This window comes from Verrucomicrobiales bacterium (genome assembly GCA_016793885.1).
Classification (GTDB): domain Bacteria; phylum Verrucomicrobiota; class Verrucomicrobiia; order Limisphaerales; family UBA11320; genus UBA11320.
The window spans coordinates 1-57,671 of record JAEUHE010000055.1; the positions used below are offsets into that span (position 1 = coordinate 1).

40 protein-coding genes (1 of these 40 running past the window's edge) are annotated in these 57,671 nt (G+C 59.0%); 4 read left to right on the forward strand and 36 right to left on the reverse strand.

Features of this window, described 5'->3' with window-relative positions; genetic code table 11:
* Positions 1-628: 628 nt before the first annotated feature.
* From JNN07_07135 to larB, 19 genes are all read right to left on the reverse strand, one after another.
* A complete protein-coding gene (locus tag JNN07_07135) occupies positions 629-7,588 on the reverse strand; it encodes a S8 family serine peptidase (GenBank protein ID MBL9167500.1) in 6,960 nt (2,319 codons plus the stop codon).
* 108 nt (positions 7,589-7,696) lie between these two features.
* A complete protein-coding gene (locus JNN07_07140; protein MBL9167501.1) occupies positions 7,697-11,857 on the reverse strand; it encodes a hypothetical protein in 4,161 nt (1,386 codons plus the stop codon).
* On the reverse strand, positions 11,854-12,765 hold the full coding sequence (locus JNN07_07145) for a prepilin-type N-terminal cleavage/methylation domain-containing protein (protein ID MBL9167502.1): 912 nt from the start codon (positions 12,763-12,765) through the stop codon (positions 11,854-11,856). Before JNN07_07145 ends, JNN07_07140 begins: the two co-directional genes overlap by 4 nt.
* Before the next feature lie 4 nt (positions 12,766-12,769).
* Positions 12,770-13,516, reverse strand: coding sequence for a type II secretion system protein (locus JNN07_07150; GenBank protein ID MBL9167503.1), 747 nt, complete (start codon positions 13,514-13,516; stop codon positions 12,770-12,772).
* A complete protein-coding gene (locus tag JNN07_07155; protein MBL9167504.1) occupies positions 13,513-14,409 on the reverse strand; it encodes a prepilin-type N-terminal cleavage/methylation domain-containing protein in 897 nt (298 codons plus the stop codon). The genes JNN07_07150 and JNN07_07155 overlap by 4 nt, the downstream gene beginning before the upstream one ends.
* A 2-nt stretch (positions 14,410-14,411) precedes the next feature.
* Positions 14,412-15,320 carry a prepilin-type N-terminal cleavage/methylation domain-containing protein gene (locus JNN07_07160; protein MBL9167505.1) on the reverse strand — a complete coding sequence of 303 codons (909 nt, stop codon included), beginning with the start codon at positions 15,318-15,320 and terminating at the stop codon, positions 14,412-14,414.
* A gap of 11 nt (positions 15,321-15,331) precedes the next feature.
* Complete coding sequence (locus JNN07_07165; protein ID MBL9167506.1) at positions 15,332-15,937, reverse strand: type II secretion system protein; 606 nt, start codon at positions 15,935-15,937, stop codon at positions 15,332-15,334.
* Positions 15,938-15,959: 22 nt separating this feature from the next.
* Positions 15,960-16,235: a hypothetical protein gene (locus JNN07_07170; GenBank protein ID MBL9167507.1), complete on the reverse strand. Its 276-nt coding sequence runs from the start codon at positions 16,233-16,235 to the stop codon at positions 15,960-15,962.
* Positions 16,236-16,245: 10 nt separating this feature from the next.
* Positions 16,246-16,536: a hypothetical protein gene (locus JNN07_07175; GenBank protein ID MBL9167508.1), complete on the reverse strand. Its 291-nt coding sequence runs from the start codon at positions 16,534-16,536 to the stop codon at positions 16,246-16,248.
* A gap of 158 nt (positions 16,537-16,694) precedes the next feature.
* Positions 16,695-18,011, reverse strand: coding sequence for a type II secretion system F family protein (locus JNN07_07180; protein MBL9167509.1), 1,317 nt, complete (start codon positions 18,009-18,011; stop codon positions 16,695-16,697).
* A 13-nt stretch (positions 18,012-18,024) separates the two neighbouring features.
* Positions 18,025-19,728 (reverse strand): Flp pilus assembly complex ATPase component TadA, encoded by a 1,704-nt coding sequence (gene tadA / locus JNN07_07185; protein ID MBL9167510.1) that lies wholly within the window; start codon positions 19,726-19,728, stop codon positions 18,025-18,027.
* Positions 19,729-19,739: 11 nt separating this feature from the next.
* Entirely contained in the window at positions 19,740-20,840 is a 1,101-nt protein-coding gene (locus JNN07_07190; GenBank protein ID MBL9167511.1) for a type IV pilus twitching motility protein PilT, read from the reverse strand.
* A 112-nt stretch (positions 20,841-20,952) separates the two neighbouring features.
* The gene (gene tadA, locus JNN07_07195) at positions 20,953-22,662 is read right to left on the reverse strand and encodes a Flp pilus assembly complex ATPase component TadA (GenBank protein ID MBL9167512.1); all 1,710 of its coding nucleotides are present in this window, start codon (positions 22,660-22,662) and stop codon (positions 20,953-20,955) included.
* A 164-nt stretch (positions 22,663-22,826) separates the two neighbouring features.
* Positions 22,827-24,017 carry an ABC transporter permease gene (locus JNN07_07200; protein ID MBL9167513.1) on the reverse strand — a complete coding sequence of 397 codons (1,191 nt, stop codon included), beginning with the start codon at positions 24,015-24,017 and terminating at the stop codon, positions 22,827-22,829.
* Between the two features lie 23 nt (positions 24,018-24,040).
* Positions 24,041-25,195, reverse strand: coding sequence for an FtsX-like permease family protein (locus tag JNN07_07205; protein ID MBL9167514.1), 1,155 nt, complete (start codon positions 25,193-25,195; stop codon positions 24,041-24,043).
* Complete coding sequence (locus tag JNN07_07210; protein MBL9167515.1) at positions 25,192-25,887, reverse strand: ABC transporter ATP-binding protein; 696 nt, start codon at positions 25,885-25,887, stop codon at positions 25,192-25,194. Before JNN07_07210 ends, JNN07_07205 begins: the two co-directional genes overlap by 4 nt.
* A complete protein-coding gene (locus JNN07_07215) occupies positions 25,884-27,119 on the reverse strand; it encodes an efflux RND transporter periplasmic adaptor subunit (GenBank protein ID MBL9167516.1) in 1,236 nt (411 codons plus the stop codon). The genes JNN07_07210 and JNN07_07215 overlap by 4 nt, the downstream gene beginning before the upstream one ends.
* Before the next feature lie 108 nt (positions 27,120-27,227).
* Positions 27,228-28,607: a nickel pincer cofactor biosynthesis protein LarC gene (gene larC / locus JNN07_07220; protein ID MBL9167517.1), complete on the reverse strand. Its 1,380-nt coding sequence runs from the start codon at positions 28,605-28,607 to the stop codon at positions 27,228-27,230.
* Positions 28,604-29,368: a nickel pincer cofactor biosynthesis protein LarB gene (gene larB, locus JNN07_07225; protein ID MBL9167518.1), complete on the reverse strand. Its 765-nt coding sequence runs from the start codon at positions 29,366-29,368 to the stop codon at positions 28,604-28,606. Before larB ends, larC begins: the two co-directional genes overlap by 4 nt.
* Positions 29,369-29,463: 95 nt before the next feature.
* Here larB and JNN07_07230 point away from each other — a divergent pair, with 95 nt between their 5' ends.
* From JNN07_07230 to JNN07_07245, 4 genes are all read left to right on the forward strand, one after another.
* Positions 29,464-30,669 (forward strand): iron-containing alcohol dehydrogenase, encoded by a 1,206-nt coding sequence (locus JNN07_07230; protein MBL9167519.1) that lies wholly within the window; start codon positions 29,464-29,466, stop codon positions 30,667-30,669.
* A gap of 77 nt (positions 30,670-30,746) precedes the next feature.
* Entirely contained in the window at positions 30,747-32,330 is a 1,584-nt protein-coding gene (locus tag JNN07_07235) for a phosphoglycerate dehydrogenase (protein ID MBL9167520.1), read from the forward strand.
* A 30-nt stretch (positions 32,331-32,360) separates the two neighbouring features.
* A complete protein-coding gene (locus tag JNN07_07240; GenBank protein ID MBL9167521.1) occupies positions 32,361-33,440 on the forward strand; it encodes a peptidyl-prolyl cis-trans isomerase in 1,080 nt (359 codons plus the stop codon).
* Between the two features lie 104 nt (positions 33,441-33,544).
* Positions 33,545-36,058: a DEAD/DEAH box helicase gene (locus tag JNN07_07245; protein ID MBL9167522.1), complete on the forward strand. Its 2,514-nt coding sequence runs from the start codon at positions 33,545-33,547 to the stop codon at positions 36,056-36,058.
* A 243-nt stretch (positions 36,059-36,301) separates the two neighbouring features.
* On the opposite strand, the gene JNN07_07250 is transcribed toward JNN07_07245, so the two are convergent.
* The 17 genes from JNN07_07250 to JNN07_07330 form a co-directional block, all read right to left on the reverse strand.
* Positions 36,302-37,384, reverse strand: a complete 1,083-nt coding sequence (locus tag JNN07_07250) for a GNAT family N-acetyltransferase (GenBank protein MBL9167523.1) — start codon at positions 37,382-37,384, stop codon at positions 36,302-36,304.
* A gap of 192 nt (positions 37,385-37,576) precedes the next feature.
* Positions 37,577-39,229: a hypothetical protein gene (locus JNN07_07255; GenBank protein ID MBL9167524.1), complete on the reverse strand. Its 1,653-nt coding sequence runs from the start codon at positions 39,227-39,229 to the stop codon at positions 37,577-37,579.
* Positions 39,226-39,723, reverse strand: a complete 498-nt coding sequence (locus JNN07_07260; GenBank protein ID MBL9167525.1) for an acyltransferase — start codon at positions 39,721-39,723, stop codon at positions 39,226-39,228. Before JNN07_07260 ends, JNN07_07255 begins: the two co-directional genes overlap by 4 nt.
* A 57-nt stretch (positions 39,724-39,780) precedes the next feature.
* The gene (locus JNN07_07265) at positions 39,781-41,445 is read right to left on the reverse strand and encodes an HAD-IIIC family phosphatase (protein MBL9167526.1); all 1,665 of its coding nucleotides are present in this window, start codon (positions 41,443-41,445) and stop codon (positions 39,781-39,783) included.
* A gap of 76 nt (positions 41,446-41,521) precedes the next feature.
* A complete protein-coding gene (locus JNN07_07270) occupies positions 41,522-41,803 on the reverse strand; it encodes an acyl carrier protein (protein MBL9167527.1) in 282 nt (93 codons plus the stop codon).
* Between the two features lie 51 nt (positions 41,804-41,854).
* On the reverse strand, positions 41,855-45,085 hold the full coding sequence (locus tag JNN07_07275; protein ID MBL9167528.1) for a tetratricopeptide repeat protein: 3,231 nt from the start codon (positions 45,083-45,085) through the stop codon (positions 41,855-41,857).
* 55 nt (positions 45,086-45,140) lie between these two features.
* On the reverse strand, positions 45,141-46,517 hold the full coding sequence (gene prsR / locus JNN07_07280) for a PEP-CTERM-box response regulator transcription factor (protein MBL9167529.1): 1,377 nt from the start codon (positions 46,515-46,517) through the stop codon (positions 45,141-45,143).
* A complete protein-coding gene (prsK, locus tag JNN07_07285; protein MBL9167530.1) occupies positions 46,514-48,616 on the reverse strand; it encodes a PEP-CTERM system histidine kinase PrsK in 2,103 nt (700 codons plus the stop codon). Before prsK ends, prsR begins: the two co-directional genes overlap by 4 nt.
* Before the next feature lie 19 nt (positions 48,617-48,635).
* Entirely contained in the window at positions 48,636-49,610 is a 975-nt protein-coding gene (locus JNN07_07290) for an archaeosortase/exosortase family protein (GenBank protein ID MBL9167531.1), read from the reverse strand.
* Positions 49,607-50,482, reverse strand: coding sequence for a hypothetical protein (locus tag JNN07_07295; GenBank protein MBL9167532.1), 876 nt, complete (start codon positions 50,480-50,482; stop codon positions 49,607-49,609). Before JNN07_07295 ends, JNN07_07290 begins: the two co-directional genes overlap by 4 nt.
* A 65-nt stretch (positions 50,483-50,547) precedes the next feature.
* The gene (gene rfbB / locus JNN07_07300; protein MBL9167533.1) at positions 50,548-51,573 is read right to left on the reverse strand and encodes a dTDP-glucose 4,6-dehydratase; all 1,026 of its coding nucleotides are present in this window, start codon (positions 51,571-51,573) and stop codon (positions 50,548-50,550) included.
* Between the two features lie 76 nt (positions 51,574-51,649).
* A complete protein-coding gene (locus tag JNN07_07305) occupies positions 51,650-52,606 on the reverse strand; it encodes a sugar nucleotide-binding protein (protein ID MBL9167534.1) in 957 nt (318 codons plus the stop codon).
* A 58-nt stretch (positions 52,607-52,664) separates the two neighbouring features.
* The gene (gene rfbA / locus JNN07_07310) at positions 52,665-53,540 is read right to left on the reverse strand and encodes a glucose-1-phosphate thymidylyltransferase RfbA (GenBank protein ID MBL9167535.1); all 876 of its coding nucleotides are present in this window, start codon (positions 53,538-53,540) and stop codon (positions 52,665-52,667) included.
* Between the two features lie 56 nt (positions 53,541-53,596).
* Positions 53,597-54,784, reverse strand: a complete 1,188-nt coding sequence (locus tag JNN07_07315) for a polysaccharide pyruvyl transferase family protein (protein ID MBL9167536.1) — start codon at positions 54,782-54,784, stop codon at positions 53,597-53,599.
* Positions 54,785-54,850: 66 nt separating this feature from the next.
* Complete coding sequence (locus JNN07_07320; protein MBL9167537.1) at positions 54,851-56,380, reverse strand: lipopolysaccharide biosynthesis protein; 1,530 nt, start codon at positions 56,378-56,380, stop codon at positions 54,851-54,853.
* A gap of 79 nt (positions 56,381-56,459) precedes the next feature.
* A complete protein-coding gene (locus JNN07_07325; protein MBL9167538.1) occupies positions 56,460-57,470 on the reverse strand; it encodes a glycosyltransferase family 2 protein in 1,011 nt (336 codons plus the stop codon).
* A 53-nt stretch (positions 57,471-57,523) separates the two neighbouring features.
* Positions 57,524-57,671, reverse strand: partial view of a class I SAM-dependent methyltransferase gene (locus JNN07_07330; GenBank protein MBL9167539.1) — the 3' portion only. 452 nt of this gene lie beyond the right edge of the window; only the last 148 of its 600 coding nucleotides appear in the window; its start codon lies off the right edge, out of view — the gene reads right to left on this strand; its stop codon occupies positions 57,524-57,526.

Below are 57,671 nucleotides of genomic sequence, written 5' to 3' on the forward strand. Positions count from 1 at the left end.
GGTATTGTTTGGTGGGGGGGGCGGGGGGGGGGGTGTTGGGGGTTTGGTGGTTGGGGTTTGGGGTTTGTTGTTTGTTTGTTGTTGTTGGGGGTTTGTTGTTTGGGGGTTGGGGGGGGGGGGGGGGTGGTGGGTGGTGACCTAAAAATAAGGAGCATCGCGCAGCGATGCCACGGGCTCCGAGACCCGCATCACCCCTACTCAAAGATCCTGATCCTTGGCCGATCCAATCGCCGACGCGTGGCACGCCTTTGAGGGTGCTGTTCAATAGGGCCGACAGACCGGGGGTGTCGATGCGCTCCACGCCCCGCATAGCCTAATCTCTTGGAACCCGGCGGGTTCTCGGCCGCGCATTCAGGAACTCAACCTGGGAAGCGAGGATCTCCTAGAACTTGTTTAGCCCCGGTTTGGAGCTCAAGACGCGGGCGCGACACCACTGTTCCTTCACGCCGCCTGATCCCCTCCCACCTGCGCGTCCACCTACGACGGCCTTAGCCACTCCGTCGCACGCAGGAAAAGCGGAGACGTGTCTCCGCACTCCATAGAGCCATTCCCCATCGCACGTCGTTGGAAAGCAGCAGCGGACTGTGGACCGCGGCTGTTCCTTCGCGTTGCCTCGCTCGAGCGCGGCTCACGGTCCGAGGCGTATCACTTCGTAGAAACGATTGGTACTCGGCAGCGGATCGATCGCCTGTGCGGTCGACGTGTTGGCTCGAATGATGCCTAAAGACTGATCAAACGGTCCAACCGCGTTCGTGCTGTAACGCACGTCGTAACGTTCGCCCACCAGAGCCCGCCATTGAATTCGAATTCCGTCTCCCAAGGGATCGGCGACCTGGAAGATCTGCAAGCCCGTGTTGAGCGCGTTGGTCCCCGACGCGGTCGCGACACGCACCAGGCCGGTCACCTGGAGGGAATCGTGATTCACCACATTAAAGAACCAGTTCGTCGGCGGGCCAAACGTCGGAAGGAAGAGGTTCGTGTGAATCGAGATGTGCTCCGAATTCGTACCGGTTTGGAGATCGCTGAAGTCGTAGAGGTAGGGTGAAGGAAGATCGTTCCGTCGCAGGAAGAGATCCACATCCCCCGTCAGGTTGAGAACCTCGACCAACAACGCCGAGTTCGTGGCCAGCGTGCCCAACGCGTGGAAATAATTCAGTGCCTCGCCCGGCTGGAGCGAGAAGCCAAACTCGTTCGCCGCCTCGGTCCAGTTGGTAATGCTGTAGGTATGCGGCGGGACCGGGAATCCGACCGGCAACGGAGTCGTCAACCGCGTCGCCGTCAGATCATAAGTAGCGGTGTTGGTTCCCGAGTTGTAGACGCCCAAGATCCATGGGATGGGTGTCAGCGGAACCGGGAAGGAGTCTGTCCGAACGATGATCATCTCGTTCGTATCCCGATAATTGATGCTGTGATAGTCATAGCGTGTGGGAGTCGGCAGATAGTCGACTCCAGCCAATCCCCGCTTGGCCACGAGATGCAACTCCGCATTCGTCGAGCGGAGCTCGTAGACGACCGAGTGGAGGTCGGGATGCGGTTCCACCACATGCTTATACCAGTGCATGTTGGTGCCGGGATAGAGGATGTTGGCCACCGGGGGCACAGCAGGCCCGGGGAATACGTTAGTGATGCCTGCGAGATCCGCACCAAACGGAGGCACCAACGGAGCGCCATTGGTCAGCGCGATCATCGGCAACTCGAAATCCACCCGAACTCGGAACGAAGAACCGCGAGACGTCAGATTCGAGTTCATCACCCCGAGGTAATAACGCGACCCCGGAGCCACCGCGATGCCGGGCAGGGGGGAGCCCACCTGGAGCTCATGGGGACTGATAACCGGAATGTCCACATCGGGGTCGGGAACCTGGTCGCCGTTGTAGAAGAACACCACGTTGGAGCCGATCAGGGTATTCGTGACGTTGATGGCTTCGAGAGGCACATCCACGGCATAGTAGCGGATACCGTCGCGTCGGACGATGTCGGCAAACTCCACACAATTGGTCAACAGGATCGGCTGTTGGGCGGGAGCAAACAGGACCTGCAAGTACCAACTCCACAAGATGGCGGGTTTCGATGCATTAGCCCCTTCCTTCGCACGAGTATCTTTAATATCCAAACGCCAAGTCCCCTGGGCGCTTTCACCGCGAACCGATGGCACTTGGACCAACGGCTCGGCCGGGGTATTGGCCTGATACTTGATTTCGGTGGGAAGCGGCTCCTCGGCCAAATAGTAGGCGGCAGCAAACGGTTCGCTCACCACGACGTCGTCAATGAGCGTGGTGGAGTTCCACTCACTCAAGAACGCCAAATCCTTGGCATCGTTGCGTCCAATGAAGCGAAGTGTGTTGGTTTGCCAATACTCCTTCGGGAAAAGGCGATTGGTGACACCGCTGATGACATATCGGAAGGAGTCCAACTGAGTGGGCTTCCATCGCGCCGTGACATTGAAGTCGGTCGGGCCAGGGCCATTGTCGGTAAAGTCATCGTCATTGATTCCCAGCCAGAGGTAATAGTCGCCTGGGGCCTCTGGGACACTGAGAATGGCTTCGTCCCCCACGAAGAAGGGTGGGCTGGCGATCGTCTGCGCCGACAGTGTCGTGGCGCTGAAGCTCCACTGTCCAACCAGGGAGTAATATGGCAGCCCGCGGGGGCCGGCACCCGCTCCGTCAGGACCGACGCGGGGCCCTGCACTCACGACAATTCCATTAGTCGGAGTGCTGAGATAAATCTCCTGTCCAGGGCTTCCGCGGAACTTGGGAACCAGGACGGCCTGGCTGAGATTCACGGGATCATGCACACTACCCACCGGCCCCGGTCCCACCGCAAAACTAACCTGCTGCGTTTGTGCGCTAGAGTCCTTGCGATACGCAAAGGAGAGACGGTATTGGCGCTCGCCACGGATCGGCAGTTCAGCGGCCACGGCGCCGTCCGACAACGCCAGCACCTGAGAATGCAAGCTACCGGTCACCGAATCGTTGGTGATCATCACACTGCGATTCAACACCCGCCATCCCTCGAACAACACGGAGGTGGTATCCTGATAGCCGGTCGGCGTGAGCTCGAAATCGCTCAAGTAGACCGTCGGCTGGGCTTCCGTGCCAGTCGGTGCGAAGGGAGGAGCCATAAACTTGATGGCTCCATCCGCCAGGTTGGTGCTATCGGTGAAAGTCGCCCACGCATAATTGGTCAGCACTTCCTCGGGAGTTCCAACCAGCCCGTTAAGACCAAAGGTCTTGCCCAATCCATCGACGCTGGCGTTACCCCGGTTCTCCTTGAGCAGCCAGCGGGTGCCGCGCGGGGAAACCAAGTGAATGGCCAAATCGGACACCCGAGGGTGATCCAACCGAATCCCGACCCGCGCCTCGACAATGGGACGGTTCGTCTGAATGGTGATGCCTGCCTGGGTTTGAGCGTCGTCCGCAATGCCCTGGCCCAAGGGATCCGGGTTTGGCAGGAAGGTCTGGAACGAATCCGACAGTAATCCGCGGGTGATCAAGATCTTGAGACGGACTGTTTGCCCAAACGGGTTGGGATTGAAAATTCCCAGCTGCCAGCGACCGGGAGCAATGGGAGGCGAGCTGAAATAATCAAGGGTTAGACAGTTGGTGTCGCCCACGAGCACCTCCTGAAACGCATCCCAATCCGTCTGCGTGGGACGGTTCAGACCTCGACGCAGGTAGATCTCGACCGGACCGACATTCTCCGAAACGCAGACCTGAAGCTGACTGGCGTCGAACGGAATATCGATGAAGTCATAGTACCAGCTATTGGGAAGAATGGAGACCAGGCATCCGTCGGTGGTCAGACATTCCAGATTCTGCGGATCGATGCACAAGGAGACCTTGTTGGCCGTGCCCGCGTGCAAGGGAGAGTTGTCGAACAAGGCAAACTGCCAAACGCCGAGGGCATCGGAACCCACCAGCGCATTGAGCTTGATGGGGCCCTCGCTCGAGTAGGTGTTGGCATCCAAGTTGGTGCCGCTGTCGTCAAAGCTGATGACCAAGTTGGTATTCACGCCGGTGAAGGTGTGCGAGAAGAGCGTCACCATGGGATCCGTGGGGCCCTTTAGAAGCGCGGTCAGATCGCCTACATCATCGTGAGTGAAGTCCATATCGACCCGGGCGTTGCGGATGAGCGACGAACGAGTGCCGATGCCGATGAAGAGAGCCGGCTGGATCTCGTCGAGACCACTGGGGCTTTCATTCGAGCCATCGGGAATCACCGTCGGACTGCGAATGAAGTGAATCACCCGGCAGCCGTTCTCATCGCTGTCGAAAGGTTCGCTGCGGGCGATCGCCAGCAGGGCGTATTCGGCCGCCTGCTGATCCTCCGCCTTCACCGCAATGTAATACTCGCTGTCGGGAGCCGAGTTCGTGAACGCGACAAATTCCGTTCCCAGCCGAGTCCGCGAGGCACCGCGCCGTTGGTCGCTGGAAATTCGCCCCTGAAGAATGGAGGCCTGGAGGACCGCCGGATCCAGGGTGAGCAGCGCCGGATCAGTAGATACATAGAGATCAATATCTCCTTCCGCCAACCGGGGTCGGGAAAGATTATCCGCCTGGAACGTAATGATCGCGACATACGGGTTGGTGCTGCCTTCATTGACGAACCGATAGAACCGCCATTGCGGCACCACCCCGTTGGTTCCCAGAGCCACGGCGGGATTGGCGCCCACCCGCTCGTTCATGAGAGGGACCTCGTTGGTCAGGGTGACCAGCGCCGGGCCACTTTGCACCCGCGGCCCAACCGGTTCATCGATCTTAAAGCCATCCTCAATGGTACGATCCCCAATGGAGACCACCAAGGCATAGTCTTGAACGATCTCGGTAGGCTCGGACGTCACCGCGTTGACATTCACCCGCTTGGCAACCACGGTGATCGAGTACTTGTCGCCCAAAGGCCCGGAAACAAAAACATTCTCAACGTTGTTCACCACGTCGGTAACGTTGGTGATGGTGGTATCGATGGGGTCGTTGTAGAGCGACTCGGACTTGATGTCGTTGCCGTAATAGACTTCACCCGAGGTGAGGTTAGTGATGACCAAATCCAGGTCGTTCACGAGCTTGATGCCAACGCCGGGATTGCCGGGCGGATCCGTCCAGACAAGCGTGACACGCAAGTCATTCAAGGCGGCGAAGGCGTTGGTCGGACTAAAGGTCAGGGTCCGGGTCTCGCTTTCGCCGGTAGCGAGGGAAGCGTTGTTGGTTTGATCATAGAACCGCACCGGCCAGCTGTCGGGGGCGGTTGGCTTCGAATCCATGACCTTGGGAATGATCCGCGGCAGCTCCGGTTTGCCCCAGCCCTGCATGTTGAGGGTGGACTTGACCTGGAAGTCATAAAGATCACCCACCGTGTCCGAGCCGTTGATCAACAGAGCCTTGGTCAGTGCCGGGCTTGGCAATGGGTAGTTGAGACGATTGGTGAAAAACTCGTGCATGAGCGCAATCATGCCGCTGATCGCCGGAGCAGCCATGCTCGTGCCGCTCTCATAGCGGTAGAGCGGTCCGACCTGGTCGTTCAGCTTCTTCAGCTCGGTGAAATACTCGGAAGATACCGGCGCGTTGGTCACGGTCACGATGGCGATGAGATCGAAGGCCACCGGAAAGTTGGTGGTGTTCTCGATCGCGATCACCCAGTTGCCGCCGCCGGTCACCGGGAACCGAACAAAATTGGTGCCTTCAAAGTCGTTCGGAGGAGGCAATACATCCTTACGCACCCCGATCAGGAGCGGCGGAATCGGAACGGGAGACTTGGCATTCGGAATGGAGCGCAAGCTCACCTCAATGGAGTTGTCGGGCACCTGGACCGTGTAGAAATTGGTCCAGGTGGCGTTGATCGATTGATCGCGCAGGAAGAGCGGGATGTGATCGATCTGCAAAATGGGGTCCTTCCAATCCACGCTGCGGGTGGAGATGATGAAGGAACCGGGAGCAACGACATCGGGCTTGAATCGGCCGAACTCACCTTCGAGGTTGATGCCCACATTCCCGCGACTGGAGTAATCGGCGATCTCGTTGTTGCTGTCGGTGTCGGCATAGAAGAACGAATTCGTCTGCGGTTCGCCGAAGGCGTTGGTGGTGACCGGACCGTTAGTGATACGACGCAGGCTCTCCAGAGCTCCGACCGTGATCACATTCTTAGCCGTCGCCGGGGTCGTCACGGTGTCTCCCGATCCTCCCAGTCCATCGTTGTCCCCTCCGCCGGAATTACCCGCTGCGAAAACGAAGGTCACTGGCTGCTGTCCGGGCAACGACGGCAACGCATCGCGCACCGCGGCGTCATAGCTCGCCGCGGCGGAATCATACTCATTGATTCCCAGGTAGCCCCAGCTGTTGTTGGAGATCAGCGCGTCGTTGAGCACAGCCGCCTCCTGAAGATAATTGTCGGAGAGGAAGGATCCGAAGAAGGGATCGATCAACACCGGAACAATGATGGCTTCCGGAGCTTTACCCTGGAAGCTGGCATTGGTCGCGGACCCGGGTGGCATGTTGGTGCCGGAGAGCGCGGGGAAGTTTTTTCCGCTGCTCGCAATCGTGCCGGCGACATGCGTTCCATGCCCATCGGGATCGACGTGCGCGGCCGGCTCCCCGTCCAGAACGCGGCCAACAAGATCGGCATGAGTTTCGTCGACGCCCGTGTCATTGACGTTCACGCGGATGCCTTTGCCGGTCAAACCCAGGTATTGGGCATCCAGGCCCCCGTTGGTGCTCGTGCCCAAGCTCAGGGCGGTCATGTCATTGGCGGCTTGCCGCTTCACATAGGGATCAATCCACTGCACTCGATCATTCTGCGCAAAGTCCGTCAGACGGCTCGACGCAGCCCGGACGATAACCTCCGTCCCAAACGGCGACCGGCTCTGTCCCAAAACCTCCAGGTTCATGATGCGCAATTCAGCCACCATCGCCTCAGCCTCTTGGGGAAACACCAATAACCGGAAGGATTTTTCCTCAGGAGGAGGCGTCTGGCTGATCGCGTCCTTGAGCAAAGCCGGAGACAGTTTGAAATAAGGAATCCAGGGGATAACAGAGCGAACGAGCGGGGATTGACGAATCTGCTCCGCTTTTGCGCTGTCCATTCGGACCAGCAGTGCGTTGTTGGGCACATAGCTGATGATCTCGGCCTGAAGGGAGGTCAGCAGCTGACGGAATCCACGATCGAGCGAAACCTTGGACTGAACGACGTAGTTTTCCGTGGGGCCTTTGGGCTGCAGGGAATCCGGAACCTGCAGAGCGAGTGGCTTACGGAGATCCAGCAAGGCATTGGCCAACAGCAGGGCATCGTCACGGCGCGCCAGCTCGTCGAGCTTGGTATCGCTGTTGCGCAACCGCAGGGGGTAGCGAGCCTTGGGCGGTTCAGGAAAGCGATTGGTGGACACATACTCAATCCGGCCCACCGCGGCGGACAGCAGCGCGGGCGCCAGGGGACCACCGGCCGCTTGCGGCGGGGCCGAGGTCGTGACGGGGCTGACAGGAGACGGCGCCGCAGGTGTTTTGCGACGGGCAGCCTCCTTCCGACCCAAGTCCCAAAACATCGCCGCACCAAAAAAGCAAAGCAGGCTGATCACCAGCCAGGTTCTAGGCTTGAAGGACATAGACAATACTCTCTCTTAACTTACGTTTCGATTACCCCGCACCACCTGCCCCGCAGCATGGTCCCCCGCTACTCAGCATCCAAAAAGGTCTACAACTACTAATATCTGTTAAAATCCGTCGGCAGGCAACTGCTCAAAACTCTCCACCACCGGGCGCAAGACCATCCGCTGGCCGGGAGCTACGGCCGATCCGATCTTGCGGGCCGTGTTCTCGAATCGGATGACCGTTTTGGTCGCCATTTCAGCGGTAATCTGGTAGTTGGTGCAAAGATTGTAGTAATCCGATGCCGCGTTCTTGATCAGCGAGTCCTGGGCGGGCTGCAAGGCTTGGCCAAAGGCATAGATGACGAACCTCGGCTCATCGGATCGAATGAGCGAAAGCACCTGCCGCGGAATCATCTCGTAGGCTTCCTCGGAGATCCCCATCTGGCGGAACCGCGCATCGCTGAGGTTGAGAAACGGAGATTGGAGGGTAAGCTCGGGCACGGCCAGGATCTGTCCCACGCTCGCATACAGTCCATTGGTGAACCACAGTCGGGTTCGATTGATTCCATTGACGATTTTGCCGACCGGCGATTCGGAGGCAGCCGTGAGACCGGGCTGGATCACCGCGAAGGAGAGCGCGGGAGGCTGCAGCGGGTTCCTGGCCGCAAACCGCTTGGCCACATCGTTCAGTTCCACGTGGTTGGTCAGAACCACCACCCCGCTCAGCACAGCCGACCAGGCAGCCAATCCGCTCTGGTTGACGCCGATCTTGCCCGCTCCGGCGGAGTCGCTTCCTCCCACCGTGAACATGTCGACCAAGGACCAATCGTTCGTCGGAAAGTTGAGCCAGGTGTTGGTGTACGCATTCTGGTTGAGCCGATACGCCTTGAACATGTCGACCGCGACGTGACTCAGCCAGGATTCGGTGGCGAGGGCAGCGGTTCCGTCCGGTGCAGATTTAAGGTAAATGGACTGCCAAGGGGTGCCCCGATGGATACGCCCGATGGCCCCCAAATTAGCCAGGCGGTTGGTGGGAAAGTCCCAGTCATCCGGGGTGCGCACCATAGGGTCGCGGACGAAGGGATCGAAATCCTGAACGGAGGCAGTGGCGGTGGTTGAAGCCTGGGCCTTGGCACTGGATGGCCAGGGCTGATGGGAGCTTTTGTTGACCTCACCCAGGTTCCAGGCATTGGACACCGCGGCGTTCAAGCTGTTGCTGAGTCCATTGACCAACGGAGGAATCATCGCCCCCTTGTAGTCGCCATAGTTGGTTCCGTAGGAGCCAAAGTTTTGCGGCTGATAAGCCTTCAACATTTGCTCAGGCGTGTGATGCAAAAGGGGATCATTCGCCTGCCAGGAGGTGAGCTGGAAGAAGGCTTGGTGAGCGGTTAGAGGAGCCTGCTTCTGCAGATTCGTATTGCTAGGACCGCCGCTGAAAAATTCGAGAAAGTTGAGAACCTCGGCATCCACCGTGGCGAGTCGGGAAAAATCTCTCCAGCTGGCTCGAAGGCCGGGGAGGTTCAATCCCTGCCAGCTCGCAAAGACCTGGTTCGAAGCCCCCACGGTGGGGATATCGATTCGCGCGCTGCCATCGACTCGATTCGTGACCCACATCTGCCGAATCGCCGTGGTCAATCCCCCGCCGCCCGCGTTGGCCGAGTCGCCGCTGTCGTTGAGATATTGATTCAAATCGAACGCGGTCTCCAATCGATTCATGCTCACCGCGTCGATCACCCGTCCGAACCCTGGAGTGCCCGGCGCTGTATCGGCATCGAAGAGCAGATACATGAACTCGTTGGTGGTCCGGCAGTTGAACGCCGCCGAGGAAAAGCGGGCCGGCGTCCGATACAGATTTCCGCGGAAGTCCGTGAACGTCCCGCGCGGGTTGCCTGGGGTGTAGAGCGCCTGATTGAGCAGCACCAGGTTCGTCAACGCCGGCACCCGGATAGCGAATTTGTTGAACAGGCCTCCCCGCCAGCTGTTTGCGGGAATATCGGTTCGGAAATCATAGTCGTTCGTCGCGGTAGTGAGGAAATTGGTCCCCTCGAACAACGTGGTCGTCAGGCGTCCCTTGATGCGGGCAATGAGCCGGCGGGGATAGGCGCTGGTGTAACCGTTGATCAGCTCCACGCCGAAACGATTCGAGGCGCTCATCACGAAGAATTCGTTCAGGTATTCGTTCATCGGCCGCGAACCCCGCCGCAAATCCTCACTTACGCTCTGCTTCGTGACCAGCAGCTTGCGCGACAGATCAAAGCCCGAAGCCAGAACGATCTCGTTCAGCGAAGGAATTCCTTTGCGCGTCGCCACGATGGGGGGAACTCCATACACGTTCAGGTTGTCAACCACCTGATCGACGGTTGCCACCGCCATCCGCTTGACCAGCTCGGAAATGGAGATCCACGGATACGCATCCGGATTGAGTAGGGTTCCATCATCCTCGAGATAACCAGCGATCACCACGTCCCCGTTGGAACGGCGAGCGAACCGGGGACGATAGATGGTAGGCAGATAACCGGCATGGTTCTCAGGCACCGTCGGGCGGCTGGGCGCAATTCGGTTGGTGCTGGCCTCATATAAATTGGCCGACACCTGCAGCAGGCGGTGCACCGCTGAGTTGTAGTAGTTGATGGGAAACACCGGGATATTCGTGACACTCAGCTGGGTCAAAGCCGGCAGGTCGCGGGGACGCAGAAAGTTCCGGGGATTGTTAGTAACGGTGGTCGGACCTAGGAGCGGGTCAAAACGATAGGCGAAGTTCGGACTGAACAAATCCTCATCACTCGTGGCACCGCTGTAGTTGGTGTTTACATTGGCCAGATGATCGCGGATCAGCCGATCGGCTACGGTCATGAAGAAGTCGGCCGGATCCCACGCCACCAAATCCGTCGTCTTATAACCGTCCAGATTCTTGAAACTCAGGTTGATTTTGTCTTCCGTTCCGGTGCCCGTGTCGGTTCCCAGTTGGGAGAGCAGACGATAGAAGGTGTAGCGGTTGTAGGTCCCTCGGTTGGTCGATGCCGCTTGGAGGGACTGGGTCAGCTTCCCGTAGTAGGGCGAGCGCAACGGATCGGAGTGGCGCGCCTTGAAAAGCTCGTCCATCGACACAAACCGGTTGGGGTTATCGACCCCCGACCAGCGGGTGCTGGGATCCTTGGAGTCGGGATCATTGTCCACGCTGGACAGCCCGGTGAGGCGGTTGGTGATCTGCTGAGTCGTATCGTCCGCGTAGGTGTCGGCCACATCGCTGCGGAAGTAGTCCGACAAGCGGGATCCGGCCGACGCGCTGCCCAACCACGCATCCAGCGAGGGAAGGTTGCGGTAATCACCGGCATAGCGGTAGCGAAGCAAATCCCGGGCATGGTCGAAGGCAATCCCAACGCCATCACCGGCACCTATGCCGTTGCCCGCACCCCACGGTGCCGGGAGATCGTAGCGATACCCCGTCAGCCCCAACCATTCGTTCGTGTTCAGATCCGCCAGAAACGCCGCCAGATTGATCTCATAGGTACCCACACCTTGGTTGCGTCCGTAGCCTTCAAATCCGGCACGGATCTCCGCGTTTTTCGCATTGTTGTGAATCGCGTTGATGTCCAGGGTCCGCCCGGCCGGCACGACCAGGAAGGCATACCGACCAATGAAGCGATTGGTCGCTGAGTGAGGCAGGCCGGGTTGAGAAAGCATGCCGAGCCATTCGGGATCGCCCGCATGGAAGAAGCGATTGGTCCCGATCGGCTGATCGTCCCGGTCCAGCAGCACGTGGAACCCATTGCTCTCAAAGGATTGATTGCGGTTGAAGTCCAGATAATGGCGGAAGTCGAGCGCCGCGTTGGGATTGGTCCGATTGGTCTTTACGAACACCGGCACCCGGGCATCGAACTGCAGGTTGGTCACATAGCTCAGGGTGTAGTCTGACGGATTGAAGCTGTTGGTGGAGGTCGAAACGAGCAGATCGCCAGCCGCGCGTCCATCAATCGGACCGAGGCGGGGGTCGGCCGGGTCCGGGCTGAGTTCGAAGGAATACACCGGCCGGCCAAAGCCGCCGGCCATCAGGTTGGATCGGCCCAGAATCTGAACCGCCAAAGTCGCTTTGGCCCGCTCCAAAGCCGCGTTGGCCATGTATTCGGCATCGATGAGGTGCTGGGCGGTCGTGACCGATGATCGCTCGCGCCGACTGACGGCGAGCAGGGCGAAGGTGATGACCAGGATGACGCTGAGCAGGATCAGCGTGATCACGAGGGCCACACCACGACGGGGCGAGTGGGAGGAAAGACGCGGAGTCATGGGCGCGTAGAAATAGTTATCCGCTGCCGGAAAAGTTGGACGTTACCGGACCGGTCGTTCAGGAAATTCTCGATCGCGGCGGCGCTATCGATCGACTTGGAGCGCTTGTAGGTGTCGGTGTCGAGCAAGCCCAACTCAACCTCAATGGCACCAGGTATGTAATGCAGGGGTGGGGGCTGGCCGTTGGCAAAATAGAAACCGCGCGGATGCCGACCATCCGGGTTCTGGGGCAGAACCGGGAAGCCGTTCGTCACCTCGTAAGGCTGGAAGCTGAGGTGAACCACCCCGTCCAGAATCTTGCTGAACTCGTTGGTGTTCCGCTCGGCGCTGTACCGCCACGAAACGAATTCTGCCTGCAGAGCCGCCAGGTCATTGGTTGCCTTCCAGCGTGGAAAAGCGCGTTCCGATCGGTACAGCGCCCCCACCTTGCGATCCTTGATCGCATTCTCGCGGAAGTCGTAAAAGATCACCTTCCAGTCAGCGCTTTCCTTGCTGGGCACGACGAAACAAAAACTCTGCAGCTCGTTGGTCCGGCTCAACCCGGGGTTGCCAGGAATGCTCTGAATGAGCTGCCGTCCATCCGTGCGGTACACCGAAGCAAACCGGTAGACATTAGTAACCAGGGCCGGAAGTTGAACCATTTCCTGCATCTCACGGCTGAGCAGGCTGAGAAAGGCTCGACCGTTCTCGAGGGTGTCCGTCTGCGCCCCGCTCGCGCGGAGCGCGCGCTGGGCTTGGTTCAGCGTGGCCATCAATCCCACCACGATCACCGTCAGCAGAGTCATCGCCACCATGATCTCGACCAGCGAATAGCCTTGGCGAAGGCGCAGCCCCTCCGCCAGAGGAACTCCTCCGCGCAGGACGACATCCGAACCTCGCTGCACCTGACGATCTCGGCAACATTTCATAGGATCATTGGAAGCGACTGGTATTGAGCACGCGCTGTGGCGGCTCGAGCAACGCCCCGCTTACGTAGGTTCGCAAGGTGATCTGATTGCGAGGAACCCATCCGTGTGTGTAGGTCGATGGCGACGGCGGCCACATGATGGTGAGCCTGACCTCGCTCAGATTGTTGGCGAATGTGTTCTTTTGCTTGGTTCGGTGCATCCGCTCGCGGGCGTCTAAAATCTCGGTCGTCGTAAATGCCGCATCAGGAACGCTCGTAATCGGAACCACCTCGGTAAGCAGGAAATAGCTGAAGGCGATGCGGTCATCTCCGGAGACCGAGCCCTTCTCCGAAGCAGTGCCGCTCAACGACCGCACCAGGGCGACGCTGTACAGATGCTCCGATTGATTCGCCACCCGCGGAAGGGTCAAGAACTCGATAACCTCCGAGTCCTTGGTGAACTGTGCCCCGCGCACTTTTTCCTCCAGCCGGGGAGGATTTTCGGCCCCCTTCTCATAGGCGACCCAAATTCGCTCCACGTTGTTCACCAGGTCATTGGTCCCCCGTGCCCCCTGTCGGATCGCCTCCAAGAAATAGGTGGCATCCTGCATGACGATGGTGCGTTCGCGGGTGTCCCGCTGAATGTTCAGTCCGGTCGGCAACACGCCGATCACGGCCACGATCGCGAAGCCAATCACAGCCAGACTCACCGCAATTTCAAGGAGAGTGAAACCCGCTAAACTGCCACGGGAAACCGAACGCATGATCTTCATTGAATTTCTCCTCCTTCCACGCGACTTCTGCCGCTGAGCGGATCCACCGTCACTCGCTTGATGTAATTGGTGATCGACAGAAAGTTGCTGTTGGGATCAAACGGGGCCTTCACCAGAATACTGGGCGCAGCCCAGTCCAAAACGCGTTTCCCGAAGCCATCGTCCTTGCGGGCCGGAGCCACGCTCCCGGCCACCAGCGGTATCACCGCCCGCGCAGCCAGCGACTGGCGCCAATTTTCGACTTTTTGCTCAGCACGCACATAGCCCGATTCGCTCAGCGTCAGGGCTCCGGTGGAATCAAAAGCAATGTAGGGAAGCCGTTTGTAGGTGCTGCCATCCTCGGAAGGCACTTTCACAGTCGGATTCTCCTTGGCGGACAGATAATCCATGGGCAGGAATCCGAAGAACTTCGAATCATCCTCGGGACTCTGAAATTTGTTGGTCGAGATGAACACCCCATCCGGGAGCTCCTTCCATTCCGACAAGTAGCGGGGCTCCTCCTGGCCCGGCTGAGAACCGACCGACCGTCGTGAAAACAAGGCGTAGCCACGAGCCTGTCGGCTGGCCAGGATGTCCTTCTGCGCGGCCGGTAGATTGTTGGTGAGCGTCGACCCAGCCTCGATCAAAGGAACAAAAAGAACATAAACGGTGGAACGCGTGCTGATCGCCAGCTGGCGGGCCCGATTTAGATCATCGGCCAGCTGGCGGTGCGCGATATCCAACGACACCGACTTGGTCTTGAGCGCCGGCGCCGCCAAACCGGCGATCAACGCGATCAGCCCGATGACAACCAAAAGCTCGATCAATGAAAATGCCTGAGCGCTCGACGAGACCCTCGATCGGCACCGTAGGACTTCACCCGCCTGATCCCACTCTTGACGAGCTGTGATCATAATTACCTCTTCCAGCTGAGAATATTGTCGCCGTTGTCCTCTTCGGTCGCGGCCACTCCCGACGTATAGCCGCGATTCGGCCCCATGGACCACACCATCACATCCCCGACGAGAACATACTTCCCCTCCTCTTTGAACTTCTTCTCGGTTTCCTTGGTCAGGCCGGTGATCCCCTGGGTATCGCCCCTCTCCAAGCCTCCCTTGCCGTAGGCCTCGTCGACCACTTTACCACTGTAGTTCAGGTCGAAGCTGAGAACGTACGGCGTTCCCCAGGGATCACGATAAATGCCGTTCTTATCGATACCCGGACTGTTGGCATCGATGGCGGGACGAGGCCCGGTGAGGAAGTTTTGTTTCTGCGGGTTACGGACGTTGTCCACGTTGTAATTCTTGGTGGCGATGTCCGTGGCGCGCAGGATGGAGATCACCTCGGCGTTCGAATCGGGATTGGTGAGACCGAAGGTGATGTCGTCCGTCCCAGCTTTCTGCGCGGTTGGAAACCGACTATAAGCGGCCTCGTACGCGTGCACCGCCGCCACCAAGTCCGCAATCTCCTTGTGAGCCATCTGGATCTTGGCCTTCCCCTTCATATTCGTCACCGCCGGCAAGATCATCCCGGCGAGGATCGCGATGATGGCAATCACCACCAGCATCTCCACCAGCGTGAACGCCTGTCGGCTCCCGTTGGAGGAGTGTGAACCGCCCAGGGACCGCGGGGAACAGAGGGCGGCCCGCCCAGGATCGGCCCCGGACAGCGACCAGACCCGACACCCGGCCCGGCGGCGAGCGATCGGTTCGCGACGCGAATGGTTCACCGAATGGCGATGAATCAGGCTGGGCTCCCAGGATCCGTCGACCCAATGGATCTCGAGCGCTTGCCGGCAGCGGTTGGGTTCAAAGTTCTGTTTCATAGTCATTACTATTACTTTATCCAGTTACCAATGATCTCAGGCTTCTCCCCGTCCTTCTCAGTCCACTCCACCCACAGGTCGTATCTCCCCGGGTTGTTGGTCGGATTGAGGGAGTTGTAACGCCACCGAAGATTCATCCCATCGGTCGACTTAATCGGAGCGCCCAGCAGGGTTCGACCATCGGCATCGACGAAGAAACCTGAGGTCTTGAGGTTCTTGTAGAAGTTCTCCGCCTCCTCGGCCTTCAGACCCGAGTTTTGAAAACCGTCGGTCTGATAGAGACTCTTGACCTTATCGATGGGGATTCGCGTCTGACCGTCCAACGTCTGATACTCCTTCGCCGACTTGTCGTAGAAGCTGCCCACCAATTCGAAATAGAGCGGGGGCCGATCTAAATTCTTGGCCGTGGAAGGAGGATAGCTCCCCTTCTTCGAGTGATACTCCTCGATCGCCGTCTGGATTTCGTTCATCTGCGTTTCCAGCCGGCTCCGCGTCTTCTTCTTACTCGCCCCGCCGAAGGAGGTCATGATCATTCCAGCCAGGATCCCGATGATCGCGATCACCACCAACAGCTCAATCAAGGTGAAGGCCGAAGTGGCACGAGCCGCACGCTGCATTCTGAATGAGGACATCATAATATTATCGGTCACGGAGCTCCCCTTCCAGGCGCTCGCTGATCCATTGTTTGATCATGCTTTGATAATTCAGATAGCGCGAGCGAGCCAATCGCTTAATTCGAGAAAGCATTCGCGGATCCATGCGTAACGTAATGCTCACCGACTCGCTCATCTCGCTGTTCGGAACCGTCGCCGATTCCATCAGCCTCAGCCCCAAACGAGTTTCATTCCAAAACGCCGCTTCCGCCGACTCACTCTCAAAAATAGGAACCTCTTCCCAAGTCGAGATCGCGTTCATCTGGTGCGACTTACTGTCCATTCAGGGTCTGCGTCAGCTTGCGCTGGTAAAACATGCGCTCCTCCGGATCGAAGGACCGCGCCAAAATGACTCTAACCATCTTCCCATTCGTGCGGTAGACACTAAAGATACCCACCCCACTGAGAGACATTCCCAAATTGAAGAAACGAGCCTGAACGGCGAAGCGAGGACTGTCCGGCAACAGGCGAATGGCAAACGGGTCTTCAAAGGTTTCTTCGATGTCTTTGACATTCAACTGACTGTTCAGCGGAAACGGAGGATTGTTCCAATCGAACTCCATCGTAATCTCAGTTCCTGTATTTCCATAGACAATGCAATGTAACTACAATGTATTTACACGCTGTCTCATTTATCGTCAATCATGAACCTTCATTTAGGGTAAAAAAGTCGGCCATCGGGACCACCCGATGGCCGAAAGTGGATCCGCCTCGACGGTGGCTATTTCTCGCCGCCGCCGCTGCTGGGAGCGTCGCCGATGCCTTCCATGAGTTTGATCAGGGGCAAGAACAGCGCGATGACGATACTGCCGACGACAATCGCCAAGAAGACGATCATGATTGGCTCCAAGAGGGAAGTCATCGCGGCAACTGCGTTGTCGACCTCTTCGTCGTAGTTGTCGGCAATCTTCATCAACATTTCGGGGAGAGCACCGGTTTGCTCACCGACGTCGACCATACTGATCACCATGGGAGGAAAGACATTGGCGGCTTCCAGAGGCGCGGTGATGGTTTCGCCCTCCTTCACGCTTTCGTGAACCGCCGCCACGGCGTCTCCGATCACCACGTTTCCGGAGGTTTCCTTAACGATATTCAGGGACTGAAGAATCGGAACACCGCTGCTGATCAGCGTGCCCAAGGTTCGGGTAAACCGGGCAATGGCTACTTTGGTGACCACTGGACCCAAGGCGGGCATGTTCAGCTTGAACCGATCGAACATCTTGCGGCCCAAGCGGGTCTTTCCGAAGGACATCAGTCCGAAGCCAAGCACGACCCCAACACCAATCACGATAAGGAAGTGATCCTTGACCGCTTCGCTGATCGCCAGGACGAACCGGGTGAAACCTGGCAGAGCTTCGCCGGGGAGCATGTCCTTGAAAATGTCGCGGAACTTGGGAACAACCCAAATCATCAGGACCGCCAAAATGATGACGGCCACCGCCATAACGGCCACGGGATAGAACATGGCCGCAACGACCTTACCCTTGATCTTTTCGGCCTTTTCCATGAACTCGGAAAGCCGCGCCAGAACGACCTCCAGCACACCACCGAGCTCACCGGCCTTCACCATGTTGACGAAGAGCCGATTGAAAACCTTCGGATGCTGAGCCAAGCCCTCGGAGAAGGTGCTACCCCCTTCGATTGATCGTCCCAGATCCCCGATAATACTCTTCAAGAGCGGGTTCTTTTCCTGCTTCTCTAACACACGCAACCCACGCAACAAGGGGAGACCCGCGTCCACCAAAGTCGCGAGCTGCCGAGTAAAGGTGGTTAGAACCTTGGTCTTTACCTTACCGCCGAAGCCCGGAATCTTGATATTGATGCCGCCAGCGCCTTTACCCGCCGGCTTTCCACCCTTGGCACCCTTGGCACCCTTGGCATCTCCCTCCTTACCCTTCTCGGTGGCCTCCACCACTTTCGTGGGGAAAAAGCCCATCTCCTTCAGTCGACCAATAGCCTCATTCTGGTTGGCTACTTCCAAGGTTCCCTTGGTTTCTTTCCCGCGGGAATCCATCGCGACGTAATTGAACTTGGGCATAGGTCTACCTGGGTTAGGTGTATTTCACTACTTCCTCGATGGTCGTATCACCATCGAAGATACTACGCAAGCCGTCATCCCGCAGTGTGACCATGCCAAGCTCCACAGCTTTCTGGCGCACAACAATCGTGGGGGCTCGTTCATTGATTAGAGCGCGGATGGCGTCATTAATCACGAGGAGTTCAAAGATACCTTTCCGACCCTTGTAACCAGTGTCATTGCAGACACCACAACCACGCCCGTAGTAGAACACCTTCTCACCAATGTCGTGGGGGGAGAGGTTTAGCAGGCGTAACTGGCTTTCAGTCGGTTCAAAAGGAGCTCGGCACTTCTTGCAAATTGTCCGCACAAGCCGTTGAGCCAGAACAGCCATCAGGGATGATGAAATCAAGAATGGCTCCACCCCCATGTCGAGCAAGCGAGTCACGGCTCCAGGGGCGTCGTTGGTGTGCAGGGTGCTTAGAACCAAGTGACCAGTCAGGGATGCTTGAATCGCGATCTGAGAAGTCTCGAGATCGCGCATTTCTCCCAACATGATCACGTCCGGGTCTTGACGAAGGAACGCCCGCAAGGCCTTACCGAAGGTCATGCCGGCGGCCTCATTCACCTGCACCTGCATGATACCCTCGATATCAAATTCTACCGGATCCTCCGCCGTCAACAGCTTGGTATCGATGGTGTTAATCTTGCGCAGGCAGGAATAGAGGGTGGTGGTCTTACCCGACCCAGTGGGACCCGTGACGACGAAAATGCCGTTCGGCTGCTGAATTGCCTCACTGACAAACTCCGCGACATGCTTAGGCAAGCCCAGGCTCTCCAGCTCCAGATTCACCGACGATCGGTCCAGTACCCGCAGCACGATCGATTCACCGAAGGCCGTAGGCAGACAAGAGATACGAAGATCGATCAACTTGTTTCCGATGGGAACGGTGATACGACCATCTTGTGGCAAACGCCGCTCGGCGATGTTCAAGTTCGCCATGATCTTCAGGCGGGATACGACGGGTAGCGCCAAATGCTTCGGCGGGGGTGCCATCTCGTAAAGCGCGCCGTCCACCCGATACCGAATCTTAAACTCGTCCTCGAAGGGCTCGAAGTGAATATCGCTGGCCCGGTCCTGAATCGCCTGGAACAGAACCAAATTCACAAACCGCACGATTGGAACCTCATTGGCAAGATCCCCCAGCTCCGCATCATTGCCCTCGGCAACCTCCGCAACCTCTTTGCTGATGTCGGTGTTCTTCTCAAGCTCCTTAAGAATATCACCGACATTCTCCATCTCCGTGCCGTAGTGCTGCTCGATGACACGGGCGATTTGGGCCGGATCAGCCACCACCTGGCTCAGCTCTTTCCGGACGATGAAGCCCAGCTCGTCGAGAGCCGACGGATTCAACGGGTCGCCAAGCGCGACTTGCAAGGTGTTGCCGTACTGCGCCACCGGCACGCATTGATACATGCGCGCTGTGTTGGAGGGAACAGTGGCCAGGAGCTCGGGGGTGAAGGTAACCGACCGCAGATCGACCACCTCGGTGCCAATGTACTCCGAGATGATTTGGAGCTGAGTGTCCTGATCCACCAGGCCGAAATTTTTAAGGATCTCCCCAAAGGACTTGGCGGTGCGATCATGCTCCTGCACCACCTCCTCCAGTTGAAGGTCATCGATCAGGCCCCGCTCTTTGACGAGCAGGATAAGTGGATCAGAATGAGCGTCGGCCATATGTCACCCAATTATTTCTTACCGCCCTTAACTGCCGTGGCCAGATCATGCTCCTGGAGCTTCTGCATGACCGTGGTCGGATCCTGGGACTTAGTGATGACTTCCTCGCGGGAGATCATCCCTGCGGAGTATTTCTCCATCAAGAACCCGTCCAGGGTCACCATCCCGTACTTGGCGCCGGTTTGAATGTCGGAGTTGATTCGGAAGGTCTTGTTATCGCGGATGAGCGCGCTGACCGACGGGGTGTTGATCATGATCTCGAACGCCGCCACGCGTCCCGGCTTGTCCGCCCGTGGCAACAGCAACTGCGAGATGACCGCCTGAAGCACGGTGCTGAGCTGGATTCGGATCTGCTCCTGCTGATTGGTCGGGAAGGCGTTGACGATACGATCAATGGTCTTGGCCGCCCCGGTGGTGTGCAGGGTGCCGAACACCAAGTGACCCGTCTCAGCCGCCGTGATGGCCGCGTCAATCGTTTCCAAATCCCGCATTTCACCGACCAGAATGATGTCAGGATCCTGACGCAGCGCGCGCCGCAGCCCCTCCGCGAAATTCGGAACGTCCACATGAATCTCGCGCTGAGTCACCACCGCCTTCTTGTGCTTGTGGTAATACTCGATGGGATCCTCAATCGTGATGATGTGAGCATCATCACGCTCCTCGTTGATGATGTTGATCATCGAGGCCAAAGTGGTGGTCTTTCCGGATCCGGTCGGCCCCGTCACCAGCACCAAACCGCGAGGTTTATACAACAAGTCCTTTACCGACACTGGAATACCGATCTGTTCCAGAGTCAGCAGCTTGCTGGGAATCTGGCGCAGCACCATTCCGAAATTGCCCTTCTCTTTGAAAACGCTGACACGGAACCGGGCCATCTCGCCGAAGGCGAACCCGAAGTCCGCACCTCCGCGTTCACGCACGCTCTGAATGTGATCTTCCGAGGTAATGCTGCGCATCAGCTCCTCGGTGTCCTCCGGTCGCAGCGGAGGACCGTCCACACGATGAAGCACGCCATGCAGGCGGATCACCGGCGCTGTGTTGACACGAATATGCAAGTCGGCAGCCCCTTCGGACACCATGAGCTGCAACAGATCGGACATCGAGTAGGACATAATCTAAATCGGCGGTCTATCAGGTCTCAAATTTTGGCTTAAAGAGCGTTACTAGCCTTGGTTGAATCATCTCATCTCACTCATCTGGGCTAATCGGGTGTTGAATCAGGGCTTAATGCGCGTCCGCAGTGGTGGCCCGGATCACTTCATCAGGGGTGGTGACTCCCGCCACGACTTTGCGCGCTCCGTCCTCGCGCAGGGATCGCATGCCCATCTCCAAAGCCTGGCGTCGCAACTCCGCAGCCGGAGCCTTTTGGTTGATCAAGTGGCGTGACTCATCATTCAGGACATACACTTCGAAGATGCCCATTCGTCCGCGGTTGCCGGTGCCGTTGCACTCCGCACATCCCTTGCCTTTGCGGAAATTGGTCTTCTCCAGCTTGCTCAGATCGATCTCCAGGGCTTGCAACTCCTTCTCGGTGGGAACCGAAGGCTCGCCGCACTTCTTGCAGATCTTCCGAACCAGGCGCTGCGCCATCATCGCTCGAGTGGAGGAGGCCACCAAGAAGGGCTTCACTCCGATGTCAATGAGACGAGTCACAGCCCCCGGGGCGTCATTGGTATGGAGCGTGGAGAATACCAAATGACCCGTCAGACTCGCGTTGATCGCGATCGATGCGGTTTCCAAGTCACGAATTTCCCCCAGCATGATCACGTTGGGAGCTTGGCGCAGCATCGCGCGCAGCGCCGTGGAAAAACTCAACCCCACGGTTTCGCTCACCTGCACTTGATTGATACCCGCCAACACATACTCGACGGGATCCTCGACCGTGATGATCTTCCGATCCGGCCGATTGATGAAGTTCAGACACGAGTAAAGCGTGGTGGTCTTGCCGGACCCCGTCGGCCCGGTCACCAACAGGATGCCGTCCGGAAGCGCGATGAGCTTCTCGAAGGTCTGCTGGTCGTCCGTGAAAAATCCCAGCTCGGGAAGACCTAGCTTCAAACCTTCCTTGTCCAGAATACGCATGACGATGCTCTCGCCATGGACCGTCGGAATGCAGGAAACACGCAGGTCGATGGTCTTGCCCCCGACATTGCACTGAATACGGCCGTCTTGCGGAATCCGCTTCTCCGCAATGGACATGTTGCTCTGGATCTTCAGCCGGCTCGTAATGGAAGGCTGCAGGCGCTTAGGCGGCCCCTTCATCTCATGGAGCATGCCGTCGATCCGGTATCGCACTCGAAAGGTCTTCGCCAACGGCTCCAAGTGAATATCCGAAGCCCGACCGCGGAAAGCCTCTACGATAATCGAGTTCACCAATTTGATGATCGGAGCATCCGCATCCACAGCCCCGCCATCATCCGATCCCACGGGCCCCGACAGGGTCCCCACCTCAACCTCGCCCTCGGTGATATTCTGAATCATCGAGGCAACGCTGTCGCCGCTGCCACCATAATACTTGTTAAGCGCCGCCTCAATCTCGTCGTCCGAAGCTACCCGCATCTCAATGTCCTTGTTCAGGACGTGATGCAGACTGTCCAGAGTGCTCAGATCCGAAGGATCGCTGATCGCCACGACCACGCTGTTGTCGTGCACATAAACAGGCACGACCTTATAGCGCTTGGCGATATGTCGGGGAACCGCCCCCAACACTTCGTCGGTAAGCTTCACCTCCGCCAACGAAACCATTTCGACCCCGAAATGGGCCGCCTTGGCCGTTGTGACGTCCTGGACCCGAATCAGCTTCTTCTTGAGCAGCGTATCGACGACGCCCTCTCCTGAAGAATCCGCTTCGGCGTGAGCAGAATCCACCTGATTCTTGGTCAAAAAACCAAGATCGATCAGGTCGTTCAACAAATAATCATCTTTAGCAGCCACGATTCGTTTGCAGATTTCCTCCGGCCAATCAGAGGGAAAACGCGCAGAAATATCTACAATTCATCCCACCAATGTCAAACCTTGGGGGCGGTTATTATTTTGTGCCTTCCTAATTTTGACCCTCCTAGGTGGCAATCGGCATGAAAGGAACCCAAAATTGCGGCTCAGAGTTCACGCAAAGCCATTGCAATAGGTTGTCGCGCGGCCCGAATGGCGGGGAAAAGCCCCCCTAGAAGCCCGATGACCGCCGAATAAAGAATGCCTTCGATGAGTAGAATGGGGGTAACAGCAAAGGAAAACGCGACCTGGCTAAAACTCTGATAGTTCAGGGTCGCCGCCTCAAATCCATTGAAAGCCAAATAGGCACCGAGGCCACCCAGAATTCCACCCACCAACGCCAAGGCCAGCGATTCCGCCAGCACGGAAACAACCACCGGCACGGTCTGAAAACCCAGTGCCCTCAAGGTCGCAATCTCCCGAGACCTCACCGCGACCGCGTTATACATGGTATTCAGCGCTCCAAATAGGGCACCGAACCCCATGAGCACGGAGATGAGAGTGCCAAACCCCGTAACCAGCTTGTAGAGCACCTCAGACTGCTTGGCATAATAGTCGACCTGCCGAATGACGTCGACCTGAAGCCTCGGATCGGCTGTCAGCGCGTCCTTGAAGGTCATGAACGCGTCCTCGCTCTCCAGCCGAGCATACACCGACTGATAGGTCTCGCCCCGACGGTAAGCCGACTGCAGCATCCGGGAATCTGTCCAAATTTCAGACTCAGCGATCCCCCCGCCATCGGCAAAGATCCCGACCACCGTCCAGTCAGCGCTTCCGATCCGCAACGTGGCATTCAAGTCCAGCCCCGCAAATTCACGCGCCGCCGCTCTGCCCACCAGAAGCTCGTTGCGCCCCGGCTCAAACCGACGGCCCGCGATCAACTGAACCTCCGGCCGGACGACAAAGGCCGACAGCTCCACGCCGCGCAAGGGGACATTCGCATCCGTTCCCGTCGTCCGTTTGGGCAGGTTAATGACCACAAACAGCTCGGCGCTGGCCGCCGGACCAGCGACTCCCCGCAGCAAACCGGGAGCATTGCCAATCAGGCGAACTTCTTCTTGCTGCAACCCGCTCATCATTTCCGCATCAGCGCCCCGTCTTAAAACCAAGACGGTTTCAGGAGAACCCGAGGCCACCATCGCACGTCGAAAACCTTGGGCAATCGAGAGCACCCCCACCAACACCGCCACCACTCCCGCGATGCCAAACACGGCGGCCAATGATGCCCCCTTTCGCTCAGGAATGGTCCTTAAGCTGAATCCAGCAACCGCTATCAACTGATACAACCAATTGATCATTAAGTATTTAATAAGCAGACGACTCAGAGACGCCTCAAAGCCTCCGACACGCCGATGCGCAGCGCCCGCAGGCTCGGGAAGAATCCCGTCGCCAGTCCTAGCAGCACAGCGAGGGCGACTCCCCACAGCAAATCGGAAGTGGGGAAGTAGAAAACCGGCAGCGCTCCCTGGGTAGGATCCCACGCGGCGATGAGGAGGGCTGCCGTTCCCAATCCCAAGCCTCCCCCAACCAAGGCGGTGAACAGGGATTCAGCGAGAACCAGCACCATCGTCAGCTCGTTGGTGCAGCCGATGGCTTTCAAAACGCCGATTTCGCCGGTTCGCTCCCGCACCGCTTGAGCCATTGTGTTTCCAGAGATCAGCAGGATGGTAAAGAAAACGGCGCTCATGATGGCCTTGGTAATGAGGCCTATGTCCCCTACCTGCTTGGCGAAGGATTGCACGAAAGCCTTCTCACTTTCAGCCTTGGTTTCCCAAGGCGAGTTCATGAACTCCTCATCGATCTGACGCGCCACCCGTTCTGAAACCTCGGGGTCGTTCACTCGAACGACATACCAGCCAACCTGCCCCTTCCCATCCTGGCGCGCCTCCTCGAAATAGTCGTAGCGAAAGAACAGTTGGGTCTCATCGGTCGCGGCATCCGCCGCCTCGTAAATGCCCACCAGATCAAACTCCCATACCGGCGTGTTTCCAGCCCGACGCCAAATCGTGCCTTGAATGGGAATCCGGTCCCCGACCTTAAACCCATACTTCTTGGCCGTTTTCCGACCGATGATCGCGCCGGAACGCTTCTCCAACCAGGCTTTCAGTTGCTCTTCCGGCAGACGAAACTCGGGATACATCTGCAGGTAAGGCACCGGATCCACCGGGATCTGCGGGAAGAAATTCTTAGGCTCCTGATAGATACCCCCGAACCAGGTGCAGGAAACGGCCTGCTTGACACCCGGAATCCGGACGATCCGATCCAGATAGCTCACCGGCAGGGTCTGAATGATCGATGTCTTGTGACGCACCACCAGCCGATCCTGCCCTGCCACCGTCACCCCCGCCTCCATTCCCGCACGGATCGCTGCCAGATAACCGTATAAAAGAAACGCGACCGCGATCGAAGCCAGGGTCAGCAGGGTCCGCACCTTGCGGCGCCAGAGATTGCGCCAGATGAACGGCAGGAATTTCATTCGGGTTGCGTGGCGAACAGACGCCCCTTGTCGAGATAAACCACCCGACCAGCCCGGGCCGAAGCGTGAGGGTCATGCGTGACCATCAACACCGTCTTGCCATACTGCTGATTCAAGGCCTGCAGCAGATTCAGAATCTCGTCTCCCGATTTCCGATCCAGATCCCCCGTCGGCTCATCACAGAGCAGCAAGGTAGGGTCCGTCACGATCGCCCGTGCAATTCCCACCCGCTGCTGCTCACCGCCCGAAAGCTGCTTCGGATAGTGGCCGCTGCGCTGAGACAGCCCCACGATTTCCAGAGCGGCGGAGACATGCTCCCGACGCTCGCGTCGCGACAACGATGTCAGCAGGAGGGGCAATTCAACATTCCGCTCAGCGCTGAGCGTCGGCATCAAGTTGTAAAACTGAAAAACAAAGCCCACGTGACGCGCCCGCCAACCCGCCAACTGGCGATCGCTCAACTGATCGATCGGCTGGCCGTCCACGACCACCGAACCCGAAGTGGGGCGATCCAGTCCTCCGATGAGGTTGAGGAGGGTGCTCTTTCCCGATCCTGAAGGCCCCATGAGGGCCAGAAACTCACCTCGCGCGATCGACAGATCCAACTTCTCCAGCACATGGGTAACTTCGCTCCCCCGCTGGAAGCTCTTCTCCACTCCGGAGACCTCGACCAGCCCTTCGGTTGCACTCATGACTTCTTCTCCCTTATCTTGGCACCATCCACTAAGTCGCCCGGCGGATCCACCACCAGCCTCTCACCGACGGAAAGCCCCGCCACTACTCGAAGCTCGCTCCCTGAAAAAGCCTCGGCCGTGATCGCGCGACGCTCGAGCAAGGCGTCCTTCACGATCCAAACCACCTGCCGTCCACCGACCTCGCGAACCGCGCCTTTGGGAATGATCAATTTCGATGCCGTCGGTGTGGCGGCCGAGCTGTCCTCCGGGCCACGAAAGGCGACTTTCACCCCCATCTGGGGAAGGATGCGCGGGTCGAGCCGATCGAACCCAACGCGGACCTTCACGGTCGCCTTTTGCCGGTCCGCGGTGGGAATGATCGCGATGACCTTGCAGGGAAGCTTCAGGTCGGTGTAGGCATCCAGAGTGGCCTCCACCGATTGCCCGGCGCTGACCCGATTAATGTAGCTCTCGTTCACGTCGACTTCGATCTCCAGGGAATCCATGTCCACCAGGGTGCAGATGCCCGTCCGCGTGAATCCGCCGGAAGACATCGGCGAAACCACCTCGCCGGGCTGGGCGTTCTTCACTGTCACCACCCCAGCGAACGGAGCGCGAATCACCAGATCCTCCAATTGCTGCAACCACAACCCCAAGGAGCGCTCCGCCACCAGGATATCCAAGGTTTGCTTCTCCAAACGGGCCCGCAGGCTGGTGGCGGCCACCTCGGCCTTGTCGAAGGCTTCTTGAGTGCCGATCCGTTCCTGCAGCAGTCGCCGGTATCGAACCAGGTTCGTCTCGGCCTCCGCCAACTGGGCCTGCGTCTCCTTGACGAGGCTACGAGCCGCTTCCAGCTGAGCTTCGGCCAACCTCTGGTTGGCGACCACGTTCGATGAATCCAAGCGGGCCACGACCTGATCGGCCTCCACCTTGGTCCCTTCCTCGACCAACACCTCGATCACCTTCCCGGTGACCTTGGCCGACACGGTGGCCTGCCGGCGGGCGGTCACATAGCCCGAGGCGTTGAGCAGGGTGGGGACGCCCGCGGATCCGGACACCTCCCGAACGGTGGCCACCGTCACTTCCGGAACTCGAGCCCCGGCACCGCGACCCACCAGCCAAAGGCCTGCCGATCCCACCAAGACCACTAGGATGACCAAAACCACCCACCACCATCCCCAGCGCCGCTCCGGCGGCATGGCCTTGCGGTCAATTCGCAACCGGTTTAGGGAATTTTGATCCAAGGCCATTTTGGGGAGGTTATGAGTTATGGGTGCCGAGCTATCCGTTGTGAAGCGGAGAAATCTTATTGGCTGCGCCCCGCCAGCGTTTCATTCATCACCGATAACGTTGAGCTCTTATACAAAGGATCGCCTAGCCAGATCATAAGCCTCTCGCAACGCGACTCCATGAAGCTCCGCCGCCTGCTTGCAAGACTCATATTCAGGGGCAGCGTGAACGATCTTGCCGTCCAGCCAGCCTAGCTTCACCTGAATGTCGCCCAGAGAAGTTTTAGCAACGCGCAGCTCACGCCGCAACTTTCGTCGCTCCCAAAGGCTGCGACGCACCCCAAATGCAGTGGTATCGCGAAGGATCAACTCGCAAAACCGGTCCGCCTCCGCCGGCGCGCACAACACCGACAAGATCACCCCCGGACGGCTCTTCTTCATCTGAATCGGAGTGTAGAACACATCCAAAGCGCCGGAAGCGAGGGCTTTCTCGAGAAAAGAACCCAAAATCTCCGAACTGACATCGTCGAGATTGGTCTCGAGCAAGACCACTTCATCGCGTTCCCAGTCATGAACTGCCACCTCTGCCGACTCACCGAACAGCACCCTCACCACATTGGGCCGAGTCTTGTTTTCCCGCCCCCCTAATCCATACCCGATGCGATCCACCTTAAGCCCGGCCAAGGGACCAAAACTCTCCGCAAACTCGGCCAAAAGGGCCGCGCCGGTCGGGGTCAGTAATTCCGCCGGCTCGTCTGTTTGCTGGATGCAGATCCCGCGGGCGCTCAGAATTTCTAAAGTGGCCGGCGCCGGAAGAGGGAATCGGCCATGGGCACACTGAACAAACCCTACCCCTTCAACGACCGGCCCCGCCAACACACGGGGCCGCCCCAGCAGGTCCAGACCTACGCACGCACCCACAATGTCCACGATGGAATCCACCGCGCCCACTTCATGAAAATGCACCTTGGCCGGAGGCATCCCGTGGATTTTCCCCTCCGACACCGCAATCCGATGAAACACCGCCTGCACCTTCTCCTTCACCCACGCCGACAGCTCACTCTTTCGGATGAGATCTCGGATCTGAGCGTAGTTGCGGCCATGCCCGTGTTCATGCCCGTGTTCATGCCCGTGTTCATGCCCATGTTCAGGCCCATGCTCATGCCCGTGCCCGTGCTCATGCCCGTGCTCATGCCCGTGCTCATGCCCGTGGGAATGGGAGTGGGAATGGGAATGACCGGTAGTTTGGCATTGGCCAGGGTCGTGAGCCTCGTCGTGATGATGCTCGGCCTCGTGAGAATGAGTTCCTGCCTCCTCCAGATGGACGTCAAACTTGGTGCCGGCGATTTGGCCGCGTTCTTGCCGCGAGACGTGCAGGTGATATCCACCCAGTCCGAGTTTCCGAAGCTCCGATTCCAGTTGCAACCGATCCACGCCCAGGTCCAACAGCGCGCCAATGAACATGTCGCCGCTGAGACCGCTAAAAATATCCAAATACAATGTTTTCATGAAAGTTGTCCCGCAGCCAAGGCATTGATCTGGGCGGCGGCATAGCCGGCGCCAAACCCGTTGTTAATGTTGACGACCGTGATACCACTGCTGCAACTGTTCAACATCGCCAGGAGCGCCGTCACCCCCCCGAAGCTGCTGCCATACCCCACGTCGGTCGGAACCGCGATGACCGGCTTGCTCACCAAACCGGAAACCACGCTCGGCAAGGCGCCCTCCATTCCCGCGACGGCAATGATGACTTGAGCCTTCTGGACCTCCTCCAACCGGCGCAGCAGCCGATGAAGTCCAGCCACGCCCACATCGTAAATCCGATCGACCCGATTTCCCATAAACTCAGCCGTCACCGCCGCCTCTTCGGCCACCGGCAGATCGCTCGTCCCGGCACACAGAACCGCGATAGTTCCCGGCAATTTCGGCAACGGTTGGCTCTGCAAGGAAACGCAGCGAGCGGCGTCGTGAACAACGGCTCGACGAAAACGACGTCGTAGCGCCTTGATCTGGACCGCCTCGACCCGCGTGATCAGCACCCGCTTTTCGCTTTTCAAAAGCCGCTCAGCGATGGCCACCACCTGAGGGGCAGTCTTCCCGGCGCCATAAATCACCTCGGGGAAATTCTTGCGCAACGACCGGTGAAGATCCACCTGGGCGAAGCCGAGATCGTCCAGCGGAGCCGTTTGAAACGCACGCAGCACGGTTCCGCGGTCCACTTGACCCTGCTTATACTGGTCTAAAAGGGCCAGCGCCTCAGCCGTCGTCATGGGGGCAACGCTGCCAAGCTCCGCGACCGAAGTCAGCATTTTCTGGTGAGGAGAAGTTGTTTTCAGAATCGAAGGCACCTGTCTAAATGGCCGCTATGCGTTCGTCATGGAATTTTCTGGGAGCAGGACAGCTGACCTTCGGGCCCAACTCCCTGAGCCAATTGGGGCCTTGGATTCAACGCCAAAGGCTGCAGCGATTGTTCGTGATCACTGACCAAAACCTGCTCCGGATCGGCTTGGTCGACCGCCTCACCCAAGTCCTGGCAACCACCGGTGCACAGGTTGAGGTTTTCGCGGACGGCCAGCCCGAGCCTTCCGTAGCCCTGGCCCTCCGGGCATATGAAACGGCGCTGAGCTTCAAGCCGGATGGCATCGTGGGCTTGGGAGGCGGGAGTAACATGGACCTCGCGAAGATCCTGGCCACGCTGCTCAAGCATGGCGGCACACCATCCGACTACTTTGGCTTTGACCGGGTTCCCGGTCCCATCCTGCCGTTGGCCTGCATTCCCACCACGGCTGGCACCGGCAGTGAAGTGTCCCATGCAGCCGTTCTCACCGACGAACGAGAACAAATCAAGGTGAGCACCCTGAGTTCCTACCTTCGCCCCCAACTCGCGCTCGTAGATCCAACGCTCACCTACGGCTGTCCCGCGAAACCTACCGCCGACAGCGGGATGGATGCCTTGACTCACGCGATCGAAGCGTTCACCGCCGTCGACTATCGGCATCTCAACGTGCCCGCAGGGCAACCAACACCCTACGAAGGAAAGACTCCCATGGGCGACCTCTTCGCCGAAAAAGCCATACGCCTCATTGCAGCGCACTTGGTCACCGCTGTGCGACAGCCCCAAAACGAAGAAGCGCGGCACGGCATGGCCCTCGCTGCCACGTTGGCCGGCTTGGCTTTCTCAAACTGTGCCGTCGCTGTGGTCCATGCCCTCGAATACCCACTGGGAGCTGTGCTCCACGTGTCCCATGGAGCTGGGAACGGTCTACTTCTCCCTTTTGTGATGCGCTATAACCTTAACGCGAGACTTCGGGAATTTGCCCAGATCGCTGAGTGGATGGGGGTAAAGACCGCCGGACTCAGTGAGCAGGAGGCGGGTGAAGCCGGGATCCAAAGGATCGAAGAACTTAAACGGGAGTTGGGGATTCCAGAAAATCTGAGACAGATTGGAGCCACGCGGGATCAGCTGCCCGGGTTCGCGGAGAAGGCCTTTGGCATCAAGCGCTTGATGCTGCTGAATCCGCGTTCGCCCTCCCTGGAGGATCTGCAGGGGATTCTCGCAGCAGCGTTTTGAGCATCGAAATTCCCCGAGTGGGTATTTGACCCCGGCCCCCCCCTTCCCTATGCTAGGCTGCCTTGTTTATGAACGTGATGATTTGTGATCCGATTTCGCCCAAAGGCATCGCCCTCTTTAAGCAGCAGTCGCAGTTTAAAGTGACGGTGCTCGAAAAGCGCCTCCCGGAGGCGGAACTACTGCCCCTGGTGGCGGAAGTCGAAGCTTTGGTAGTTCGCTCCGAGACGAAGATCACACGCCGAGTGATCGAAGCCGCTCCCAAGCTCAAAGTGGTTGGTAGAGCGGGGGTTGGGGTTGACAACGTGGATGTTGAAGCCGCGACCCAGAGGGGTATCGTGGTCATGAACACCCCGAGCGGCAACACGATCTCTACGGCTGAACTGACCTTTTCCATGCTGATGGCTCTGGCCAGACACATTCCGCAGGCCCATGGGTCGATGAAGGCCGGGGAGTGGAATCGCAAAGCGTTCTCCGGAACCGAGCTCTATAGCAAGACCCTGGGAGTCCTGGGCATGGGCCGGATTGGCACCGAGGTTGCCCGGCGCGCCCAGGCATTCGGCATGACGGTTCTGGCCTATGATCCCTACCTGTCGGCCGCTCGGGCAAAAGCGATGGGAGTTGAGACCCTTTCGTTGGAAGAGCTGTATGCTCGAGCCGACTTCATCACGGTTCATATGCCCATGACCGAGGAGACCAAGGGCATGATCAACGCCACCACCATGGCCAAGATGAAGAAGGGGGTGCGACTGCTCAACTGCGCACGAGGGGGCATCATCATCGAGAACGACCTGGTGGACGCCATCAAGTCCGGTCAAGTAGCGGGCGCCGCTCTCGATGTCTATGAGTCCGAACCGCTCGCCAAGGATCATCCCCTCCGCGCCCTCCCGCAGGTCATCATGACCCCGCACCTCGGGGCCAGCACCGACGAGGCGCAGGAAAATGTAGGCATCGAGGTCGCCGAGGCGATCACCGACTACCTTTTGAACGGAGCGGTGCGAAATGCGGTCAACCTTCCGAACTTGGACGCCAAAACTTACGCCCAAGTGAAGCCGTACCTGACCTTGGGGGAGAAGCTGGGACGACTGCTAGCCCAACTGGCCCCCAAACAAAACGACCGAATCTATATCACTTACGGCGGTAAAGCGCAGGAATTGCCCACGACCGACCCTGTAACCCGAGCCATCGTGCGCGGGTTTCTCGAGCCGAGCGCTGGCAAGGACCTGAATTACGTCAACGTGAGAACCATCGCTTCAGCCCGAGGATTGACCATCGAGGAGAGGAAGTCTGACGAGCCGGTCACGTTCAATGAATGGCTGCACGTGGCGGTGTTCTCAGGCGACCAGAAAGTCTCCGCCGGGGGCACCTTCTTCGGCTCCCCGAACAACCCGCGCATTGTCCGAGTGCTCAGCCAACCAGTCGAGCTGAACCTCGATGGAATTTTCCTCCTGCTCAACAACAAGGACCGTCCCGGGATCGTAGGATATCTGGGAACCTTGCTGGCCAAGCACGGAGTGAACATCGCCAGCATGAGCCTTAGCCGGGATGCTGCCGGCGGCCAGGCACTCTCCGTGTTCCAACTGGACAGCGTCCCTCCGCAATCGCTTTTGACAGAGATTCACAACGATAAGGACATCAGCAATGTTCGAGTCGTGAGGCTCTGATGGTGATGAAACACCGCCGGTCACCCAACTATGAATCCGCCAACCCAACTTCTTAAACCGCTCGGTCTGCCCCTGCTGATGGGCGCTCTGCTTGCCATAGCGATCCCCGCGCCCGCAGCGGATACGCTCACCTCCCTCTTTGGTGACCCAGTGATCGCCACCGGTAAAAATGTCGAGGTCAAGCGCAGTCAGCTGGACGAGGCGTTCATCTCCTATCGCGCCAATCTGGCGGCCCGGGGCGACGACATCCAGGACGATCAACGGACACGCAAGGAGATCGGGCTGCTGGAACGCATCATCCTGACCCAGGTCCTCACCAGCCGCGCCACGGAAAGCGACCGGACCAACGCGGCCGCCATGGCCACCCGGTTCTTGGCGGACGCTCGAAAGTCAGCCGGCGAGAGCGACGAAGCCTTTGAGCGGCATCTCCGCGCCCTAGGACTCACTGGGAAAAAATTCACGGAACGGGTGAAGGAGCAGTCGTTGGTGGAAACCATCCTGGATCGGGAGCTGAAAACCTCCATCAGCGTCACCGAAGCCGACGTCAAAAAATTCTACAGTGAAAACACGACCCGATTCCAGCAACCCGAGATCGCCAAGGGAAATCACATTATCGGCTACACCAAGGATCCCCGGACGGGAACCGAGCTCACGGCCGAGCAGGTCCGTGTGAAACGCGAGCGACTGCAGCGCGCGCAGACCAGAGCCAAGGCCGGGGAAGACTTTCTCACCCTGCTCAAGGAGTATTCGGACGACCCGAACGCAGCCGAGCGCAAAGGCGAATTCGTCATTCCCCGACTGGGCAAACTTCCGGAAATCGAAAGTGCCGTTTTCACCCTGCCGATCAACGCGGTAAGCGACATCATCGTCACGCCGAACGCGCTGCACGTGCTGAAGGTGACGGAGCGAACGCCCGCCCGCCAAACCGAGTTCGAAAAGGTGCAGGAGGACATCCGAAAGCATCTCGCGCATCGGGAGATGGAGAAACGACTTCCCGAGTTCTTCGCCAAACTGAAATCCGAGGCCAACCTGCAGATCAAGGATCCCAAGTATAAGGCGGTTCTTGAAACCACCTCCTCCGACGCCTTCGAGAACACGTTGGGGAAATAGCGTAAAGTCGGGACGGGGGCAGCCACTCTCCGCCTTCCCCCAAGGCAGAGGAAACATGGCCCACACGTGTTCGAACGGAATGGGGGCCAAACGCCTCACCTGCCGTGGACTCGTTCTCTGGAATTTTTGCGGACCACTCAGGCCTCAACCAGGTCTCGGTGCCCGACCTCTGGCAACAGCAAGCTGTCGCGGCGCTGCGTGATGGCAAGGATGTGGTGGTGCACGCGCCCACCGGCTCCGGCAAGACGCTGGTATTCGAACTCTGGAGCCATCAGGGCCGCCCCAAAGGACAGGCCATCTACACGGTCCCGACTCGAGCGCTTGCCAATGACAAGCTGGCGGAGTGGAGGGGTCGAGGCTGGAACGTAGGCATCGCCACCGGGGACCTGGCCGAGAACCTCGATGCTCCCATCATCGTCGCGACTCTCGAAACCCAGAAAAGGCGGCTGATCCGCGGGGAGGGCCCCCAGCTGCTGGTCGTGGACGAATATCAGATGCTCGGCGATCCTGATCGAGGGTTGAACTATGAACTCGCGATCGCCCTTGCTCCCGCCCACACGCAATTGCTGCTGCTGAGCGGCAGCGTGGCCAACCCACACGATCTGGTCAAATGGTTGACCCGTTTGGGCCGCAGCGCCGTTCTGATCCGACATGAGGAGAGGGCGGTGCCGCTGGAGGAGGTTCACGCCAACAGCTTGAACCACCACGTGCCCACCGAAATCAAAGGGTACTGGCCTCGGCTGATCGCCCGCGTGCTGGCCGAGGGATTGGGTCCGCTTCTGGTTTTCGCTCCGCGCCGCCAGGCCGCCGAGGAACTGGCCGCCGAACTCTCCCGCTTCCTACCCACCCCGAATCCTCTCTCGCTCACCGTGGAGCAGAAGCAGCTGGTCGGCGATCATCTCTACAAGCTGTTGAAAAACCGGGTCGCCTACCATCATAGCGGCCTCAGTTACGGAGCTCGAGCAGGGGTCATCGAACCGCTGGCCAAGGCAGGGCAGCTCCGAGTCGTGGTGGCGACCATGGGCCTGGCCGCCGGCATTAACTTCTCACTCCGCAGCGTCGCCCTCGCCGGAGAATCGTACCGCCGAGATCAGGTCGAACAGCCGCTGCGGCCCGACGAACTCATCCAAATGTTCGGGCGCGCGGGTCGACGAGGCATCGACGAGGTCGGATACGTCATCGTCACCGCCAATGAGATTCGCATGCACGAAGCTCACCCGGGACATCTCAGCCGAACCGCGCAGGTGGATTGGAGCGCCCTGCTCGGCCTCATGCGGGAAGCCGCCCTACAAGGGAAGGAACCGTTCGCCGAGGCGGTTCGCGCTCAGGAGCGGCTGTTCACCACCAAGCCCATCTGGCTCGGGGTGGAAGAATCGCTGAAGAATCCAAATCCCCCGTGCGGATTGAGCACCGACACCGAGAGAGCTCGCCACGTGCGGCGACGGGTGCGGGAATTCCTCAATCCGCAGGGAGAATGGGAAGCTTGGAAGCCGCTGGTAGATCGCCCGGCGGGTGAGGTGATCAGCCCTCAGCCAGCCGAGGCCGTGGAGCCGGCAAACGGCAGCAGCGTTCCACCCGCGTGGGTGACAGTGCTGAGCGTGCCCGAGGCCCTGGAGAAGATCGGGTTCGGCGGACTGACCGTGATTGAAGAGCGGGAAGGAAGGAAGATCTGGGGACGAAGCCTGACGGTCGCTGATGTCACTCACGACCAGAAGGTCGTGCTGACCAAATGGACGAGGCGGATCACCGCTTGGGGCCGACGAGAGACCACCCTCGCCCTATGGGAGACCGAGGTCCTGCCCATCCTGAAGCGAAACCTCGCCGCCAAAAAGCTACCGATCGTGCGCACCGAACGTCACGAGTTCAACATCACTGCGTTCGTCAGCCTCGAGGAACAGCCGCTCAAAGCGCTGATCGACCGCCATGGCCAGGCACTCTGGCAGCCGCCTATCCGGGACGTGACCCCCACCGATTGCGGCAAATGCTCCCTGGCCCCCACCTGCCAGACGATTTCCGCCGCACCCGGCGTCGCCGCAATGTGGCGTCGGCTGGGATTAGTAAGCGCCAACGGTCGCCCCACTCGTCGGGGGGAGATTGTCAGCTGCTTCGCCCACGGAGACGGGCTGGCCGTAGCAGCCGGGCTGGAGGATGAAACCTATCCCATCAGTGAGATGGTGTATGATCTGGCCGACCTCGATGCTGGATTCCGCTTCTGCGGGGAGGAAAATCGGTGGGCCGGCCGCCTCGCTCTGTGCTGCCACCAGGTGTTCGGGTTTCAAAGCATCCCAGGCTACCTGGAGAACGGACTTCCTTTGAAGTATGGCTCTGGAGCCGAGACGATCGTGGCCTCGGTGCATCGGGATCCTGCCTCGAAATCGAAATGGGTGCGGCCCTTCCTAGGCATGGGGGATATTGATCGGATGATCATCGAGTGGCGAAGCCTGCTGCGGCAGATTACGCACTCTCCGGCGATCGAGTGGGATCGTTGGAGCAGCCTGCAGACGCTGGCGAAGGAGATCCTCGCGGAGACCGAGTCTCCGACGCTCATCGATCTGCCGCCGCTGGAATACACTCAGACGAAACGCGTCGATCATCGACTGGCTCTTCGACGCCACTAGCAGGCCGTCGGACTTAGAATGTCGTTCGGTCTGACCGCTTAGAACCGGTTTGTTTTGCCTCAATTCATCCCGCTCCGCTTGCTTTTCAGACCGCCCCCACCATTCGGTGTAGTCTTTTCGGAGTGTAGGCAGCACATCGGCTCTTTTCCGCAGGAAAAATATCTAGCAGCAAACACCGCCGACGCGATCCCCCAGTTTCCGCACCTCACAACAGCCGTGCCATCGCGACGGCGGTGTTTGCTGCTAGCCCTGCACCTTGGCCAGAAGCGGACGAAACATCCTTTGGCCCAGCGGGGAGTCCAGGAAGGTGCCTCCACCCACCGCCAAAAAGGTGCGGAGAACGGGGTGATAGGCCATGGACCGCGCCTCGGGAAGGACAATAGCTTGCCCCCCAAAACCAAGTTTGAAGAGCGACATGCCGGAGGTGTTCGATTTTGGCAGAGGACGACCGGCCAGAAACGCTTCAGCACTCGCCCGCTCCACCCCCAAGAAGTCGAACGTGCAGCAGCCGTGGTCCTGCGCCCACTCGATCGTCCGCCACCAAAGAACCTCATTGGGATGCAGCTTGCCGTGCCGACCGGACCACCCGACTCGCCAGGCGCGAAAAGCCCTACCCATCATCAGCCCAAACAAACCCGCTATAGGCTCCCCTTCGTGTTCCACAAAAAAAAGACGTGCGCTGCCGCGCGGGCTGAATGCATCCCAGAGTTCTTGGTAGAACCTGGGCTGAGGCGGGTTGGGTGAAACGCCTCTTCGCTGGCAGAGAGCGCTCAGCATCGAGAAAAACAGATCCAGATCAGCGCGACCCCCTTCGCGAAACCGCAGCCCGGACCGGACTCCCGATCGCACGTAGTTCCTCAGGGTTGCACGGAGACGCGCGAAGAGCGTTTCGCGATCCAAGGCCAGGTCCAGAACCGTCGTGGCTCCCATAAGGTTCGCGGGAGGCAGGCTGTCCGGATGTCGACGAAACCCGACACGGTCCAGCTCATCGGTCAGCCGGTTCGCCTCGGCCGGGAGGTCGAGCACCAGATAACTTAAGCCCAATTCCCTTCCCAGATTGGCCAGGGAACTAGCGAGGCGCCGCTGCCAGGCGGGATCCTCAAGGGGTCCGACTGGACCTTTGGGCAGATAGCCAATCCTTCCCAACCGGCCGGCCGACCTCAGAAGAACTTGAGCACCCGCCACGATGGTCCCATCACGCTCGAACAAAAGCCGCGCCGGCCTCCACGGCGCTACCCGGCTTTTGGCCTGGGCCCAAAGCGAGGTTTGCTCATGATGCCCCATCCACTCACCCTCCAGGAAGGCATCCCAGGCAGGATCACTCATCTCCATGGAAATCCGGGAACTGGGCGAGGGATCGTTCACGCGAGTAACCGTCCGAAACCTGAGTGCAGAGCCGTGATGAAGGAAAAGGTCCGGAAGATGGCGAGCTTCCTGGAATGAGAGGTTGGGCTGGCGGAGAGGCTCATGGGTCGAGCAACGGGAGCGAGGAGCGACCGCCGCGGGAAGATCACGAGGTCAGTGATCGAGCTTCCGACGCTTCACCAGAGGCTTGGATCGATCCCGGACCTCGCACATCACACGCCGCATCAGCGCCCAGGCCGGAAGAGGAAGTGAACCGCACCGATGCGGATCCTCCGAGCGAAGCAGTCTTGCCTTAAGCCAGACCTCCTCCCCGGGGCTCACCGTCATCGGTTGATGATCGCGGATGAATTGGAATGGCGGAGCGGCCAAAGACGCCGACCGCGACGCCTGGAATTCGTCGACAGAGTTGCCGGGAAGGGGCGAGGGAACATCCACTACCAGCCTCTCGACCCCTTCGGGAATCACAACCCGAAGTCGAGCCCCCATGGGACGCACCCACAAGGTCGAGCCCTGCCTCCGAGTTAGGTAGTTTGAGCGCTGGATTTCATCCATATTGCACCAGCGCACCGGCCCTAGACGGTTGATCTGGGCAGCCAGATCGAAGATCAGCCCCAGCCCGTCCGCCATGGTATCATGATGCCCCACCGGAATGATGGGCCGGTCCAAGAAAGCCGAAACAACCGCATCGCCGAGGGAGGTGGCGCAAAAGCGGAACCGCGGAACCACCGGAAATCCACCGCGAGTGATCTCAGCCAGCTTGAGGCCGAACGCAGCTCCCCAGTCATAACCCTGGTTCCACAGCCTCAGGGACCAGGGCGAGATACAAGCTCCCTCCATTCCCAGGGTGAGCATTACATGCATCATGCTCACCGAGCAGGCTCCGTGCGGGGCGGCCATTGAACGGGAAACCGAGACGCCCGTCCGAGCCTCGAACTTCTCAATCCTGCGAAAAGCCTGAGCGATGAGCCGTCGATCCGTGTTGCTGTCGTTGCTGCCGAGCAACTCCGCGTGGAGATGATTGCTCCCGTGGAACAGCAGAGAGAGTTGATCAGCCCCCTCGCGGAAGAGCTTTACCGACGCGCTGTCGGCGTACCAGCAGTCCAACGGGACCATCGCCATGGTGACATGGAACCTTTCACTGCGCCCAAACTCCACCAACTCCCGAAAGGGCAAAAATCCATAGGTCGGCCAGTGCAGGTTCGGATCATCGAACATGAAGCACGCACGAAGTCCAGGAGGCTGCCATCCAGTCTCCCCCACCACTCGCCGAAGAAAATGAATCAGCGGCAGCAGCCGCAAAAAGTGGGCGCCATGGCAGTACTCCAACGGATACTCCCCATCGGCCAAGGCGGGCGGCCCCCAAACTACGAAATCAGCCGAGGCTGCGCCCCGAGAACGATGAACCCACACGGCCTGCCCAGCGACAGTCGCCTGCACCTGATCTCCTATCCCCACGGCCAGCGGTTGAAATCCACCCGGGTTCTTGTGCGGTAGCCGATGTCCCCTCAAGCGCAGGTCAAGGTGGTTGCCGGTACCGAAGGCCACCTGGATATCCTCGGTGCCAGCGTCCGCCGTTGAGCCGGCTCCCATCACGACATAAACAGGCTTTCCGCAGTCCAATACAAACGCAAGCGCCTGCTCGCCACCACCCAAGAACAGCACCGCATCCCCCTCGGAGATCCGACTCAGGTCGCCCCCGGGAACAAAGTCCAGCGGCAGCAAGTCGCTCAGGGCAGACCAAACCCGCGCACCCGACGCCTCCAATCCCGGAAACACCACGACTCGTTTTCTAGCTAGGTGACTCATGCTTCAGCTCGAGGTCCCTTTTTCTTAATCGGACGCAGGGAACGGTAAAAAGCCTTCAGACTGTCATCCCCGACCAAGGTCAGACCACAGGTGGCGATCGGACGCGCAGGATTACCCTGAACGACGGTCATTGCGGGAACCGAGGCCGACACCACGCTTCCGGCGGTGACCACCGCACCCTTGCCGATCGTGACATTGGGCAAAATGATCGCACCCGGCCCGATAAAGACCTCATCCTCGATCGTGATGCCTTCGGCTCCCCGAAAATGGGCTATAAACATTGCGCGCACGCTGATAACGACCCGGCTTCCGATGCGGATCAGGTGGGGGCGAGAGGTCTCCAGAATCACGTCGTAGCCGATCCAAGTTCCCTCGCCGATGGTAACTCCCCGCCACCGGTGCAGCTTGACCCGCAGGCCAGTGGCTCCCGGCGCAATCCGCGCCACCGTTTGCAGGCTGCGCTTAACCGCGCCCATGATTGCCGATTCGTTCATGTTTAGCTCAGCTGATCTCGTCGAACCATCGCCAGGGTGTCCATGCCCGCCTCGAGGCTACTTCTCCAGTTTGACAAAGGGAACCCTGGGATAAGGGGCCTCCGACTTCCAGACAAAGCGGTCTCCCTCGCCGCGTACAAAGCCCGATTTCGAAAAAAGGTCCAGGCAAGGCTTGTTCTTGGGAGTAGGAAGGTAGACGGCTTCCACCTCGCTGAGGCCCAGTTTACGCGCCCACTCGACCGCCAGATGGAGCATTGTCTCCTCGGCTTTTCTCCCCAAGACCCGGCAGCTCAGCACGAAGTCCACGATCCGCGCCCGGCCATCAACCACAGCGAGTCCAAGCAGACCCGTCAACCCTGAGTCGCCGTACTTGTCCTCCACACGAACCGTCCAAACCCAATGATCCGCCTGATGGCTCCAGTCCAGGAATTCAGGCTCCGTAAGCCTCCGGGTTGAAAGGTTCATCTGGTTGGTCTTGTTGAGCAGCTGGGTGGCTCGGGCCAAGTTCTCCTGGGATAAGGGACTCACCCTGACAACGATTTCAAGCTTCTCCAACCAATCATCCAAAGATCCCACCGTGCTCCGTAACTCGTCCCGCTGACGGTCGGTGGTATACATCGAAGCTCGCGCTCGATCCTCCTGAGTGATCCCGGGCCGATCGAAGCAGTCCAGGGCCAACAGCGCCTGAACGTATTGCTTCTTGTCCACGGGCCAATCTGGAACCAGCACTTCCGGCAACGCCTCCTTGACCCGTTCGCGCTCGACGGGATTGTCATCCAGAAAAACCGCAGAATCCAAGCCCAGGTTCAACTCCGCCATCAGGTCGGAGATGTTCTTAGCCTTGTCCTGCCAGTTGATGCGCCAACCCGCAAAATCCTCCACCCTCAAGATCATCTCCGGATGCTGCCTGATGGCATCCAACGCGACGCTTTCCTCGTTCTTGCTAACGATGCCCAGAATCACGCCGCGGCGCGTCAGTGACTTCAGCTCCCTCTGGAAATCGACCAGGGCTTCTCCGACCGGATCATGTCCGCCCAACACCAGCTGTCGCCAGCCATCATCTCCCACAATTCCGCCCCAAAGGGTATCGTCCAGATCACAGATGATCACCTTTCTGGATTTTCCCTGGATTCCGCGAATCCCGGATCGCAGATCGCGGGCAGCCGCTTTAAAAACCTCGTTTGAAAATGGGATTTTTCCGAGGTACCACAGCCTGGCGCTGTGAGCCCCCGCCCCCGACAGCTCGAGCCACTTGGAGGTCAGCAAGGGAAAAATATTGGCCTGGCCGTCCAATCGTTCCAGCAGCCGCTCATTCGCGCGCATCAGCGCCCGGGCAACCCCGTGTTGTCCAGACAGGTCGAGCAGACCATGGCCGGGATGACAGGGGGGCAGGGACCAAAGCGGCACGAAGAGAAGCGAGGTGCGACTAGCGGCAGCGAGGAGCAGGGCAGCAAAGTCGTCCACCTGCTGAAGCAGTTGGTCCAGCGAGCTTTCCTGAAACTCGATCCATCGACGAAACGCCATCAGGGCCGACTCCGGACGTGTCCACACCAAGGTGAAATCCGGACGCGGCGACCACTCTTCCGCCCCGGCATCCAGCAGCGCCTGGGTCACCTGGCCATAGGAAACCTTCACCGACTCGATCAATGGCTTCTGTTTGTCGTTCCTTAAATAGGAAGCCAAGTTCTCGATATTAAAATCAGAGATCAACAGCCCGTTCACAAATCACCTTCGCGTTGGTTTGTCGCTTGCCAGGCACTCCGTGCCCTGCCTGAGGCAGCCTACCGTCGTCCTCGAGTCACTTCGAGACCTTAGAGAAGATTAAATCGACCAGATTCTGTACGGTTTCAAACGAATCGTTGGGACCAGACAAACCTGGACTGCATTTCAGCCGGGACTCGAGCCCCTCCTCCAGCACACCGATAAAGTTCACAAATCCGAGGGAATCCAGGCCTCCGTGATCCCCCAGTAAAATGGTGTCGGGCGACTTGGCCATCTGTTTGTCATCGGGCAGCTGCTCGTTAAGCCCGTCCAGGGATTCGTAAATGACATCCAGGATCTGTTGCTTGGTGATATTCATGGTGGATTCTCGATCGTCGTTACTCAGGAAGATTCAGTCGAAGTTCTCGGCCTAGTTACCTTGCACATCAGCAATCTGCCGCTTGGCCTCCGCCGCATAGGGATCCTTCAAACCCAAGGCCAACGCCCGCTGAAAGGAGTCCTTCGCTCGAGCGGGTTGCCTCAGTTTCGCGTAGCTGAGCCCCATAAAGTAATGGGGCTCGTAGTCCTGCTGCCGTGACGCCAAGACCTCTTGGAAGTAGAGCAGCGCGCTGGCGTAGTCCTGCCTGCGGAAACTGAGCCGGCCCATCAACGAGGCGATTTCCAAATCTTTTGGCATGAGTTCGCGAAGCTTTCGGGCCATCTCAAACGCAGTCTGCTCCAAGGCCGGATCATCGGCATACAACAAGGCCAGAGGCTTGCGAACCGGAAAGAACTCCGGATAGATGGTCTGAACCCGCTCGAAGGTTTGCCGTGCCAGTCCGCGGTCACCCTTCGCCATTTGGGCTGCCCCTTGCACCATAAGTCCGGGCACATGGTTGGGAGCTGCTTTCAGGAGTTCGTTTGCTTTCACCGCCGCTTCGGCGACACCGGCGGGAGTGCCAGCGCGGTAGCCGGAAGTCATGGACACAAACCAGGTGGCGGAGTCGGACGTCGCGCGATCCGGATTCAACCGCAAGACTCGATCCATGGCGGAGGACGCCTCCGCCTCCCGACCCACGCTGTAGGCGGCCCACGCAAATTGATGGATGACATCGGCGCGGTTGGTCAGGGCCGCAGCAGCCTCCCGCAGCAGGTTGTAGGCAAGCACATGCTCGTTGTTTTGAAAGGCGATCTGCCCATAGATCGCGGCCAGACTGGGATCATCGGGGTTCTGCGCCTGGGCACGCTTGGCCAAGTCGAGAGCCTTCGCTTGGTCCTTGAGGGGACCAGCATACAACACCGCCAGGCGGCTCAAGGCCTGGATCGCCTTGGGGTTCGAATCAAGGACGGCCTGATAGGCTCGAGCGGCCTTCTCCGGATCTTTTTGAGCCTCGTAAAGCTCGGCCAAACCCATTCTGCAGAACGGGTCGTCCGGATGCTGCCGGGCAAGCTCCAACAGACCTTCCTCGGTCAGTCGGCTGCCCGCTCGGTTCAGCAGGTCCAGCCGCTGCCGGATCTCGTCCCGCCCTTTGAAGGGGGTTGGAGACTTGAGAGCGGCCTCAAAAGCCGAGCGTGCCGGCCCTTCTTGGGTCAGCATGTAGTAGGTCATTCCGAGGTGAAATAGGATTTCGCCGTTCTGACGGAACCGCGCAGCGCTTTCCCGAAGCAACGGCAAGGCCTCGGAGTACTTCCTCTGCTGAAACAGAATCCAACCCAAGGTGTCCGCGATGCTGGGATCCTCCGGGACAAGCTGCCGAGCCTTCTGAGCCAGCTCGTAAGCCTTTTCCAGTTGGCCCGCTTCTTCGGAGTAGAGCACCGCCAGGTTATTCAGGGCGGGCACGAAGCCTGGATTGACCGCCAGCAGGCGCTCATAGGTAGCCTGGGCGCTCTTCCAGTCCTGCTTCTCCTGCTGCAGCATGCCCAGCAGCATCAATGCGCGGTCCTCCTTGGGGTTCTTGGCGATGAGCTGCTCCAGCTGAATGATGGCCTTGTCCTGCTGCTTGGATTGGGTGAACACGTTGGCCAGGAGGTAATAGGAGGCGGTCAAGTTCGCATCCGCAGCGATCGCAGCTCTCAGAGCCGTCTCCGCCTTGGCCCAGTCGCCCTGGGCGATGTGAATCCGTCCTTCCAACAATTGGCTGGGAGCGGATCTTCGGGCCTCCTCGCTCTGCTCGGCAACCCAGGCCGAGGCCTTGGCATATTGCTTCTCCGCCAGTTCGAGTTCAACCAACTGATAGAGCGATCCCAGGTGCTGCGGCGCGAGCTTGCGCACATGCTCAAACACTCCCCGGGCATCCGCGTTGCGATCCTGGACGCGAAGAGCTTGGCCGGCAGCCATCCATGCCTCCAGGCTGCCCGGATGGCGCTTGGTCACAGCGCCGTACACTTGCATGGCGTCGTCGTGACGTCCCATCACCATGTAGCACTCCGCCAGCAGGAGCTGCAAGGAGATGTCATCCGGACGCTTCTTGGCCAGAGGGAGGATGCCACTGGCTGCCTTGGTAACATCACCCATGCGCAGCTCCAGCTGCCCCCGCAAACGCACGGCCTCGACCGAATCAGGATTCAGCTTCACCGCCTGCTCGAGCAAGGGCACCACGAGGGGAATCTTCTTGTTGAGCAAGTGCGCCAACGCCAGCTGATACTTTACCTCGGCAGAGGGGACGAAGGTCCTATCCACTTTCTCAAACACTTCCACCGCTTTGGACAGCTCACCGCTGGCCAGCAGGATGTTGCCGCGCAGCACCTGGCTGTCGAAGTGGATCGGATCCAACCGCAGCACTTCCTCCACCAACCTCAAAGCGTCCGCGTGACGTCCTTCGGACAGCGCCACCTGAGCCATGAGTCGCTTCGCTGCTAGGAAGTCGGGGGCAGCGGCCAAATACTCGCCCAAAACCTTCAACCCCGCCTCGGAGTTGGTATTGTTCTGCAGCAAGAACTCGGCGTAGCGGATGCGCGCGCCGTGCCGGAGGGGCGACAGCTCGGCTGCTGAACGATACGCCGGCCCAGCCTGAGCCAGGTTCGTCTGGGAGAGAAGCAGGTTGGCCAGTGCTAAATGGGCAGCATACGATTTGGAATCGAGCGCGAGCGCTTTTCGGATCTCCGTCTCGGCAGCCGGCACGTTACGGGTGCGAAAGAGAAAGTTGGCCAAGGCGAGATGGTGGCTGAAACGCCAGCCGCCCTGCTGCTGCAGTCCGGCCAGCACGCGACGAGTATCGTTGATCTCCGCCTCGGTCTTGGAGGCATAGGCCAGCAGAAGGATCGCCTCATCGTTCGCAGGCTGATGTCCCAACACAAAGAGTGCCTCCTCGCGCGCCGGGATGGTCTCGCCCCGGGAAAGCAGGATGTGCCCCAGACGAACCCGATTTTCAACTTCCAAAGGGGCCAGCTCCCGGCTTCGTTGCAAAAACGAAAACGCCTGCTGGATGGCTCCTTGGTCGAAGAAAATCGCTCCCAGGTGCACCACAGCCACGGCGTTGGTCCGGTTGAGGCGGAGCACGTTAAGATACTCAATCTTAGCCTTCTCGAGATCTCCCTCCTGGTGATAGGTCGCCGCGCGGGCCAGATGACCCGCTACCTTGGATTGCTGGGAACAGCCAGCCCCGCCCAAAAGGGCCGCGACCAGCGCGAGACCAGTTCGCAAAATGGATAAGGTTCTCATGAATTGGAGTTACGGATTCGGAGACAACGCAAAAAATGACAATGACACATACGGATCAATTGGAAGGCCGCTTGATGCCCAGCTTTTCGATCAGCTCATAAAAGGTCGGGCGGCTGATTCCCAGATCCACCGCCGCCGGACTAATTTTCCCCTCGTGCCGGCGCAGGGCCTCCTCCACCATCTCACGCTCCAACTCTTCCCGCGCTTCCTTCAGTCCGCGTCTGCCGGAGGGAGCGCTTACCGGGCCACCATTGAGCTCGAGATCCGAAGGTTTCACCGTGGCTCCTTCCGCCATGATGACCGCGCGCTTGACGCGATTCTCCAACTCCCGAACGTTACCCGGCCAGGGATGCTGCTCCAGTGCGCGCAAGGCGGAGGGGCTGTACCTCAAATTCGGCCGATTACTCTCCCCGGCGAAGCGCCGCAGGAAACTTTGAGCCAGGACGAGCGTGTCCCCGCTCCGCTCCCGAAGTGGCGGGATACGAATCGACACCACCGCCACACGATAGTAAAGGTCCTCTCGGAACTTGCCTTCCTGCATCGCCTTTTTGAGATCCACGTTGGTGGCCGCCACGACGCGCGCATCCACCTCGATCTCACGTCGGCCCCCGACCCGCTCGATCCTCTGCTCCTGCAGGAACCGAAGCAGCTTGACTTGCAGGGCCAGCGGCAGCTCGCCAATTTCATCCAAAAACAAAGTCCCTCCCGATGCCAATTCGATCTTGCCAGGCCGCTGCATATGCGCGCCGGTGAACGCGCCCTTCTCATGCCCGAACAGCTCGCTTTCCAACAAGTTGTCGGGAATCGCACCACAATTAATGGCCACGAACGAACCTTCAAATCGCGTGCTCTTGCGATGAACGGCGCGGGCGGCGACCTCCTTTCCGGTCCCGCTCTCCCCCAGGAGCAACACCGGCACCTGGCTGCCAGCCACCTTCCGGATCGTCTCGAAAACGACCTGCATCTGGGGACTGCTGCCGATCATTCCTTCGAAGCCCTCCGTGTCCAGATGCTGTCGCATGCCCGTGATCTCTCGCTCCATGCGGGCCATCACTGACGCGCGCTTCAGCACCACCTTCAGCTCCTCAATCTCGGGCGGCTTCACCAGAAAATCATACGCGCCCTCGTTGACGGCCCGCAGTGCGTTTCCTCGCTCCGATTGGCCTGATAGGATGATGACCTTGACCTGGGGATCGCACGCGACCATTTCGGTCAGCGTGGCCATCCCTTCCTCCGGGCCGGCGGGCATTGGAGGAAGGCCGAGGTCGAGTAGCACGAGACGCGGGTGATGGGCCCGAAACGCCTCCAAGGCAGAGACCCGGTCCTCCGCGAGCACGACTTCATACGATGCCGTCAGCGCCCACTTGAGCTGGGTTCTGATGTCCTCATCGTCGTCCACAATGAGCAATACTGGCTTTTCCTGGTCGTTCATTTGGCAGGTAACCAAACCTGAAACTGGGTTCCGTGGCCGAGCACGCTGGCCACTTCGATGCGCCCTCGATGAGCGTCCACGATCGTCTTGCAATGAAACATCCCGATGCCCATTCCCTGTCGTTTGGTGGTTTGAAAGGGCCGGAAAAGGGAGTTCCGAATGAACTCCGGAGCCATGCCGCAGCCGGTATCCCTGACGGACAGCACCGACCATCCCTCCCGCAGCTCCGTCTCCACCCGCACCTCGCCCTTTTCTCCCAGAGCCTCCTTGGCATTCAAAACCAGGTTTACCACCACCTTCTGTATCTGGTCGGGATCCATCCAACACGTGAGCGCGCGCTGCAGCCGGCAGCGGAGCCACGGCTTTTCGATGGGCGCGATGCTTTGCAGGGCGGTCTCGACAGCTTCGTTGAGATCGGCATCCCGAAACTTCATGTCCATGTCCTGGCGAAGCGATGTCAAACGGTCGATGAGCTCCCTCACCCGCCCGACAGCCTTCGAGACAACGCGCAACGCATCGCTGCGAAACGCTGGATTGTCAAACTGGGTCGGAAGATTCTGCAGCATCAAGGAGAGCGAGGATGCGGTGTTTTTCAGGTCGTGAACGAAGAAGGCGGCCATCTGCTGGAAAGCGGCCAGTTCCTTGGCCCGGATGAGCTGGTCGCCGAGCCGGAGGTTCAATAGATTTCCGGCAGCCTGATCGCTGATGCACTTGAGCAGATCGAGATCCTCCACCGAGAACCGAACTCCTCCCACGCGATCCCCGACCACCATGAAGCCGAGCACGACATCATTGGCGATCAGCGGGACGCACAACTGGTCGCCGGCCACGTCAAACTGGCGGGGGTTCATGCGGCTCAGCGCGGTCGCCACATCGGCTGGCAGCTTGGCGAAATGCACAGGACCGTTGAACTCCCTCAACCGACGCGCCAGCGCTGAAACATCGGTTGAAGCCTGAACCAGGGCCCCGCCTTCCTCGTCACTCAAGGACGTGGAGGCTCCCAACCGAATGGATCCTTCCTGAACATCCAGGACCCAGAGATTCACGGACAGTGCTTCGACGGTAGAACAGATCAGACGGACCATCTCCCGCGACAGCGTGGTTTGATCCCGGCAGGAGGAGGTTCGGTCGGTGAAGGCCTGCCAAACCTTGCGATAGTCGTAAAACGGACGCTGAAAATGGCGACTGACCAACTGCTTGGTCAACAGCCTCAAGCGGTCGGAAAGGATAAAGGCAGCACAGGCCGAAAGCGCTCCCAGCACCAGGAAGGATTTAAGCGGGAGAGAGCCGTCTCCACCGAAGGCGTTGGCGATCTTCCCCAGAACTCCAACCACGAACAGGTAGACGCCGGCCAGAACGACCGTGATAGAACTGTAGAGAGTCGATTTGGAGGGATAGATGTCCATCCCCAGTCCATCCGTCCGGTGCACGGCTACCGACAGAAAACTGCAGGCAACCAGCAGGGCGCCCGTGTTCAGTGAGTGCCAGAGCGGATGGAGGGCGGAATAGAGAATGGCCTGGCTGGAGGTAAACAGCCTGACGGCAAGCAGGCCTCCAAACCCCATGACGCCATACTTCAGCTTCCATCGCATCGTGCCTACCGCGGTCCGAAAGGTGCGCTCCAAATTCATCAAGGCCAGGACGGCGGCCACCATCAGAAGCAGGTGGACCAACTTCAGCGGCCAACCAATCATGACAAAAGGTGACCCCTGAGAATTGCCGTGTGCCGGCTCCATGATCACAACGTCACGGAACCCGGCGATGGCCAAGAGCGGGAGCGCTGCGGCCAGACCCAGAGCCAAACGCCATCGCAACAGCCCCTCGCGCACGTTGCCACGCGCATAGGTCAGCGAATACAGCAGCCATAGAACCGGGGCAAACGACAGCAGCAGGCAGCGAATGCCCTGCAGTCGGAGCACATTGGACTGGTCGTGGCAAAGGAGCGCGGAATGGGCAATCAACCCCTCTGCGCCCAGCATCAACAAAGTTCCCACGAACCCAACCTTGGTCAGCGGATGACTGCGCTGCCGGGAAACCACCCAGCACAAGCCGAGGATCCAGCAAACCGCAACAACCGACATGACAAGCCCGGTGGTCATTTCAGCAGCGGATCAGGACCTACGCACGCCGGGCCTTGGCTGGTCCGCCCCCGCCCACCAAAGAGGTGACCTCCGCAACGCCGGCGGGGGCTGAGACTGCCTGCCTCCGCTCGCGCCGAATCAGGGACCAAAGCACCAGGCCTAGGGGAACCAGGCTCAGGGCGAAAAACAAGGGACCGCCTCGCTTGTGGATCACCGAGTGGATCATCTCGGGGCCGATCTCCACGCACAGCCAGGCAATCACCAGAATGCGAAAGGCGTTGCGCAGGATTCCCAGGAAGACAGTGAAAACCGCCAGCGACCAACGGTGATTGGGATTGCGCAGAAACAGATACGCCGCGATCAAGCTCGTCATGAACAGGACGAGCGAGGACCTGACCCCGCTGCACTCCTGCGCCACCTTAAGGGTGATACCTGGCAGGGTGAACGTCAGCTGGTCGCGCAGAAACGGAAGCCCGCTCAGGCTAAAGAGCCAGGAAGCCATCTCCGCGGACGCGTGCTGCAGGAAGATCTCGATCGCATCCATGGCAAAACTCGGGAGTGGAACCAGGAACAGGAGGAATCCCAGCGGGAACTGAATCTGGCGAATCGACTCAACGCTCAGATGCCAGCAGACCACGGCATAGAAGCCGCACAACAATGAGAGTGAACTCAACGAAAGCGCATCGCTTCCCGTCAGCGGAAAGCCTCTCAACCAGGAGGAAAGGTAGCCAAGCCCCCCCAGAACCGCCAAAGCAGACCAGCCCAACATCCAACCGGTCGCGCCTCGGTCATTGCGTGAGGGCTGCCATTGCCCATCCAAAGCACAGGTCCGAATGAGGTACCAGGACACAAACGGAACCAGCAGCACGTGGGAGTGAAATTCGCTGGTGAGAGCGAACTCGGCCCAGCGCACCAGCGGAATGCAGAACAGCAGGCCAAGCCCCAAGGTCCACTTGCCCACTCGCGCCAGCACCGCTGTCTGCTCCCCAGTTTGGGAAGGGAATATCTTCACGACTCTACCTTTCTCAGATCCATCGCCGAAGCAGGCTGGGACGTCCCCTCCCCCCAAACCGCAACCGCCCGCTTGGGAAAGAACAGCTTAAGAGCCATGCTCGCCAAAGGGTTGATGGTAAGATAGGAAGGCTTAACCACAATCTCTGCACCGCGCATGAGGTAGAATCGGTCTAAACTCGATCCTCCTTTATACCGTGTGGCTATCAATGTCGTAACCTCCTGACGCTCAGCGGCAAACTCGCGGACCTGATGGAGCATAAAGTCCGAAATGAAGCTCTTCTGGGCATCGGTGGTGGAGAAGAAGGTCATGTAACAAAGGGTGGAGCCGAAAAGATAGCTAACGCTGATCGCTACCAGTTTGGCTCCATCAAATGCGCCGAGAATGAGAAGCTTCTGGCAATCAAACAGTCGATTGCTCCACGCCGCGTAAGTGGGTTCCTGGGTGCGGCTGGTGTAGTAGTCGTAATCCGTGCGGGCGTAAAAATCCAGGTAGACGGGATAGCCCAGACGCGACAATTCCTCGCGATCCACCATCTCGCGCACCGTGAACCGCCTCATGGCTATCTTGAGCTGCCGGCGACGATTGTAATCCAGCGAATCCAAACCGTAGTCACGAAGCCCGGAGAAAGCTAAGAATCGAAGTGAGGAATTGGACGGCTCATGGGCCGGCACGACGTGCTGCCATCCGCCCAGCACGGCGGCTGCGGGCCCACGGAGCGAAGCATGCGGATACTCAGCCCATGGGATAAGCGGCTGGTAAAAGAAAGGTCGGACCACCTTCCAGTAGATGCCACTGCGACGAATCATGCGTCCGCCGTTGGCTGCCTCCAACGCAGCGAACTCATCAAAGGTGATCGGCTGAAGAGCCATAGAGAAGAAACCGCCAGCAGGGAAAACCGACCGGCGGCTACTGCCATCCTTGGTGTCCGCAGAAGCTATTTGCGATCCGCGGCCTTACGGGCAATGCTCGCCACCCATTCTTGGTTCTTGAGATACCAGGCGACCGTCTCCCGAATCCCGGTCTCAAAGGTGTACGATGGAGACCACCCAAGCTCCTTGGCCAGTTTCGAGGCATCTATGGCGTAGCGTCGATCGTGGCCGGGACGATCCTTGACGAAGGTCATGAGTTTCCTGGAATGGCCACCCAACTCGGGTTTAAGCTCGTCGACGAGGTCGCAGATCAGCTCAACGATCCTGATGTTCGGCCACTCATTGTTCCCGCCAATGTTGTAGGTCTCGCCCAACCCGCCAGCCTGCAACACCCGCCACAAAGCCTCCGCGTGATCACGCACATACAGCCAATCCCGAACATTCATGCCATCGCCATAGATGGGGATCGCCTTGCGCGCCAGAATGTTTTGGATCACCACCGGGATGAGCTTCTCGGGATACTGGAACGGGCCGTAGTTGTTGGAACAATTCGTGATGACCGTAGGCATCCCGTAGGTGTGATGATAGGCCCGGACCAACATGTCGCTCGAAGCCTTGCTGGCCGAGTAAGGAGAATTGGGAGCGTAAGGCGTGGTCTCGGTAAACAACCCGGTGGCCCCCAGGCTGCCATACACCTCATCCGTGGAGACATGATGAAACTTGAACGGCCCTGGCTTGCCAGCCCAGGACGCTCGACAAGCCTCAAGCAGATGAAATGTTCCCACAATGTTGGTGTGGATGAAATCCCCGGGCCCGGTGATGGATCGGTCGACGTGGGATTCTGCGGCCAAGTGCATGACGTGAGTGATCGCGTGACGATGAACCACCTGCATCACGGCATCCTTGTCCCGCAGATCCACCTTCTCAAACGAATACCTCGGAGAGCCTTCCGCCCCCCTCAGATTATCAAGGTTGCCGGCATAAGTGAGGCAGTCCAAGTTCACGATTCGCTGGATCTCCGCTCGTCCGATCAAAAGATGAATCAAGTTCGATCCGATAAATCCCGCTCCGCCTGTGATCAGCAAATTCATGTGTGTGTAGGTCGTCCGTTCCAGAATAGCCTTAGAAACCCGAATGCTTAAAACGCTTTGCCTTTCCGCCCCTGGATCACCCCAACTTCTCGGGTGTCCAGCGGGCGATAGAATCGTCCAGTGCCTCCAACACGGATCTTATCTTCACTCCGGCCGCCACGAGCTTGCTCGTGTCGAGAATGCAATTGGATCGGGGCGTCTTGGCGGCGGTCGCATAAAACTCTTCATCGCTCGCCCAAAACGAGAACTCCCGCTTGAGCTTCAGCCCGGCCTTCAGCCGATCCAGCACTTGGGCGGTGGTGATGGCCCCTGGGTTGGTCACGTTGTAGGTTCCGAAGGGGGCCCGGAGAGCCCATAGGTCCAGGCAGGCCTTCACATAGTCCTCCCGATGCGAGATCGAGTTGATGTTGTCGTACACCTTGGAGTACCTCTGGATCTTGGAGAGGTAGTTCCGCGGACTATCCCACTCATCGAAAGGAATTCTCAAACGCCAGATATAGCTGCTGCCCACGCCGGCTATCGCCTCCTCCCCCAGGGCTTTGGTCCCGCTGTAGAAACTGCAGGGGGGCTGACGGAAGGAAAAGTTGGGGGCATCGTCTTCTGCAAACCCGCTGAACGCGCCGGGGTTCTTTAGGAACAGCGCCCGCAGGGACGGCGCTGTCAGGTCCTTCTCGACGACCCAAGCGCCATCCAATTTCACTTTGGCTCCGGCGTAGATGCATCCCGAGGAGACGTGACCCCATGGCACCCCCGCGGCGCAGCAAGCATGGGCAATGGTGGCCGGCAGGAGGGTGTTTCCCTGGAGGGTGTCGGCTCTGGCCGTCTCACAGGCATCCACGTTGGGCTTGCCCGTATAGCCGGCCGCGTTGATGACAAATTCCGGCTTTTCCGCTCGGAGCAACTCGAGCAGCTTCGAGAAGTCAGAATAGTCCTTTTGCGACCGGGCGAGGTTCAAAAAGTCCCAGCGACGCCTCTCCAACTCCTTGGCGAAGGCCTGTCCGATGTAACCGCTGCCACCTAACAGAATGATCATAGCTCGATAAACTCGTAAACCGTTGTGGATCCCCGGCGAACCCACCCTCGAATCGTCATCAACCTTTCCTTCTCCGCTCCGCGAGGAGATTCACCAAATACTCCCGATACTCGCACTTGGGCACCTTGGCCGTCCAAGCCTCCAACTGATCGACACTTAGGAAACCCTGCTGGAGCGCCGCTTCCTCCGGGCATCCGATCTTTACTCCAGTCCGCTTCTCGATCGTTTGCACATAGGCGGAGGCCTCGTGCAAGCTACTGCTGGTCCCGGCATCCAGCCAGGCGAAGCCCCGGTTCAACCGGGCGACTCGGAGCGTGCCCCGCCGCAGATACTCCATGTTGACATCCGTAATCTCCAACTCTCCCCGCGGGGAGGGCTTCAAAGCCTTCGTGATGGCAACCACGTCGTTGTCGAACAGGTAAAGACCAGGCACCGCATAATGACTCTTCGGCTTTTGGGGCTTTTCCTCAATCGACAAAGCTTTGCCGTGCGCATCGAATTCCACGACGCCATATCGTTCCGGGTCCAACACCTGATATCCGAAAATCTGCGCGCCGCTCCGAAATTCAGAGAACGCCTTGTGAAAAACGTCGCCCCCATAGAAGATATTGTCGCCCAAGATCAGCGACACGGGGTCTCGGCCGATAAAACTCTCAGCGATCAAGAACGCCTGGGCGATGCCAGCCGGCTTGGCCTGCTCACGATAATCGATGGTCACGCCCCACTGGCTGCCATCTCCGCACAGCTGGCGAAAGCGAGGAAGATCATGCGGGGTGGAGATCAGGCAGAACTCCCGCACACCGCACTCGATGAGGGTCGTCAGCGGGTAGAACACCATTGGTTTGTCATAGACAGGCTGAAGCTGCTTGCTGGCCACCAACGTCAGCGGATACAGCCGTGAGCCCGCACCCCCTGCAAGAATGATTCCCTTCATAATATAAGTCGCTTGAGTCTTCGATCGAGATTTGTAGGCCGTTTTTCCCCGGAAGCTCAAGGCCGCACTACCGCCGCTGGCTGCCTCAGCCCGCCCTTGAGCAGTTCCCGGATTCTGAGGAAGGACTGACGAACCCGCTGCTTCTGGTTTTCCAGACTTCGCGCCAAACTCTCCCGCTCCACCCGCAGGGCCGCCTCCCCGGCGTCGCAGATGCCGCTGAAAGCGGTGGCCTGCTGAAGCGCGGGCGGAGCCCAGGTCCGTAGATAGCTGGGGATCTTGAGAATGCTAGGATCCAGGCCAAGATAGGGCACTTTAAAACTCATGGCCGTGATCACCCCATGCAGACTTGTGCCCAAGTACAAATCCGAATTGGCGATGGTCATCATGACCGCTTCAATGCTCTGCGGCTTCACAAAAGTGCTCCTGGCCTTTAGCTCCTTGTTCAGCACCTGCAAGGGTACCTGGTCATCGTGTCCAGGGCAGTTCCCGATGGAAAGCAGCACAATGTGACGCCCGGTCCGTTCCGCCAGGCGGTCGAGCTGGTCGCGGACCACCGGCAGATGCTCCTCCCAGTGGTGACCGCGCATTTGGTAGCAGATGTATCCGGTTCCCGAGGGCGATGGGCGCTTCGGATAATAATCCGACATCAGGATCGCGCTGTCCGGAGTCAACACCACTTTCTCACAGCCCAGCCCTTCCTTGATGCTCCGGGTTGTGTCCTCCTCGCGCGCACTGATGTAGCAAGCCCGATCAAACACCTTTTTGACATTGTCCCGATGCTCGCTCTCGTGAGTGTCACACCCTCCGACGGCATGAAAAAAGAAATCCACTTCCTCCAACAGCGAGTCCCTCGATGGAACAAAGGGCACTGGCTCCGAATGCCCCAAGACGCTTCTCACCACTCGCTCAAACCCGCGTCGAGTGGTTCGCCGAACGGCAAACAGATCGTAGATCCTCCGAAATGCCGGACTCACATAGCTGTACAAGGTGGCCCAATCGCTGCCGAGAACCTCGCCTCCCGCCACCAGGATGGCATCGCGTGGCTCGAGGTTGCCTCGACGCTGATAAAGAGAGCCATAGGGCACGGTGGGAAGCGCGCCCAACTCGACCAGATTGGTGCGAACGATGGCGGTGTTCACCACTTCAAACTCCTGCTCGAGCTGCTTGTGGGCGATGATGGGGAACAGGAGGTCGCCGTAATTGAAGCGATCAGACGCCGACAGGACAAAAACTCTTCGTGTCATAAATAGATACTGGACGCGGCGGGCATCGAACCGGGCTCGGGTTGGCCTGGTTCGCAGCCTGCCACCTCAGGAAAATCGACAAGCCAGCTGATGATATAACTTCAAAAATGCGCCCTTGCCCTCACGAAAACCTTCCAGCCGAAAGGCCGCGGTCAGGGCCGCATACAGCAGGAGGGCGGCCCCCGACTCCAGAATCAGCCGGGCCCAGGTGTTGGGCCAGGTGATCAGGGTCATCCCATAGTAGACCAAAGCCGTGCTGACCACCGCAACCAGGAGCAACGGAACCACCGAACGAAGGATCTCAGACATACGGATACCCATGGCCTTGGAGGCGAACAGGAGGTTGATCAGATAGGCGATCACGCCCGCGACCGCCAAACCGATGAGATAGCTGCGAATATCCATGACGAACAGCATGGCCAGGTTCACCGTAAACACCGCCTTCTTCACCACCTCCGCCTTAAGGAACCCGGTCGAGTTCCCCGTCGCTTGAATCACCGCCCCGAGGGGGGCGCTCAACGGATAGACAAATGTTCCCATGAGCAGCAGCCGCAGATAGTCCACACACGGCAGCCACTTGGCCGAGAACAGGACCTTGACCACTTCCTCCGCGCTGACAAACGCGACTCCAGACACGGCAAAGATCAACCAGGCCAGGGGCAAATAGACTTTCCGGAACGAGTGCGCCAAGAGCGCCTGATTGCTCTGAATGGTGCTGAAGGCCGGGAATAGCACCCGGGCCAAACTCCCCGCTCCGTACTCCGAGATCAAATTCTCGAGCAGTTTGGCGCGCTGGAAGAAACCCAACTCGCCGGTCGAGAACGCTTTCCCGATGATGAATACATCCAGACGGCGATAGAGGGTGTCAATCACACCCGAAGCAAACATCTTGGAGCCGAAATCCCACAGCTCGTGAAGGGCCTGAAACGAAAAATCTCGGGAAACTTTCCACTGGCACGCCGGAAGGATCGCGAGGGTAAACACCAGTGTCTGCAAAATCATCTGCCACACCAAGGCCCACACCCCATACCCGTGATTAGCCATCAGGACGGCGACGGTTCCGGAAACGATGGCTGAAAGAATCCTCGCCTTGCTGATGGGCTCAAACTGGAGATGCTTCGTGAGGTAGGCCGTCTGAATGGATGAGAGAGCATTCAGAATAAACAGGAGGCCGGTGGCCACGATCACACCCTGAAGCTCCGGCGCGGCATAGAGCCGGGCGAGCCACCCTGAGCAGGCGCACACGATGAGACACAGGCCGAAGGAAAGAACTAGGGAGCAATAAAAGGCAGAGTTGTAATGCAGTGGGGTCACCTTCTCGCTTTGGATCAGGGCGCTATACATGCCCGCCTCCGAGACCACGCCCGCGATCACCCCGATGGCACCCGCAATGGCCAGCAATCCAAAATGCTCCGGTGAGAGCAGCCTGGCCAAAATCGTGGTCACCAGCAGGTTTACCAACTGACACCCAAACTTACCTATAAAATCCCACTTGAGCGCGCGGAAGCTGCTGCGCTTCAGATCCGCCAACTTCTCCCGATCGGCCGCCAACGGGTCGGCAGCCGGATCTACGTCCGCGTGGTTCAGATTGGCCATGAAAGGGTGGGCAGATAGAACAGATACTGATCCTTCGCACCGAACGGAGACAGATCCATGGGACACCTTTGATGCTGTCTCACGCGACCTTCTCAATGCCGCGCGGACGCTGGACGCTGGCTTCCTGCCGATAAGCGGCAGTGAGTTCCATCTCCCGGCGACGGAGCGTTCGTATTCGCGAGGTCTTGGCCAGCACTCGAAGGTCGCTGCCCAGGGCGGAGAACAGCAAGCCGACCCGCAGGCTGGAGACCAGCTTGAAGTAATCCAAAAAGTTGAAACGCTGGACGCGGATCCAGTTCTGGAGGAAGGAACGCTCGGAACTCTTCAACAGGAAGACCTGACGCGACTCCCGCTCCTGCACATCGATACTCTCGTCGCGATCCTGGTTGGTATGGGAATGGGCATGCCCAACCGCCGCATCGCTGACCAAAGCCAACCCGAGCCCGGCGGCGATGTAGCGACGGCAGAGATCATCATCCTCGCAATACATGAAGTAGATTTCATCGAACAAGCCCAACCGCTCCACCACATCGGCTCTGACCACAAAGCTGGAGCCCATGACTTTCGGAACCGCATAGGTTGTCCTTAAATTGCCCTCGATGGCATCCTTCACCAAGGAGGGACACTCCGACAGGTAGTGTTTGACATAAAAGCCCTCCATTTCGCGGAAGTCGTGCGAGAAGTTCAGCGGGGCGGTGATGGCGAGGCGGGGATCGGCGTAAAGGCTTCGCACCAGGCGCGTCAGGCATTGATCTCCCACCACCAGATCCTGATTCAAAATGGCCACCATGACCGCTCCGTCGCTGATGGCGGTGCGGGCTCCCAAATTGCACGCTTTTCCAAAGCCCAGCCGGGGCGGAGCCTCCAGAACATGAACCTCAGGAAACTCAACCGCCAGAGAAGCCAACTCCCCTCGGCGAACGCTGTTTTCCACGATATAGATCCGACTGGCCCGGATGCCGTTGGCCAGGATGGACCTCAGGCAGGACTGAATGAAATCCTTACCATGGTAGTAGGGGATCACAACCGCCACGCGGCTGAGATCAACCGGCCCTGTCGGCAAGCAGGAAGTATGGAACTGACCGGACATAATCAAACGATCAAACGAGACGATTAGGCTCCCTCGGTGGTGGCTAACAGTGGTTAGGGCTGACGTGCGTCATTTCGCGGACGCACCTTCAAAAGTTCCCAGGCAGTCGGGGAGGCGAGCCGACGAATCTCCACCCCGTCAAGCATCTCATACCCAGCCTCCCGTACGAAACGTCGAACCTTCCGTAGACACTTATTGTTG

Bases quoted from the DNA above. Each gene is read 5' to 3' on its own strand.
- JNN07_07135 (MBL9167500.1), bottom strand. From the start codon at position 7,588: ATGTCCTTCAAGCCTAGAACCTGGCTGGTGATCAGCCTGCTTTGCTTT.
- JNN07_07140 (MBL9167501.1), bottom strand. From the start codon at position 11,857: ATGACTCCGCGTCTTTCCTCCCACTCGCCCCGTCGTGGTGTGGCCCTC.
- JNN07_07145 (MBL9167502.1), bottom strand. From the start codon at position 12,765: ATGAAATGTTGCCGAGATCGTCAGGTGCAGCGAGGTTCGGATGTCGTC.
- JNN07_07150 (MBL9167503.1), bottom strand. From the start codon at position 13,516: ATGAAGATCATGCGTTCGGTTTCCCGTGGCAGTTTAGCGGGTTTCACT.
- JNN07_07155 (MBL9167504.1), bottom strand. From the start codon at position 14,409: ATGATCACAGCTCGTCAAGAGTGGGATCAGGCGGGTGAAGTCCTACGG.
- JNN07_07160 (MBL9167505.1), bottom strand. From the start codon at position 15,320: ATGAAACAGAACTTTGAACCCAACCGCTGCCGGCAAGCGCTCGAGATC.
- JNN07_07165 (MBL9167506.1), bottom strand. From the start codon at position 15,937: ATGCAGCGTGCGGCTCGTGCCACTTCGGCCTTCACCTTGATTGAGCTG.
- JNN07_07170 (MBL9167507.1), bottom strand. From the start codon at position 16,235: ATGAACGCGATCTCGACTTGGGAAGAGGTTCCTATTTTTGAGAGTGAG.
- JNN07_07175 (MBL9167508.1), bottom strand. From the start codon at position 16,536: ATGGAGTTCGATTGGAACAATCCTCCGTTTCCGCTGAACAGTCAGTTG.
- JNN07_07180 (MBL9167509.1), bottom strand. From the start codon at position 18,011: ATGCCCAAGTTCAATTACGTCGCGATGGATTCCCGCGGGAAAGAAACC.
- tadA (MBL9167510.1), bottom strand. From the start codon at position 19,728: ATGGCCGACGCTCATTCTGATCCACTTATCCTGCTCGTCAAAGAGCGG.
- JNN07_07190 (MBL9167511.1), bottom strand. From the start codon at position 20,840: ATGTCCTACTCGATGTCCGATCTGTTGCAGCTCATGGTGTCCGAAGGG.
- JNN07_07200 (MBL9167513.1), bottom strand. From the start codon at position 24,017: ATGATCAATTGGTTGTATCAGTTGATAGCGGTTGCTGGATTCAGCTTA.
- JNN07_07205 (MBL9167514.1), bottom strand. From the start codon at position 25,195: ATGAAATTCCTGCCGTTCATCTGGCGCAATCTCTGGCGCCGCAAGGTG.
- JNN07_07210 (MBL9167515.1), bottom strand. From the start codon at position 25,887: ATGAGTGCAACCGAAGGGCTGGTCGAGGTCTCCGGAGTGGAGAAGAGC.
- JNN07_07215 (MBL9167516.1), bottom strand. From the start codon at position 27,119: ATGGCCTTGGATCAAAATTCCCTAAACCGGTTGCGAATTGACCGCAAG.
- larC (MBL9167517.1), bottom strand. From the start codon at position 28,607: ATGAAAACATTGTATTTGGATATTTTTAGCGGTCTCAGCGGCGACATG.
- larB (MBL9167518.1), bottom strand. From the start codon at position 29,368: ATGACGACGGCTGAGGCGCTGGCCCTTTTAGACCAGTATAAGCAGGGT.
- JNN07_07230 (MBL9167519.1), top strand. From the start codon at position 29,464: ATGCGTTCGTCATGGAATTTTCTGGGAGCAGGACAGCTGACCTTCGGG.
- JNN07_07235 (MBL9167520.1), top strand. From the start codon at position 30,747: ATGATTTGTGATCCGATTTCGCCCAAAGGCATCGCCCTCTTTAAGCAG.
- JNN07_07240 (MBL9167521.1), top strand. From the start codon at position 32,361: ATGAATCCGCCAACCCAACTTCTTAAACCGCTCGGTCTGCCCCTGCTG.
- JNN07_07250 (MBL9167523.1), bottom strand. From the start codon at position 37,384: ATGAGTGATCCTGCCTGGGATGCCTTCCTGGAGGGTGAGTGGATGGGG.
- JNN07_07255 (MBL9167524.1), bottom strand. From the start codon at position 39,229: ATGAGTCACCTAGCTAGAAAACGAGTCGTGGTGTTTCCGGGATTGGAG.
- JNN07_07260 (MBL9167525.1), bottom strand. From the start codon at position 39,723: ATGAACGAATCGGCAATCATGGGCGCGGTTAAGCGCAGCCTGCAAACG.
- JNN07_07270 (MBL9167527.1), bottom strand. From the start codon at position 41,803: ATGAATATCACCAAGCAACAGATCCTGGATGTCATTTACGAATCCCTG.
- JNN07_07275 (MBL9167528.1), bottom strand. From the start codon at position 45,085: ATGAGAACCTTATCCATTTTGCGAACTGGTCTCGCGCTGGTCGCGGCC.
- prsR (MBL9167529.1), bottom strand. From the start codon at position 46,517: ATGAACGACCAGGAAAAGCCAGTATTGCTCATTGTGGACGACGATGAG.
- prsK (MBL9167530.1), bottom strand. From the start codon at position 48,616: ATGACCACCGGGCTTGTCATGTCGGTTGTTGCGGTTTGCTGGATCCTC.
- JNN07_07295 (MBL9167532.1), bottom strand. From the start codon at position 50,482: ATGGCTCTTCAGCCGATCACCTTTGATGAGTTCGCTGCGTTGGAGGCA.
- rfbB (MBL9167533.1), bottom strand. From the start codon at position 51,573: ATGAATTTGCTGATCACAGGCGGAGCGGGATTTATCGGATCGAACTTG.
- JNN07_07305 (MBL9167534.1), bottom strand. From the start codon at position 52,606: ATGATCATTCTGTTAGGTGGCAGCGGTTACATCGGACAGGCCTTCGCC.
- rfbA (MBL9167535.1), bottom strand. From the start codon at position 53,540: ATGAAGGGAATCATTCTTGCAGGGGGTGCGGGCTCACGGCTGTATCCG.
- JNN07_07315 (MBL9167536.1), bottom strand. From the start codon at position 54,784: ATGACACGAAGAGTTTTTGTCCTGTCGGCGTCTGATCGCTTCAATTAC.
- JNN07_07320 (MBL9167537.1), bottom strand. From the start codon at position 56,380: ATGGCCAATCTGAACCACGCGGACGTAGATCCGGCTGCCGACCCGTTG.
- JNN07_07325 (MBL9167538.1), bottom strand. From the start codon at position 57,470: ATGTCCGGTCAGTTCCATACTTCCTGCTTGCCGACAGGGCCGGTTGAT.